Consider the following 55888-nt stretch of genomic DNA (forward strand, 5'->3'; position numbering starts at 1 on the left):
CCGACTGGCCGCGGCGCCCGGCGGACTCCGCCCCGGCGGCGCTGCGGTGGCTGCCGTGGCTGCGGGCCGCAACGTCCCTGCCGGCCTGGCCGCGGTTTTCGCCGCGGGCCGGCTGGCGCTGGCCGTTCTCCGGACCGCCGGCGCGTGCGGCGCCGGAGGCCTGGCGGGCTTCACCGGTACGGGTCCGTCCGCCACGGCTACCGCCGGACCGCATGGCCCGCTTGCGCTGGGCGTTGGCGCCGGTGGAGGTGCCGCCGCCGTGCTGCGGCAGGTTCGCTGCCTGCTGCTGGGCCCGCAACTGCGGATCGACCGGTGCGGCCACCTCGCCCACCAGTTTCGCCAGCAGTTCCGAGGACGCGGTGACGCTTTCGAAGGCGACGTCCACGCCGGCGGCCTTCATCAGCTTGCCGACTTCCAGCCGCTGTTCCGGCAGCGCCAGGGTCACGACGGTGCCGTCGGAACCGGCGCGGGCGGTGCGGCCGGAACGGTGCAGGTACGCCTTGTGTTCGGTGGGCGGATCCACGTGGATCACCAGTTCCACCTCGTCCACGTGCACGCCGCGGGCGGCCACGTCCGTGGCGACCAGCACGCGCACATGGCCGGAGGAGAACTCGGCGAGGTTGCGGTCGCGGGCGTTCTGCGACAGGTTCCCGTGCAGGTCCACCGCCGGGATGCCGGCGGCGGTGAGGGCCTTGGCCAGCTTGCGGGCGTGGTGCTTGGTGCGGGTGAACAGCACGCGGCGCCCGGCGCCGGCGGCCAGCCGGTTGAGCACCTGCTTCTTTTCGGAGGCATCGCGGGTCACCAGCACGTGGTGTTCCATGGTGGTGACCGCGGCCTGCGGGTCGTCCACGGAGTGGGTCAGGGGGCTGGACAGGTAACGCTGCACCAGCTTGTCCACGCCGTTGTCCAGGGTCGCGGAGAACAGCATGCGCTGCCCGCCCGCCGGGGTCGTGTCCAGCAGCTTCTTCACGACGGGCAGGAAGCCCAGGTCCGCCATGTGGTCGGCCTCGTCCAGGACGGTGATTTCCACCGATTCCAGCGTGATGATCTTCTGCTTCATCAGGTCTTCGAGCCGGCCCGGGCAGGCAATCACAATGTCGACGCCGGCGCGCAGCGCCTTTTCCTGGCGTTGCTGCGAGACGCCGCCGTAGATCACCGTGGTGTTCAGGCCCAGCTCGGCCGCCAGCGGCTCAATGGTGTTGTTGAGCTGGGTGGCCAGCTCACGGGTCGGCGCCAAGACCAGGCCCAGCGGGCGTCCGGGTTTGCGGAAATGGGCGGCCTCGCGCTCGGCGAGCCTGGCGACCAGCGGCAGCGCGAACGCGAGCGTCTTGCCGGAGCCGGTGCGGCCGCGGCCCAGCACGTCCCGGCCGGCCAGCGTATCGGGCAGCGTCTCGGTCTGAATGGGGAACGGGGCGTCAATGCCAGTGGCAGCGAGCTTCGAAGCAAGGGCCTTGGGCACGCCAAGGGCAACAAAAGTAGTCATAAGAAAGTGAGAATGTCTTCCGGTCAGTGTCCCCGCGGCAGGTTAGCCCAGGGTCGCCGAAGAAAAATCAGACAGTGCCAACCGCCCGGACCTGTCCGGTCACGTCGTTAGACGGAAAGCGGCGGCGCAATTGAAAGCGTTCATCGACGCAGGGAAACGCGTTAAACTGCGCCTCCGAGTAGCACCAGTCTAGCAGCACGTCCGGGCGGCCCGCGCACGGGCGATACTCTGGTGGGGATGACCAGCGACTCCCCCACCCCTGATTTTCCCGCGAACGACGACGGTGCGCGCCGCACGCAGCCCACCCACCTCGCCCGCCCAGTCAGCTTTGTGCGCCGCGGCTCACGGCTGCAGGGCCGCCGCCAGCAGGCCTGGGACGACTACGGCCCCACGTTCGCCGTGGACCTCCCGCGCCACGGCGGCGACACCACCGTGGACCCGGACTATGTCTTCGACCCGGCGGCGGCATTCGGACGCGAGGCGCCCCTCGTGGTGGAGATCGGATCCGGCCTCGGCGAGGCCGTCTGCCATGCCGCGGAGCAGCATCCGGAGTGGAACTTCCTGGCCCTGGAGGTCTACCGGCCGGGGCTGGCGCAGACCCTGCTGCGGATCGGCCAGCACGGCCTGTCCAACGTGCGGGTGGTGCAGGTCAACGCGCCTGACGCCCTCGCGACCATGCTGCCAGAGTCCTCGGTGGCCGAACTCTGGGTGTTCTTTCCCGACCCGTGGCACAAGACCCGCCACCACAAGCGGCGGCTGGTGCAGGAAAGCTTCGCGGACCTCGCCGCCCGCGTCCTGCAGCCGGGCGGGATCTGGCGGTTGGCCACCGACTGGTCCGACTACGCGATCCAGATGCGCCGCGTCGCGGATGCCTCGGCGGACTTCCGCAACCTGCATGCCGGCGAGCGCACCGGCAAGGACAGCCCGTTGACCCAGGTCTGGGAAAGCGGCGTGGAAGGCGTAGTGGGCGGCGCCCCGGTGCGCGAAGGCAAGATCCCGGTCAGTACCGGCAACGCCAGCACCGGTGAAGGCATGGACGAGCACGGCGGCTGGGCGCCCCGCTTCGACGGCCGGACCATGACCAGCTTCGAGCAGAAGGCCCACGACGCAGGCCGGCTGATCTTCGACCTCGCCTACCGCCGGAACTGATGTCCGGGGCCGGGCTGCCGGGCCTCCCGCTCAGTCCGTGGCCACGGCCGCCAGCGTTGCGTCCGCCCCGTTGCGCAGTTCCACCTGGACGATCTCGTCGGTGGCCATGGCGCAGGCTGCGGTGAGCGTGGCGCGGCCCGCCGGCGTCGCCTGCCAGGATGCCACCTGATAGGTGTACCCGGTGTCTCCGGTCACCCACAGGGTGAGCAGGCCGTCCCGGGGCAGCTGCTCCCCGGCTACCCGCATCTCGGTGCCCCAGGCCTTGTGCACCAGCGCCAGCTCCAGTTGCAGGCCGCCGCCGGCGGTCATCACATAACTCTCCGTCGCCGGCGGCTGCTGCTGGGTCAGCAGCGGCCCGATGGCCGCCCCTGCGACCAGGCACACGCCCGCCGCTGCCGCCACCAAGCCGGCCCACCGCCGTCGCTCTTTCCGCCGCCGGCGGGCCAGTTCACCCACCAGTTCCCGGGTGCGTTCCTCCACTTCGTGCTGCGGCGGCGCCGCCAGCTCCAACGCGGCCTCGCGCGGCAGCGCATCCAGCAGGTCGGGCAGCGTTTCCAGCTCCGCGGCCTCCCGGCGGCACTGGGGGCAGGAGGCCAGGTGTTCTTCGAATTCCGCCCGCTCCCGGCGGTCCAGCCCGCCCAGCACATAGAGGCCGAGCAGTTGGTGCAGTTCCTCGTTGGCGTTCACGGCTGCCCCACCCCCATCTCGTCCAGCACGGCGCGCAGGGCCTTGGCCGCGTAGAACGCCCGCGACTTCACCGTGCCCAGCGGAATGCCCAGCGACCGGGCGGCTTCGGACGACGTGAGCCGCTGGTAGTGCAGGGCGAGGATGATGTTGCGGTGCTCGGGGCTGATGCGTGCCAGCGCTTCCTCCATGACCACGCGGAGCAGGAGCCGCTCCAACTGGTCTTCTTCGCTGGCGGGCTCGTCCTCGCCCAGGCCGGTCTCGCCCGGCCGCCGGGCGCGGCGCCGGTAGCCGTCGATAATGACGTGACGGGCGGTTTGGTAGAGGTAGCCGCGCATGTTGTCGGTTTCCGGGCCGCGCTTCCACACCCGCAGGATCGTCTCCTGCACCACGTCCTCCACCTGGTCCGCGTCGGAGGTCGCGGCGCGCACGAACCGGCGCAGCGCCGTGGCATGGTCGCGGTAGAGGCGGGCCACGGCCTCGTCGTCCAATGCCACGGCCGCCTCCTTCCTCCCGGCAGCCCCGGCCGCCCCACCGGCGGCAGAACGTCCCCGCGCAGCGTTCCACGCGGCGTCCTACCGGGTACGACGACGGCGGCGGCGTTCCGGTTCATCCAGCCCGCGGGATCCACCCCGCCTGACGTTGAACCATTGTGGGCGCGGCCGGCGTCTTTGCCAATAGCGGGCCGCGCCCCGCGGCACGACGCTCCGGGCCCCGCCCGGGAGACGGCAAAGGAACCCTCATGAAGATCACACAGACAGCCGCGACGGCTATGCTGGCCGCCGCCATGCTGGGCCTCGCCGGCTGCGGCGGCGGCTCGGGTACGGAAACGCCTGCCGGCCCGGAGGCACCGCCGGCAGGCGAGGCGCCGACGACGGGCGCCCCCGGAATGACCACGCCGGCGGCGTCGGAGACAGACGGCGGGGAGACCGGCGGCGGGCAGGCATCCGGCGCCGCCTCTACCCTGACCACGGCCGAATCCGACCTGGGCGACATCGTGGTGGACGGCGAAGGCATGACCGTTTACTACTTCACCAAAGACGTCCCGGACTCAGGCGAGAGCGCCTGCACGGGCGACTGCCTGGCCGCGTGGCCGCCCGTCCTGGCCGAGGAAGAGCCGGAACTCGACGGGGTCACCGCGGATGTGGGCCTCATCGACACTCCGGACGGGCAACAGCAGGTGACACTGAACGGCATGCCCATCTACTACTGGGCGCAGGACAAGGCGCCGGGAGACACGACCGGACAGGGCGTGAACGACGTCTGGTATGTGGTCGCCCCCGACGGCGAAATGATCAAGTAGCTCCACGCCGCCATCCTGCCCGCAGCCGCCCGCCCCAGGCCGGCAGCCCGGGGCCGGCAGCTGCGGGCGTCCGATCACGGGCGCAGGCCGGGCGTTCAGCGCTGCGGACGCCAGACCATCAGCGCCTGGCTGCGCGGACGCGGCCGCTGGCCGCGGGCCAGCGTCACCACGTCGCCGGCGAGGCCGGCGGCGAACACCCGGCTGGAGTCGGTGCCCCGGCGCTGCCGGGCCATCAGTTCCTCGGAGAGGTCCCGGACCTGGGCCTTGAGGGCGGCGACCTCGTTTTCCAGCTGGAGGATGCGCTTGATCCCTTCCAGCGAGACGCCTTCCTGGGACAGCCGCTGGACCTCGCGCAGGGTGTTGACGTCCTTCTGCGAATAGCGGCGCTGCCTGCCCCGCTGGCGCGACGGAGAGACCAGGCCGAGACGGTCGTACTGGCGCAGGGTCTGCGGGTGCATGTCCGCCAGTTCGGCCGCCACCGAAATCACGAAGATCGGCGCGTTCATATCGATGCTCATGGTGCTCTCCCTCCTGCGCTTCGCGCGTTTCCCGTCCGGGCTGTCCCGACCTGTCGTAACGTCCCGCTACAGCCTGGCCTTGGCGGCAAGGTTTCCGCGCGGGTCGGACCCGGCGGTCGCCGCCGCAAAAGCGTTGACTGCGTCTTCGGCCTCTTTCCCAAGGTTCTGCGGGACCACCACGTCGATGGTCACGAGCAGGTCGCCGGTGTTCTTCGAGGTCTTCACCCCGCGTCCCTTCACGCGGAGCGTCCGGCCGGAGGGTGTCCCTGCCGGGATCTTGACCTTGACGAATTCGCCGGTCAGGGTCGGCACGTCGATCTGCGCGCCCAGCGCGGCCTCCGGGAACGTGACCGGGACGTGGATCCTGATGTTGTCGCCGTCGCGCTGGAAGAACGGGTGTGGCTTGACGTTGACGGTCACCATCAGGTCGCCCGCGCCGGCGGGGCCGGCCTGGCCCTTGCCGCGGACGCGGACCTTCTGGCCGTCTTTAATCCCGGCCGGGATCCGCACGTCAATCACCTCGCCGCTGGGCTCGCGCAACCCGATGGTGGTGCCGTTGATGGAACCGGCGAAGGAAATGCTGGTGGTCGCGGTGCGGTCGGCGCCCCTGCGCGGCGGCTGCTGCTGCGGGAAACCGCCGAACCCGCCGAACAGATCGGCGAACTCCGGCGGCACGGTGCCCCCGGAGCCGGCGCGGGTGCGGGTACTTTGGCCGAACAGGTTGCCGAAGATGTCCTCGAAACCGCCTGCGCCCGGCCCGCCGGCGCTGCCGGGTCCCCCGGCGCTGAAGCGCGCACCGCTGCCCATGGCGCGGATCGCGTCGTACTGCTCGCGCTCCCCCGGGTCAGAGAGGACCGAGTAGGCCTCGGAGATGTCCTTGAACTTCTTTTCCGAACCTTCATCCCCCCGGTTGGTATCCGGATGGTGGGTCCGCGCGAGCTTGCGGTACGCCTTCTTGATGTCCGCATCGGACGCGTCCTTGGAGACACCGAGGATCTTGTAGAAGTCCTTTTCGACCCAGTCCTGGCTAGCCATGCAGGCGCCTCCTTTCAGTTGTCACAAAGTCTATGGGCACGGGAGCCCCGGACGATGACGGGTTGGCCTCCGGCGGTCCGGAGGCCAACCCGTCATCTGCGGCTGGGCGCCGGGGCGCCCCCTGCCTGTGTCATTCCGCCGGTACGGCTACCACTACCTGGGCGGCGCGTAGCACGCGGTCGCCGGCCCTGTAGCCCAGGCGCAGGACCTGGCTGACGGTGTCTATTTCCACCTCGGCGTCGGGCTGCTGCATCAAGGCCTCGTGGATGTTCGGGTCGAATTCGACGCCGGTCTCCTCGATGCGGGCCAGGCCGTAGGTCTTGAGCACGCCGTCCAGCTTGGCGGCAATGGCCGCGAACGGTCCGTCCGCGAGATCGCCGTGCTGGCGCGCCGCGTCGATGTCGTCCAGGACGGGCAGCAGCGAGTTCAGCACGCCGATGACGGCCATCTCGCCGGCCACGGCGCGGTCGCGTTCCACCCGCTTGCGGTAGTTCACGTACTCCGCCTGCAGCCGGAGCAGATCGTTCTTCAGCTCCTCGGCTTCCTGCGACATGGTCCCCTGGGCAACAGATTCCCCCGCCGGGACCTCGGCCCCGTTCAGGATCTGCTCCGCCTGGGCCAGCGCGTCGGCGTCGGCGCCCTGGCCGGCCGCGGAGGTATCTCCAGCGGCCTGCCCGGCGTTCCCGGTGGCTCCCGCGGCGCCACGGACCTGTCCGGTTTCCGGATCGATCTTGCGGTTGTCGCGGAAGTTCACCGGCTCGCTCTGGTGTTCTTCTTCGTTACCCTTTTCGGCCATGGTTACTTCTTCTCGTCTTCGTCGACCACTTCGGCGTCCACAATGTCCTCGTCGGCCGCGCCGGAGCCGGCCTCGGCGGAACCGTCACCGGCGGCTGCACCGTCACCGGCCGCGCCGGAGGCCTGCGCCTGCGAGTAGATGGCCTCGCCCAGCTTGGTCTGGGATGCCTGCAGCTTCTCGAACGCGGCCTTGACCTCGTCGTCGTTGTCCTGCTTTTCCAGGGCGGACTTCAGGGCGTCGACGTCGGCCTTGACTTCGGTCTTGACCTCTTCGGGCAGCTTGTCGTCGTTGTCGGCGAGCAGCTTGTCCACGGAGTAGGCCAGCTGCTCGGCCGAGTTGCGGACGTCGGCGGCCTCGCGGCGCTTCTTGTCCTCGGCGGCGTGCTCTTCGGCCTCCCGCACCATGCGGTCGATGTCGTCCTTGGACAGCGCGGTGCCGCCGGTGATGGTCATCGACTGCTCGGCGCCGGTGCCCTTGTCCTTGGCGGACACGTGCACAATGCCGTTGGCGTCGATGTCGAAGGTGACCTCGACCTGCGGCACGCCGCGCGGCGCCGGCGCGATGCCGGTCAGCTCGAAGGTGCCCAGCGGCTTGTTGTCGCGGGTGAACTCGCGCTCGCCCTGGAAGACCTGGATGGCCACCGACGGCTGGTTGTCATCGGCGGTGGTGAAGGTCTCGGACCGCTTGGTCGGGATCGCGGTGTTGCGCTCGATCAGGTGCGTCATGATGCCGCCCTTGGTCTCGATGCCCAGCGACAGCGGGGTGACGTCGATCAGCAGCACGTCCTTGCGCTCGCCCTTCAGGACGCCGGCCTGCAGGGCTGCGCCCACGGCCACGACCTCGTCCGGGTTCACGCCCTTGTTCGGCTCCTTGCCGCCGGCCATTTCCTTGACCAGTTCGACGACGGCCGGCATGCGGGTGGAACCGCCGACCAGGACGATGTGGTCGATGTCGGAAACCTTGATGCCGGCTTCCGTGATGACGTCGTGGAACGGCTTCTTGGTCCGGTCCAGCAGGTCCTTGGTGAGGTCCTGGAACTTCGCACGGCTGAGGTGCTCGTCCAGGTGCACCGGGCCCTCCGGCGTGACCGAGAGGTACTGCAGCGAGATGTTGGTGGAGGAGGCGGAGGACAGTTCCTTCTTGGCCTGCTCGGCCGCTTCCTTCAGGCGCTGCAGGGCGATCTTGTCCTTGGACAGGTCGGCGCCCTTGGCCTTGGCCTGCTGCAGCAGGAAGTCCACCACGCGCTGGTCCCAGTCATCGCCGCCGAGGCGGTTGTCGCCCGAGGTGGCGCGGACCTGGATGGTGGAGAACTCGTCCTCGTCCTTGCCGACTTCCAGCAGGGACACGTCGAAGGTGCCGCCGCCGAGGTCAAAGACCAAAATGAGTTCGTCTTCCTTACCCTTGTCCAGGCCGTAGGCCAGCGCGGCGGCGGTCGGCTCGTTGACGATGCGCAGGACGTTCAGGCCGGCAATCTCGCCGGCTTCCTTGGTGGACTGGCGCTCGGCGTCGTTGAAGTACGCCGGCACGGTGATCACCGCGTCGGTGACCTTCTCGCCCAGGTAGGACTCGGCGTCGTGCTTAAGCTTCTGCAGCACACGGGCCGAGATTTCCTGTGCGGTGTAGTTCTTGCCGTCGATCTCGACCTTCCAGTCGGTACCCATGTGGCGCTTGACCGAGGCGATGGTGCGCTCGATGTTGTTCACGGCCTGGCGCTTGGCGATCTCGCCGACCAGCACCTCGCCCGACTTGGAGAACGCGACGACGGACGGCGTGGTGCGGCCACCCTCGGCGTTGGCGATGACGGTGGGTTCGCCACCCTCCAGAACAGAAACAACGGAGTTGGTGGTTCCGAGGTCGATACCTACTGCACGAGACATACGCGTGTCCTTCCTTTGCGGCAGCTTTCGCGGCCTTGATTACTGTTGCAGCCCGACATCCCGGGCGTACCCGGGCGGCACCGCATGAGCGGCAGCCGATGTGAGCCTTCTGCACTCAAGTTTACTCGGGCGACGGACTTTGTCAATCAAGTTGAGCGTGCTGGACTCAAGTTCTGCTCCGCCGTGTCCCGCGAGAGGCCCCGCCGGGACAGCCTGGCCGGCCACCAGATTTTCGGTCCGAGGTCGTAGGAAAGTGCCGGGATCAGCAGCGACCGCACCAGGACCGTGTCCAGCAGGACACCGAACGCCACGATGAACGCCAGCTGGACCAAGAACAGGATCGGGATCACCGCGAGCGCGGCGAAGGTCGCCGCCAGCACCACCCCGGCCGAGGTGATGACGCCGCCGGTGGTGCCCAGCCCCCGCAGGATGCCGGGCCGGGTGCCCAGCCGCAGGGACTCCTCGCGCACCCGGGTCATCAGGAAGATGTTGTAGTCGATGCCCAGCGCCACCAGGAACACGAAGCCGAACAGCGGCACCGACGCATCCGCCCCCGGGAAGCCGAAGACATGGTTGAAAACCCACGCCGAGACTCCCAGGGCCGTGAGGTAGGACAGCGCCACGGACAGGACCAGCAGCACCGGGGCCAGGATCGAGCGCAGCAGCAGGATCAGGATGAGCAGGATGACGCCCAGCACCATCGGGGTGATCTTCAGCAGGTCGGCCTGCGCCGTCAGGTTGGTATCCAGCGCCACCGCGGTGACGCCGCCGACCAGCGCGCTCGGATCGGCGCCGTCCAGCGCCCCGCGCAGGTCGGCAACGGTGCCCTCGGCGGCTTCGGAGTCCGGCACGTCCCAAAGCGTGGCATTGATCAGCACCCGGCCGTCCAGTTCCACCACCGCGTCGCCGCGGGTGTAAAACTCCGCGGACGCCACGCCCTCCTGGTCGCTGACCACGTCCAGCACCTCGTCCCGCACGGCGGCATCGGCGACGACGACGGCGGGGCTGCCGGTGCCGGCGTCGAAGTGCCGGCCCAAGGCCTCCTGCCCGTCGGCGGAATCGGTCTGCACCATGACCAGCTCCGACTGCGGCACGCCGTGGGCCTGCAGTTGCAGCACGCCCAGCGCCCCGGCCACCAGGACCAGCACCGAAGCCAGCCAAGTCACCCGCGGCCTGCGGGCAACCAGCCGGGCCACCTGCAGCCAGAGCCCGCGCAGGCCCTCGGTGCCGGCCACGGGGCGGTCGGGCCGCGCGCGGTGCAGGTGGTGGCCGGGGCGGGGCACGATCGGCCAGAAGGCGGCGCGGCCGGCCAGCAGCAGCACGGCGGGCAGGAAGGTCAGCGCGGCCAGTACGGCGAACACGATGCCGATCGCGGCGATCGGCCCGAGGCTGCGGTTGGAGTTGAGGTCCGAGAACAGCAGGCAGAGCAGGGCCAGGATCACCGTGGCCCCGGAGGCGGCGATCGGCTCGACCGAACCCCGGTAGGCGGTTCTCATCGCCGCCCATTTCGACTCCTGCCCGCCCAGCGCCTCGCGGTAGCGGGCCGTCAGCAGCAGGGCGTAGTCGGTGGCGGCGCCGATCACCAGGATGAACAGGATCCCCTGGCTCTGCCCGCTGAGCTGGATCCAGCCCTGCAGGGCGAACCAGTACACCACGAGGATGGCCGTGCAGAGGGCGAACACGGAGGTGAGCAGGACCAAAAACGGCAGCAGGACCGCGCGGTAGACCAGCAGCAGGATGACGAACACGGCGCCCAGCGCCACGGCCAGCAGGAGCCCGTCGATGCCGCCGAAGGCATCCACCAGATCGGCGATGAACCCGGCCGGTCCGGTCACATAGCCCGTGGCGGAAGCCGGGAGCTCGGCAGCCAGCACGGCGCGCAGGCCGGCGACCACCTCGCCGGTATCCAGGTCCTCGGGCACCGGGACGATGAACTGCAGCGCTTCGAGGTCTTCGGACGGAATCGGGCCGACCACCCCGGCGGCGCCGCCTCCCCCCGGCCCGACGGCATCCGACAGCCGTTCGGCCAGCGGGGCGTACTCCGCCAACTGCTGCGGCTGGAGCGGGCCGTCGAATTCGACGACGACAATGGCCGGGACCGCATCGGCGTCCAGGAACCGCTCCTGCCAGTCGCCCGCGGCGGTGGATTCGGCGCCGGCCGGAAGGAATCCCGCCTGGTCGTTGGTGGACACCTCTGAGAGCTTGCCGAAGGTCGGTCCGCCCAGGCCCGCGGCGGCGAGCCAGGCAACCGCCACCAGGGCGGGCAGGAGCATTCTGAGCCAGCGGGCCATGGGAAACCGAACCTCTGTCAGTCGACGGGCTAAAACAAGCTCCACTATAGAGTAGTTCCACGGTGGAGATAAGCCCCAGGTGAACTATCCTTGGAGAGGTTGCCGGAGGGAGGAACGTGGCGCACAAGGAAGAGCGGCTGCTGCTGTTGCTGCAGCAGTTCGTCGTGGAGAGCGAACGCTACATTGAAGCGGTCAGCCAGCGGGACGCCCTGCACCGCACCGACCTCAACGCCCTGGCCGCGATGGTCCGGGCCGCCGCCGACGGCCGCACGGTGACTCCGGGCAGCCTGCGGAACGAACTGCACCTCAGCTCGCCGGCGACCACCGCGCTGGTGGACCGGCTGGACCGCTCCGGCCACGTGAAGCGCACCCGCAGCGACACCGACCGCCGCAAGGTGCACCTGGAGCTGACGGACCTGGCCCGCGCCACCGGCGGCGCCATGTTCGCACCGCTGGCCCGCAACATCGGCCGGGTGCTCTCCGACTATCCGGCGGAAGACCGGCAGCGGCTCGCGGCGTTCCTGGCGGACATCATCGCCGCCACCGAAACCGCCTGTGCCGAAGTCACGTCGGCCGAAGTCGCGTCGGCCGACAAATAGCGCAACATTCCGGCACGGCAGCTACGTGGCCGCGGGGGCCCGGAGTAGTCTCCCACTATGAAGGACGAGGTCTACTCCCACGGACACCACAAAAGCGTGGTCAAAGCCCATGCCATCCGGACCGCCGAGGACTGCGCGGCCTACCTGCTGCCGGAGCTCAAGCCCGGGATGATGCTGCTGGACGTGGGCTGCGGCCCGGGCAGCATCACCGTTGACTTGGCCGAGCGGGTGGCCCCGGGACAGGTGACCGGATTGGACCGGTCCGACGATGTCCTGACCCAGGCGGCCGAACTCGCCGCCCTGCGCGGGATCGAGAACGCCACCTTCGTCGCGGGCAACATCTACGACCTCGAGTTCGATGACGACACCTTCGACGTGGTGCACGCGCACCAGGTCCTCCAGCACCTGACCGACCCGGTCGCCGCGCTCTACGAGATGCGGCGGGTGGTCAAGCCGGGCGGCATCGTGGCCGTCCGGGACGCCGACTTCCACGGCATGAGCTGGTACCCGGAACTGCCCGAACTCGACGACTGGATGGAGACCTACCAGCAGCTCGCCCGCGGCAACCGCGCCGAACCGGACGCCGGCCGGCACCTCATCGCGTGGGCGCAGGCGGCCGGCTTCCACGACATCACGCCGTCGTCGTCCAACTGGCTGTATGCCACCGAGGAGCAGCGCCGCTGGCAGGGCGAGGTCTGGTCGGAGCGGGTCCTGCACTCCGGCTACGCGGAACAGTCGCTGGAGCGGGGGCTGATCGACCGGGCCGGGCTGGAACGGATAGCCCGGGGGTGGCTGACGTGGGCCGCTGCCCCGGATGCGTGGTTCCTGATTCCCAACGGCGAGATCCTGGCCCGCAAACCCTGATCCCGCCAGCTGGACGGAAGGACTGACATGCCCGAACACTACGACGTGGTCATCGCCGGCGGCGGCCACAACGGCCTGGTCGCGGCCGCCTACCTCGCCCGCGCCGGGCGGAGCGTGCTCGTGCTCGAACGCGAAGACCAGGTCGGCGGCGCCGCGGTGTCGGCGGAAGTCTTTCCCGGCACCGGGGCCCGCATCTCGCGCTATTCCTACCTGGTCAGCCTGCTGCCGCAGCGCATCATCGACGACCTGCGGCTGGACCTGCGGCTGCTGCGCCGGCGCTTCTCGTCCTACACGCCCCTGCCCGGGACCGCGGCGGGCCTGCTGGTGGACAACCAGGACCCGGACGCCACCCGCTCCTCCTTCGCCGCCGTGGGCGCGGCCACCGACTTCGAGCCCTTCACCGGGTTCTATCAGCGCACCAACCGGCTGGCCCGGGCCCTCTGGCCCTCCGTCACCGAACCGCTGCCCCGCCGCTCCGAGCTGCGCGGCAGGGTCGGCGACGACGAGGCCTGGCACGACTTCATCGACCGGCCGATCGGCGAGGCGGTCGAGCGCAGTTTCGGCTCGGACCTGGTCCGCGGGGTGGTGCTCACCGACGCCCTGATCGGCACCTTTGCCGGCGCCCACGACGCCTCGCTGCAGCAGAACAAATGCTTCCTCTACCACGTGATCGGCGGCGGTACCGGCGACTGGGACGTGCCCGAAGGCGGCATGGGTGCGGTCAGCGCGGCGCTGGAAAAGGCGGCCCGCAGCGCCGGCGCGGAGCTGCAACCCCGGGCGCGCGTCACCTCCGTCTCCCCCGAGGGAGAGGTGACGTACGACGACGGCGGCGCGGGCGGCGTCGTCGTCTCGGCGGAACGCGTGCTCGCCAACGTCTCCCCCGCCGTGCTCAACGGGCTGCTCGCCGCCGCCGGCGCCGGGCCGGCCACCCGGCCGGAGGCGGCGCCGGAAGGCGCGCAGGCGAAGGTGAACCTGCTGCTGTCCCGGCTGCCGAAGCTGCGGGACGGCTCGGTGGCGCCCGAGGCGGCGTTCGGCGGCACCTTCCACATCAACGAGTTGTACTCGCAGCTGGAAGGGGCCGCCGCCGAAGCGGCCGCGGGCCGGGTGCCGGATCCGCTGCCCGCCGAGATCTACTGCCACTCCTTGACCGACCCGTCCATCCTCTCGCCGGAACTGCAGGCCGCCGGGGCCCACACGCTCACCGTGTTCACGCTGCAGACCCCGCACCGGCTGATCACCGAGGAGAACAACGACGCGATGCGGCAGCGGCTGCAGGACGCCGTGCTCGCCTCGCTAAATTCCGTGCTCGCCGAGCCGATCGAGGACTGCATCCTGCGCGATCAACGCGGACAGCCGTGCATCGAAACCAAGACCACCCTGGACCTCCAGCGGGAACTGAACCTGACCGGCGGCAGCATCTTCCACGGCCCCCTGGACTGGCCGTTCGCCGAAGACGACGAACCGCTCGACACCCCGGCGCAGCGCTGGGGCGTGGGCACGGCGCACGAGCGGATCCTGCTCTGCGGGGCCGGCGCGCGGCGCGGCGGCGGGGTCAGCGGCCTAGGCGGCCACAACGCCGCCATGGCCGTGCTCGAGTCCCGCTGACCGAAACCCGCCGGGCCGCACCGTAGGATCATCTGGTGCAAATCTCGTTATGGCTGGCGCTGCTCGGCGCCACGCTGGTCATCAGCTTCACCCCCGGCGCGGGCGCCATCAACACCATGAGCAACTCGCTCAACGCCGGCTTCCGCCGTTCCATCTGGGGAATTCTGGGCCAGCAGGCCGCCCTGGTCGTCCACGTGGTGATCGTGGCGCTGGGCCTGGGCCTGCTGGTGTCCACGTCGCCGATGCTGTTCGCCGCCATCAAGTACGCGGGTGCGGTGTACCTGATCTACCTGGGCCTGCGTCAGTTCTTCGCCAAGCCGGCGGGCGGCGCGGAAATCGAAGAGTCGCGGCGCAACGAGCCCGCCTTCTCCATGTTCCGGCGCGGCCTCTGGGTCAACCTGCTCAACCCGAAGGCGATCGTCTTCTTCCTGGCCTTCATGCCCGGCTTCATCCGGCTGGACCAGCCCCAGCTGCCGCAGTACCTGGTCCTGATCGCCACCGTGGTGGTGGTGGACATCCTCGTGATGTGGTTCTTCTTCGCCGCCGCGGCCCGGTCCTTCCAGCGCTTTACCCGGACCACGCGCGGGCTGATGATGATGAACCGGGTCTTCGGCACGCTGTTCATCGCCGTCGGCCTCATGCTGGCGTTCCTGTAGCCCGGTTCTCATAGACTCGAAGACATGTACCGCACCATCGCCGCCAGCACCGGCAGCCCCTGTCGCCGCGATCCGGTCCGGGAACATCCCCCGGCCCGGGCCGCCGCCGCGACCGCATGCGGGGCAATCCGTGCGCACTAAGCCCGTACTGATCGCCGTCGACGGGCGCTCGGGGGCCGGCAAGACCACGCTGGCCGTGGAACTGGCAGCGATGCTGCGGGTCCACCGCACGGTATCGCTGTTCCATCTGGAGGACATCTACCCCGGCTGGCACGGCCTGGCCGGCGGGCAGCAGCGGTATCTGGAAACCGTGCTGCGGCCCCTGGCCGCCGGGGACACCGCGCACTGGACCGCCTGGGACTGGGACGGCAACGGCGACGGCGCCTCCCGCACCACGGAGCCGGCCGACGTGGTGGTGTTCGAGGGCGTCGGTGCCGCCCATGCCGCTGCCCGCGGGCTCCTCGACGCCGTGATCTGGCTGCAGGCGCCTTCCGCCGACCGGCGCACCCGGGCCCTGTCCCGGGACGGCGATACGTATGAACCGTTCTGGGACGTCTGGGCGGAGCAGGAAGAGGCCTGGCTGGCCGGCGACGACGTCGCGGCGGCCGCCGACGTCGTCGTCGAATCCGGTCCCTCCGGCACCGATCCGGCGCAGGTGCTCCACGCGCTGGCCTCGGTGCCCGCCCTCGAACACGCCCTGGCCCCGGAGCGCGCGGCCCGCGAGGGCGTCCGCCTGGTGGCCGAACGCCTGGCCGCCTATCCGGACGCCGAAGAAATCTACCGGCGCCTGTACGCCGGCTCCCGCCGCAGCGTCTGGCTGGACAGTTCCAACACCCGTGAATCCGCCGACCGCAACCGGATCAGCGTCCTGGCCGACGACGGCGGAGCCTTCGGCGCCTGGGCCGAGCACCGCAGCGGCACTACCGTGGTCGGCCGGGGCAACGCCACAGCCCGGGTCCGTGGCGGTTTCTTCCGCTGGCTGGACACCGTGTGGGGACGCCGCACCGTCACCCTGCCGGCCGGGGTCCCCGGGAACTTCGCCCTGGGCTGGCTGGGCTACCTGGGCTACGAGCTCAAGCGCGAGACCGGGGGCTCGGACGTCGGTGCCGGGGTGCCGAACGGGGCGCCGGATGCCGCGCTGCTGTTCGCCGGCCGCGCCGTCGTGCTCGACCACGAGCGGCAGTGCACGTGGCTGCTCGCCCTGGCCGGCCCGTCCGCGGGGGACGACACGGACGCCTGGCTCGCCGCTGCCGGCGCGGTGGTCAGCGGCCTGTCCGCGGCCGCCGGCCCCGCCCCGGCTCCGGCCGCGCCGCCACAGGCACCGGAATTCCGGTCCCGCGACACGCGCGAGGCCTACCTGGCCAAAATCCGGGAAGCGCAGGCGGAAATCACCGAGGGCAACACCTACGAGGTCTGCCTGACCACGGAGCTGCACGCGACTGTGGCGGAACCGCTGGACCCGCTGGACACCTATCTGGCCCTGCGCCGCCGCAACCCCGCGCCCTTTGCCAGCCTCCTGCGGTTCGGGCCGCTCACGGTGGCCAGCACGTCGCCCGAGCGGTTCCTGGGCCTCGACGCCGGTGGCCGGCTGCGGGCCGAACCGATCAAGGGCACGCGGCGCCGCCTTCCGGATCCCGACGCCGATGCCGCCGTCGTCGAGGAACTCGCCGGCAGCGCGAAGGACCGCGCTGAGAACATCATGATCGTGGACCTGCTGCGCAACGACCTGAGCCACTTTGCCGTGCCGGGCTCGCTGCAGGTCAGCCGGCTGTGCGCCATCGAGTCCTACGCGACGGTGCACCAGATGGTGTCCACGATCGACGCGCAGCTGTTGCCCGGAGCGGTGCGGGCGGAGGCCGTGGCCGCGGCGTTCCCCGCCGGATCGATGACGGGCGCCCCGAAGATCAGCACCATGGGCATCCTGGACCGGTTGGAGACCGGACCGCGCGGCGTCTACTCGGGTGCCGTGGGCTACTTTTCGCTGGACGGGGCCGCAGACCTGTCCGTGGTGATCCGCACCCTCGTGATGGACGGCAACCGGTTGAGCCTGGGCGTCGGCGGCGCCATCACGGCCGATTCCGTGCCCGACGACGAATGGGACGAGGTCCGCGCCAAGGCCTACGGGGTGCTCTCGGCGCTCGGGGCAGCGTTCCCGGAGTAACGCATAGACTGTGCCGCTGGAAGTGGACGGCTCGGAGAACCCGTGAGCAGAATCGAGGAATTGTTGTGCCAGGAGCAGCCAGCACCATGACCGCCCGCGTGGGTATTTTGGTCTTCGACGGGGTGAAGCTGCTCGATGTCGCCGGCCCGGCGGAGGCATTCGCAGAGGCAAACCACCTCGGCTGCTCCTACGAACTCGTCTTCCTGTCGCCGGACGGGAACGACGTCGCCTCCTCGGTCGGGCTGCGGGTATCGGTGGATGCCGCGGCGGACGGCGCCGGCAGCTTCCACACCGTCCTGGTGGCCGGCGGGGACGCCCTGCCCGGCGGCCGGCTTCCCGCCGGGCTGGTCGACGCCGCCGGGCATCTCGCCGGCAACGCCGGGCGGATGTCGTCGATTTGCACCGGCGCCTTCGTTCTTGCGGCGGCGGGGTTGCTGGACGGGCGCCGGGCCACGACGCACTGGAAGCACACCCGCGAGCTGGCCCGGCGTTATCCGGGGACCCAGGTGGAGCCGGACGCCATCTTCGTCAGCGACGGCCGGATCCACACCTCGGCCGGCGTCACGGCCGGGATCGATCTGGCCCTGGCGCTGATCGAGGAGGACCACGGCCCGGACCTGGCCCGCGAGGTGGCCCGCTCCCTCGTGGTCTACATGCAGCGCTCCGGCGGGCAGTCGCAGTTCTCTGCGCCGCTGCAGGGGGATCCGCCCAGGTCTTCGCCCCTGCGGCCGGTGCTCGAGGCCGTGCGCGCCGACCCGGCGGCGGTGCTCTCTGTTCCCGCGCTCGCCCGGGACGCCAACCTGAGCGTGCGGCACCTGACCCGGCTCTTCCGCGAAGAGCTGCAGACCACGCCGGCGAAGTATGTGGAGCTCGTCCGCTTCGACACCGCCAAGGCCCTGCTGGACTCTGGATACAGCGTCACCGAGGCCGCCGAACGCTCCGGGTTCGGCAACTCCGAGGCGCTGCGGCGCACGTTCGTGGCACGGATCGGCGTGCCGCCGTCAAAATACCAGCAGCGTTTCCGGTCCACGGCGAAGAACGGCTGAGCGCCGGCCGTTGGCCGATTCCGAGGGATTGTCGTCCTTGGCGACGGTGCCCCGGCCCGCGCCGCCCGGCAGGATGGGAAGCACGGCAGATTCCCCTGCCGCTGGACAAAGGAGACATTCATGGCCGAAGTCATCGCAGGCATCACCATTCCCGACACCAAGCTCGTCCGGAACGCCACCGAACTGGTCCGCGACACCACCAACGACCTGTTGTTCGACCATTCCCGGCGCGTGTACCTCTTCGGCGCCCTCCAGGGCCAGCGCCTCGGCCTCGACGTCGACCACGAGCTGCTCTATGTCGGTGCGCTCTTCCACGACCTGGGCCTGACCGATACGTACGGCACGGACCACCTGCGCTTCGAGGTCGACGGCGCCAATGCCGCCAAATCCTTTTTGCTGGAGCAGGGACGTTCGGAAGAGGACGCAGCCAAGGTGTGGACCGCCGTCGCGCTCCACACCACCCCCGGTGTCCCCGAATTCATGGACCCGGAGATCGCGTTGGTGACCGCGGGGGTGGAAACGGACGTCCTGGGGATCGGCTACTCCGATCTCGACCGGACGGCCATCGACGCCGTCACCGCGGCGCACCCGCGGCCCGACTTCAAGCGGCAGATCCTCGCGGCGTTCACGGAGGGCAACAAGCACCGCCCGGAGACCACCTTCGGCAACGTCAATGCCGATGTGCTCGAGCACTTCAGCCCCGGCTTCCAGCGGACCGACTTCGTGGACATCATCCAGAACTCCGCCTGGCCCGAATAGGCGCCCGCCGGGTGCCGGCGGCAGTAACGGCAGGCGTATGGGACAGGGCGCACGGCCGGCACACCGGCCGTGCGCCCTGCCCTGGGCCCGGTTACTGCAGCGTGGCCGTCAGCCTGGCCACGTTGTCCACGTAGCGCTGCCAGCGGGGCCGCTGCCGCCACTCCTGGAGCGTGAGCTCCCGGGAAATGACCCGATAGCTGTCCTGGATCTCCGACACCTGCTCCACGATGTGGTCCCCGAGCATCATCACGGAGACCTCCATGTTCAGGGAGAAGGACCGCATGTCCATGTTGCTGGAGCCGATGACCGCGACCTCATCGTCCACGGTGAAGTGCTTGGCGTGCAGCACCAGCGGCTTCGGGTAGCGGTAGATCCGCACGCCGGCCTCCAGCAGCGCCTGATAGTAGGACTGCTGGGCGTGATGGACCAGCAACTGGTCGCCGCGTTCGGAGACGAACAGTTCGACCTCGACGCCGCGCTGGGCCGCCGTCGTGATGGCGTAGAGCAGCGAGTCATCCGGTACGAAGTACGGGCTGCAGATGGACAGCCGCTCCACCGCCGCATAGATGAGCGTGTTGAACAGGCGCAGGTTGTTCTCGGTCGCGAAGCCGGGGCCGCTGGGCAGGGCCTGGCAGGTCATCGGGCCGGGCTCCCGGAAGGGGGCCGGGGTGAACAGCTCGCCTTCGAGCGTGTCGTCGGTTTCGCTGGACCAGTCGGTGGCGAACACCACGTTCAGCGCCGTGACGATGGGCCCTTCGTAGCGCGCCATCAGTTCCACCCATTTGCGGCCGATCTTGTGGCTGGACGTGCGGCGGTAGCCGGGCTCGATCAGGTTCTGCGACCCGGTGAACGCCACCCGGCCGTCCACCACCAGGATTTTGCGGTGGTTGCGCAGGTCGATCCGGCGCCACTGGCCGCGGACCGGAAGGACGGGCAGCATCCGGCGCCAGTCGATGTCCGTGGTCTCCAGCCAGCGGCGGAACTTGCGGTAGCCGGCGACGCGGAGGGTGCCGATGTGGTCGAACAGCAGGCGCACGCGGACACCACGGGCGGCGGCTTCTTCCAGGGCGGTGAAGAGCTTGCCGGTGGTTTCATCGCGGCTCATGATGTAGAACTCGATGTTCACGAACTCACGCGCCTCGCGCACGGCCTCGGTCATCGCGTCAATGGACTCGTCGTAGTCCGAAAACAGCTCCACGTGGTTGCTGTCCACCATGGGGAAGGCGCCGAGCCGCCGGTTCAACTCCGCCGCCGAATGCACCCAGGCCGGGGCTTCCTGCTCGCTGGTGGGCTCCTTGAGGTTCCGGGTGGCGGCCCACACCCGGCCGTTGATCTCCGCCTGCTTGGCGATCCGGCGCTCCGAGAGGCGGAACCTGCCGAACATGAAGAAGAGCAGCAGTCCGATCAGCGGGATGAAGAAGATGGCCAGCAGCCAGGCCATGGCGGTATTGGGGCGGCGGTTCCCGGGAATCACGCCCAGGGCGATGATGCGGATGGCCATATCGACCACGCCCAGAATCACGACAGCCCACTCGGGGAATGTGCCCAGCCCCGCAAACGACCACAGCACGCGGCTGTTCCTCCCCTCCCGCCGTGTGCCGGCGCAATCCTCCCAGCCTACCCGGCGTTTGGGGGCAGACTCACTAAGCTGGAGCCATGACAGTTCTGGTGTTTTTGGACCCTGCCCACGAGGCTGGACGCGTCGCAGATGCCTCCCGGCCGCAGCTGATGGCCACCGATCTCGGGGCCACCCGCGGGGACGGCATCTTCGAGTCCCTGCTGGCAGTCGACGGGGTCCCGCGCAAGCTGCAGGCGCATCTGGACCGGCTGGCCAGCTCCGCCCGGGCCATGGACCTGCAACTTCCCTCCCCGGAGGCCTGGGAGCGTGCCATCGCGACGGCGATCGCCGAGCACCCGCCGGTCGAGGAACTGGTGATCAAGCTGCTGGTGACCCGCGGGGTGGAAGGCTCCTCCGCGCCCACGGCCTGGGTCCAGGCTTCGCTGGTGCCGGCGGCAGGGCGGCGCCAGCGGACCGACGGCATTTCTGTGCTGCTGCTCGACCGCGGGTACGACAGCTCGCTGGCCGAGCGCGCCCCGTGGCTGCTCATGGGGGCCAAGACGCTCTCCTACGCGGTCAACATGGCGGCGCTGCGTTATGCGCACAAGAACGGCGCCGACGACGCCATCTTCACGTCCAGCGACGGCCGCGTGCTGGAAGGCCCCACCTCCACGGTGCTGATGGCGCGGGTGCGCGACGGCGTGAAGACGCTGGTGACGCCGCTGCTGGAGAGCGGCATCCTGCCGGGCACGTCCCAGTCGGTGCTGTTCAAGGCGGCAGAAGCCGCCGGGTGGCGGCTCGGCTACGGTCCGCTGGAGCCGCACGACCTCTACGAAGCCGACGCCGTCTGGCTGGTTTCGAGCATCCGCCTGCTCGCCCCGGTCAAGAGCATCGACGGCAAGGAGATCCCCGTCTCGCCCGACCTGACCCAGGAACTAACGGCCCTGCTGGCCCAGGGCAGCCGGGAGTAGCCGGTGAGGAACATCGCGCTTGACGCTGACCCGACCGGGTCTTCCGAGGCGCCGCCGCCCATGTTCTTGAAGCTTGAATGCGTCTGCGTTCCAACGGTCGACGTCGAGGCCTCCGTCGGATTTTATGCCGGGCTTGGGATGCGGGAGTCCTGGCGGATCAGCCGCAAGACTCCGGCAGGACAGGATTGGACCCTGGTCGGCATGCGCTTTCCGGACGGGAACAGTTCCGAACTCGTCCTCAGCAACAACCCCGACAACCGGCGCCTCGAGGTCGAAGTGTTCGTTGGCGATGTCCGACGCGCCTACGAGGAGCTGTCTTCCGACGGCGGAGTGGAATGGATAGAGGCGCCCTTCGCCACCGAGTCGGGGCATGTGGCCGTGATGCGTGCGCCCGACGGCAACGTCTTCGTCCTGGTGGGTGCGTAGGACGCCCTCCTGCCCATCTGCCTGCTGAAAAACGTCCCCCGGCACAGGAGCCTTCCGGGATCGGGACCCGCTTCGACCACCGCGTTACTGCAGTGTTAGGGTCGATTGGACCGAAATGATCAGCATGCTGTCGTTCCGTCCGGGGCGGCAGGTCCGAGAAGGAGGGCAATGAAGGCTCTGACGTGGCAAGGGAAGCGTTCGGTCAGCGTGGAGGAGGTCCCGGATCCGCGGATCCAGGAGCCCACGGACGCGATCGTGCGGATCACCTCGACCGGAATCTGCGGCTCGGACCTGCACCTCTACGAGGTGCTCACTCCCTTCATGGACAAGGGCGACATCATCGGACACGAGCCCATGGGGATCGTTGAGGAGGTCGGCTCGGCCGTCACCCAAATCAAGGCCGGGGACCGGGTGGTCATCCCGTTCAATGTCTCCTGCGGCCACTGCTTCATGTGCCGACAGGGCCTGCAGTCCCAGTGCGAGACCACCCAGGTCCGCGAGTACAACAACAATGCCCAGTTCCTGGGCTACTCGAGGCTCTACGGCTCGGTGCCCGGCGGGCAGGCCGAGTACCTGCGTGTCCCGCACGCGGACTACGGACCCATCAAGGTGCCCCACGCCGGTGAGGACGAGCGCTACCTGTACCTCTCCGATGTGGTGCCCACCGCGTGGCAGGCCGTGCAGTACGCGGCCCCGCCGGAAGGCGGCTCCCTGGCCGTGCTCGGCCTGGGCCCCATCGGCCAGATGTCCGCCCGGATCGGCCGGCACCTCGGCTACCGGGTGCTGGCGGTGGACCCCGTCGCGGAGCGGCGGGCCATGGCGGAGCGCCACGGCATCGAGACGCTGGACCTGCACGGCGACGTCGCGGACGACCTGCGGGAGCGCACGGGCGGCCGCGGGCCCGACTCGGTGGTGGACGCGGTGGGCATGGAGGCGCACGGCTCGCCCGTGGCCGGCGCGGTCCACCAGGCGGTGGGGCTGCTGCCGTCCGCCGTGGGCCGCAAGGCGATGGAGGCAGCGGGGGTGGACAGGCTCGACGCGCTCTACACCGCGATCGACGCCGTCCGGCGCGGCGGCACGATCTCGATCAGCGGCGTGTACGGCGGGATGAAGGACCCCCTGCCGATGCTGACCATGTTCGACAAGCAGCTCCAGCTGAGGATGGGCCAGTGCAACGTGAAGCGGTGGATCGACGATCTGCTGCCGCTGGTCGACCACCCGTCGGACCCGCTGGGCGTGCTCGACCTGGCGACCCACCAGGTTCCGCTGGAGCAGGCGCCGGAGATGTACGAGAAGTTCCAGAAGAAGGAGGACGGCTGCATCAAGGTGGTGCTCAAGCCGTAGTCCTGAACGGATCGGCGGACCCCGGCCGGCGTGGATCGCCGGGGTCCGCCCGTACCGGTTCACACGAAGATGAAGTTCCAGGTCCCGGCGGCCACCGCGGCAGCGGCGGCTGCGCCGGCGATGACCGCCCCGCCCAGCACCACCCACACATCCACCATGCTGTAGGTGGATTCGCGCGCCCAGGTCCGGGGCCCGGCGCCGAAGCCGCGGGCCTCCATCGCGACGGCCAGCCGGGTGGCCCGGCGGATGGCCTGCACGATCAGGCCGAACGCCTGGCCGGCGAACGCGCCCGCCTTGGCCAGCGGCCGGTTCTCCGCCCCGACACCGCGGGCGCGGCGCGCCAAACCGAGGGTGCGCCATTCCTCCACCAGCAGCCCCACCAACCGCATGGCGGCCAGCGCTCCCAGCACGAACCGGTGGGGCAGCTTCAGCTTCTGCGCCAAGGCGTCCGCCAGGTCCGTCGGGTCGGTCGTCAGGAGCAGGAAAATGCCCGGCAGCGCAACGGCGAGCGACCGCAGGCCGATGGCAACGCCGCCGGCCACCGAGTCCTCCGTGAAGATCAGCGGACCGAACCGGAACAGCACTGCCCCGGACTTCTCGGCCAGCAAGGCCGTTGCCCAGGCCCCGACGGCAGCCGCCGCCAGCAGCGGCCAGCCGCGCTTCAGCAGCAGCCACGGGCTGACACCCAGCACGGGCATCAGCAACAGTTCCGCGGCCAGCACCACGGAGGCGCTGACCCAGTCCACACTGAGCAGGACCACCACGGTGACCAGGGCGGCGGCGGCCAGCTTCGATACCGGGTTGGCGCGGCTGAACGGGGAGGCGGCCAGCCGGGGGTTCATCAGGTCCATACTCATGCTGCCCTCCCCAGCGGCTGGGCCGGGCGGACGCCGCCGTCAGCCACCCGGACGCCGGCGCCGCCGAGCGCGGCGGTGAAGTCGTCGTCGTGCGTCACCGAGACCACGCTCCGGCCCTCGGCCACCAGCTCGGCCAGCAGCGTGACCAGTTCGGCCCAGGTATTGGCGTCCTGTCCGAAGGTCGGCTCGTCCAGCATCAGGATGTCCGGGCCGGTGGCCAGCATGGTGGCTACCGACAGCCTGCGTTTCTCCCCGCCGGAGAGCGTGAACGGGTTGGCCTGCAGCAGGCGGGTCAGCCGGAGCCGCTCGGCGATCGTGTCCACCCGCTGCCGGACGCCTGCCTCGGGCAGTTTGGCCACGCGGCGCGGGCCGAATTCCAGTTCGTCGAGAACCGTGCCGGTGAGGAACTGGTGTTCCGGTTCCTGGAAAACGCTGCCGATCCGGGTCACCAACTGCGCGGACTTCCACTTGGCAGGGGACAAGCCGGCCCCGCGCTGCAACGCCGGCGTCGCCGAGAGATCCCCTCCCGCGGGTGCCTGCAGGCCGGCCAGGGTGAGGGCCAGGGTGGATTTGCCGGCACCGTTCGCGCCGGTGACGCTGAGCGCCTGCCCGGCCAACAGGTCCAGGTCCACCCCGCGCAGCACCGGCGCGGCTTTCCGGTTCCGCGACACGTCCAATGCCGCCGCCCGCAGCAACGGGCCGCCCGGGGCCGGTGCCGCGGGCAGCTCCAGCCGCGGGGTATGACCGGGAACCCAGACGCCGGCCTCGATCAGCCGGGCACGGGTGGCGCCTTCGGCGAGCACCTGGTCCGGCGGCCCGTCGGCCAGCACGCCGCCGCCGGCCGCGAGCACGATCACGCGGTCCACGACGTCCGCCCAGACCGCCACCCGGTGCTCGACCACCACCAAGGTGGCGCCGGTGCGGTCCAGCACCCGGGCCACGGCGTCCCGTACTTCCCGCACCCCGGCGGGGTCCAGGTTTGCGGTCGGCTCATCCAGCAGCAGCAGCCCCGGCCGCATGGCCAGGACCGAGGCCAGCGCCAGCCGCTGCTTTTGGCCGCCGGACAGCGCCGACGTGGGATGGTCCAGCGGGACGGCCAGGCCGACATCGGCCAGGGATTCACGGACCCGGTCCCAGATCTGCCCGCGCGGCAGCGAGAGGTTCTCCGCCCCGAAGGCCACCTCGTCGCCGACCCGGGCCAGCACCAGCTGGCTTTCCGGATCCTGCAGCACGAGGCCGGCCCGGCCGCGGGCCTCGGAGGGACGCACCCCCGCCACGCTCAGCCGGCCGGTCTCCTCGCCTTCGCCCTCGTCGCCGAGGACGCCGGCCATGGCGTGCAGCAGCGTGGACTTGCCGGCCCCGGAGGCGCCCAGCAGCAGGACCCGTTCGCCCGGGGCGATGCTGAAACTGGCCGCGTGCACCGCCCGATCCTTGCGGCCGGCATGCCGCCAGCCCCACCCCTCGGCGAGGACGGGCACCGGGCGGGGCGCCGCCGTCGTACTCTGCGCTCCCATCAAACGGCTCAGGCGTCTGCCGTGCGTCCCGCGGCGAAGGAGGACAGCGCACCCGTCTTCGCCAGGCCCCTGACCGCCAGCCACGGCAGCAGCCCGGCAATCACCACGCCGGACACGGCCGCGAAGCCCACGTAGGCGATCTGCCATTCGGCGGCCCACAGCATGTTGTAGAGGATGTTCTCGCTGATCGACAGCGCCAGGCCTGCGCCCAGGCCGGCCAGCAGCGCCACGCCGAGATTAAACCTGCGGTACAGAAAGAGCAGGAAGACGACCTCGGCGCCCAGGCCCTGGATCAGGCCGGAGACCAGGACGGTCATGCCGAAGCTCGTGCCCAGCAGCGCGGAGACAACCGCCGCCAGCATCTCGCAGTAGATGGCGGCGCCGGGCTTGCGGATGATCAGCCCGCCCAGCACGCCCGCCATCAGCCAGCCGCCGGTGTACAGCCCGGCGGAAGGCGGGAAAGCTATGGTCAGGCCCTCGATCAGCGGCCAGCCCGCCGACCAGGCCCAGAAGATGACGCCGACGGCCACGGCGACCACCGAGGCAACGACGATGTCCACCACCCGCCAGCCGTAACGCTGCTTCCGGGCAGGGGTGGGCGTGACGGGTACATTCGAAACGGTACTCATGGAATCCTCCTGGTTGCAGGAGGGGAGGGCGGCCACGCGGCGCGCCCCGAGAACTCGACTCCCTTCGCCGGTACTAACCGGAGCAGGTTCGAGGGTCTGCGGTCTATCCGCACTCTCAGCGTCCCTCCCGGTCTCCGGTGTGCACCGGCCGGTCGGACGCTCCCCTGTCGTCACTAGATGCTGTCTGGCAGCACGTACCAGTCTACACTCGCCCGCAGCGGCGGGCATTCGGGCGCAGACCCCGGGAAAATGCACGAGGGCTTACGGCCCCGGCGGGTGCCGGGCAGTAGGCTGGGAACCGGAACAGCAGTTGAGACGGGGCTGCGGCCCCGGAAGGGAGCGGGCATGAGCGTTGTGTTGAGGCTCTTGGGCACACTGGTGAGTATCGGCGCGGGCCTGGCAGCCAGCCAGCTGCTGGGGCTTGTCTGGAAGATGGTCACCGGAAAAGATGCGCCCAAGAGCGACGATGACCTGGAGAACAGCCTGCGGGCGGCGGTGGCCTTCGCCGTGGTGTCCGGCACCGTGGCGCGGGTGATCCAGGTGCTGACCAAGCGCGCCACCGCCAAGGCGGTCATCCGCTACGACAAGACCCGGGAAATGGTCTAAGCGGTCCCTTGAGGATTCCGATGGGGGACGGGCCGCGGGCCCGTCCCCCATCGCGTTTTGGTCCCGGCCGCCGGCGCCCGCCCGCGGCCCGGTCCCCTTGGCCGGCAGGTTACGGAGCGTCCGCGGGCCCGGCGTCGTCCTGGTCGGTCCGCCCCGGAGCGGCCGCCGCCCCCGCGGTTCGCCGTTCCCCCGGCTTCCCGGCGTCCTGGCCGCCGGTGACAGCACGGCTGCCGGCGGCAGCACGGCCGCCTGTGTCGGCACCGGCCGGCGTGGCGTCATCGGATGACGCCGCGGAATCTTCCTCCGCCGCCGCCTCCACCACCGCGTCGAGGTCGTCCACGCTGAGGATTTCCTTGCGCAGGTGTTTGGTGCGGTAGCCGGCCCGGCCCACCATGTGGGCCGAAACCGGCACGGTCAGCAACTGGAACAGCCAGGCTATGAGGAGTATGGGCACCGCCGCCCAGCTGCGCAGCTGCAATCCCAGTCCCGTCAGCAGCAGCAGCAGGCCGAAGACCTGCGGCTTCGTGGCGGCGTGCATCCGCGAGAGCAGGTCGGGAAACCGCAGCAGGCCGATGGCCGCGGCCAGGGACATCCCCGCGCCGGCGATCAGGCAGACGGCGGTCGCGATGTCGAGGATCAAGTCAGTGTTCACGAGGCCGCCCGTCCGTCACGAAACGAGCCACGGCGACCGAGCCGATGAAGCCGACAACGCTGATGACGACAACCAGCGTCAGGTTGTTCATGTGGCCGCCGGCGGCCATGTCCACGATGAGTCCGGCGCAGACGATCGCCAGCAGCACGTCTATGGCCAGCAGCCGGTCCAGCAGCGACGGCCCGCGGGCCAGCCGGATCAGCGACAGTACAGCGGCCACGGCCAGCACTGCGCTCACGACGATTTGCGCAACCGGAATGACGTCCCCGTTCACACTGCACCTCCTCTGCCGGTACCTTCGGCCTTGACCATCGCCAGTTCTTCCTTCGTGCCCATCGTCCGGATCAGGCCGGCCTCGATCCGCCGCACTTGGGCGCGAAAACCCTCGGCGGCCTCCTCGGTGTCAACGTCGAGCACGTGCAGGTAAAGCGTGGACGTCGAGCGGTCCACGTCCACCACAAAGCTGCCGGGGATCAGCGAAATGGCATGCCCGGTGGCAGTCACCAGCAGGTCCGAGTGGCTTCGCAGCCGGACCGCCACCACCGCGTTGCGCAGGGTCGGGCCGCGGGTCAGTGCCAGCCACAGGACTTCGACGCTTGCGACCGCGACCTGCCACACAAACGTGGCGGCGAAGATTGCCGCGGCCAGCGGATTGAAGCGCCCGCTGAGTTCGACCGGCGGCAGGTAGAACAGGTTCACGATGAGCAGCGCGATCAGCAGGCCGAAGATCAGGTTACCCGGGCTGAAGTCCTGCCACAGGGAGCCCCAGAGGATGACCAGCCAGGCCAGCAGCGGCAGCTCGACCCAGATGGAGATGCGCGGTTTCCTCATCGGCTCCCCTCCTGCAGGGCGCCCTCGCCCAGGACGGCCTCGACGTACGGGGTGCGCTGCAGCATCTCGCGCGCCGCCTGGTCGCTGAGTTCGAACAGGGGCCCGGCGAACACCGTGAGGGCAACGCCCATCGCCACCAGCCCGACCGTCGGCCAGACCATGGGCAGCGGCAGCAGTTGAACGATGCCCCGCCCGGTGAACCGACCGTGCGGAGCGTTCTCCACGTGGCGGGTGGTCCGCAGCGCGGACCCGTCGGGCTTGGTAGCCACCAGGACCGGGTCCGGGTGCTCGGCGTCTTCGGGGCGGCGCCAGAACACGCGGTTCCAGACCCGTGCCATGGCCAGCAGGGTCAGCAGCGACGTGACCATGCTGCCCGCCACGAGCACCCAGGCGACCGGCGTGCCCAGTTCCACGCCGCCCTGCACCAGGCCGATCTTGCCCAGGAAGCCGGAGAAGGGCGGGATGCCGGCCAGGTTCATGGCCGGGACGAAGAACAGGATGGCCAGCAGCGGCGACAGCTTGGCCATGCCGCCCAGCCGGTCCATGTTCGTGGTTCCGCCGCGGCGTTCGATCAGGCCGGCCACCAGGAACAGGCTGGTCTGCACCGTAATGTGGTGCGCCACGTAGTAGACCGCCGCGCCGAGCCCCACCACCGAGGACATGGCCAGGCCAAACACCATGTAGCCGATGTGGCTGACCAGCGTAAACGAGAGCATTCGCTTGATGTCGATCTGGGCCACGGCCCCGAGGATGCCCACCACCATGGTCAGCACCGCCACGATCATCAGGAACGTGTTCAGCCGGTCGCCGGGGAACAGCAGGGTCTCGGTGCGGATCATGGCATAGACGCCCACCTTGGTGAGCAGGCCGGCGAACACCGCGGTGACCGGCGCCGGCGCCGTCGGATAGGAGTCGGGGAGCCAGAAGGACAGCGGGAATACTGCCGCCTTGATGCCGAAGGCCACCAACAGCATCAAGTGCAGCGTCATCTGGGTCGCCGGATCCAACTGGCCGAGCTTGATCGCCAGGTCCGCCATGTTGATGGTCCCGGTGGCCGCGTAGATCATCGCGATGGAGACCAGGAACAGCACCGAGGAAATGACGCTGACGACGACGTACGTCACCCCGGCGCGGATCCGCGGGCTGGTGCCGCCCAGCGTCATCAGCACGTAGCTGGCCGTGAGGAGCATTTCGAAGCCGACATACAGGTTGAACAGGTCGCCGGTCAGGAACGCGTTGGAAACCCCTGCCACCAGGATCAGGTAGGTCGGGTGGAAGATCGAGACCGGGCCTTCTTCGTCGCCGTCCGTCATGCCCTGGCCGGAGGCATAGAGCAGCACCGCCAGGCTGACGGCCGAGGAGACCACCAGCATCAGGGCGGACAGTTCATCCACCACCAGGGTGATGCCAAAGGGGGGAAGCCAGCCGCCCAGGTTCACCGCCTGCGCGCCGTTGGCCCACGCCGAGGCCAGCATCACGGCTTCCAGTGCCAGCGTCAGCGTGAGCGTGATGGCACCGGTCCGGCGCTGCGCGTTGGGGTGGCGGATCAGCACGAACGCCAGGGCAGCACCCAGCAGCGGCATGACTACTGCCAGCGGCGCGAGGGTGGCGGCGTTCACTGCTTTCTCTCCATCCGTGACCTGGTGGTGGCTGGCGTTTCCTCGGCCTCGTCGGGCGGGACGAACTCGGTGGTCTCGGCCGGGATTTCCGCGTCGTCCTCGGCGTCGAAGGTGGGCTGGTTGGCCACCCGGCGGTCCTCGATGTCGTCCTGGACCTCGTCCTGCCGTCCCAGGACCCAGGAGCGGTAAATGATGGCCAGCATGAACGCGGTGACGGCGAAGGAAATCACGATGGAGGTGAGGATCAGCGCCTGCGGCAACGGGTCACTGTAGGCGTCGGCGGGGATGTCGCTGCCGAAGATGGGGGCGAGGCCGGCAGGTCCGCCGGTGCTGAGCAGCAGCAGGTTGGCGCCGTTGGTGATGAGCATGAGGCCGAGCATGACCCGGGTCAGGCTGCGTTCGAGGATCAGGTAGACGCCCACGGCGAACAGTACGCCCATCACCAGCAGCAGCGTCAGGTTCACGGTCACCGGGACACCTCCTCCTCGATCGTTGCGGGTACTTGCAGTTCGGCGGACTTGCGGCGGCCGTGGGTCCGTTCCTCGGTGCGTTCGTCGATTTCGGCGCCGAAGCTGCGCAGCACGTCCAGCACCAGGCCCACCACCACCAGATAAACCCCGATGTCGAAGATCGTCGACGTGACGAACTTGTGGTCGCCGAAGACCGGGAGGCTGAATTCAAGGATCGCGCTCTGGAAGACCTGGCCGCCCAGGAAGAGCGGGACGACGGCGGTCAGCGCCGCGGCGCCAAGCCCCAGGCCGAGCAGCAGGCCGGCGCTGATGGGCGTGGCTTCGGCCAGTTCGATCCGTCCGCCGGCCAGATAGCGGACGGTCAGCGCGATGCCGGCCAGCAGGCCGCCGGCGAATCCGCCGCCGGGGAGGTTGTGGCCGGTCAACAGCAGGTAGACGGAGAAGATCATCACCGAGTGGAAGAGCAGTCGGGTGATCACCTCGAAGATGATGGAGCGGCGTTCCGGCGCCAGGGTGCGGCCAGCCACCAGCCAGGCGTCGCGCGGGACGACGGCGAACTTGCGGGCCGTCGCCAGGGCCGCCGCCTCGCGGTCCGAGTGCGCCACCGTCTCGTAGCCGCGGCCCACCGATCCGCTGGCGACGGCGTCCACGGGCTCCGGACGCTTCTCCCCGCGGCTGCGGATGAAGATCAGGCTGGCCACGCCGGTAGCTGCCAGGGCCAGCACGGAGATCTCGCCGAACGTGTCCCAGGCCCGGATGTCCACCAGGATGACGTTGACGATGTTCTCGCCGCCGCCGCCCTCATAGGCCAACTGCGGCAGGGCCAGGGAGACCGGATCTGCCGTGCGTGAGGCCATCGCCGTCATCGCGATCACGATCATAGTGAGGCCGAAAGCTGCTCCGATGATGGCGCGCAGCAGTTTGAAACGCCCGGGTGTGCGCAGCCACAGCCGCGCCGGCAGGGAACGAAGGGCCAGCACGATGGCCACCAGGGAGACTGTTTCCACCAGCAGCTGGGTCAGCGCCAGATCCGGCGCCCCCTGCATGGCGAAGATGAAGGCCAGCCCATAACCGGCCACCGAAACCATCAGCACCGCCATGAAGCGCTTGTTCGCGCGGATGGCGCCCAGCGCGCCTGCCGCCACGATGAGCCCCGCGATGGCCTGGGCCGGGGTATCGAACCACACCACGCTCTCGGGCAGCGGGGCGTCCATCAGGACGATGGCGCTCAGCGGAGTCACGATCGCCACGATCAGGATCACGCACAGGTAGAAGACCAGCGAGCCCCGCTGGGTCCGGCCGGTGACCCAGATGGCCACCTCGTCCAGCACGCCGATGATGCCGCGGTAGATTCGGTCCGCGTCCGGGATGAAGCTGATCCTGGCCTGGAAGGCCGCTATCGGAGTACGCAGCAGGAACAGGGCGACACCGGCCGCGATGGTGACGACGGTCAGGCCGAGAGCCGGCGTCAAGCCGTGCCACAGCGCCAGGTGCGTGGCCGCGGTGTCCAGCGTGAAGAGTCCCGCGTAGGGGGCGACGGCGGCCTCGACCGGGGCGGGCCAGAGCCCGAACACCACCGTGGCCACGGCGAGCACGGCGGGAGCCGCCAAAAAGGCCCACGGAATGGGCTTGAACTCGATGGCTGCGCGGTTGGGTTTGGCCGCGAACCCGCCCCAGACGAAGCGGGCACTGTAGGCGAAGGTCAGGATGGATCCGGCCACCACGCCGGCCAGGAGCAGGCCTCCCGCCCAGCCGGAGACTTCAGCCCGGTGGATGAAGGCTTCGTAGACCGACTCTTTGGCGACGAAGCCCAGCAGCGGCGGCAGGCCCGCCATCGACGCGGCACCGATGACGGCGACCGCGAACAGTTTCGGGGCGCTGCGGTACAGGTGCGACAGTTCGCGGATGTCACGCGTTCCGGCCTGGTGGTCGATGATGCCCACCACCAGGAACAACGTCGCCTTGAAGAAACCGTGGGCCAGCAGCAGGCCCATTCCGGCCAGCGCGGCTTCCTGCGAACCGAGCCCGACCACCAGGGTCAAGAAGCCCAGTTGGCTGACCGTCCCGTAGGCGAGGATCAGCTTCAGGTCGTTCTGCCGCATGGCCTGCCAGCCGCCCACCAGCATGGTCAGCAGCCCGAGCCCCAGCACGACGCCGTGCCAGTAGTCGGTGCTGGAGAATCCGGGCGACAGCCGCGCCACCAGGTAGATGCCCGCCTTCACCATGGCGGCGGCATGGAGGTAGGCGCTGACCGGGGTCGGCGCCGCCATGGCCGCCGGGAGCCAGAAGTGGAGGGGCACCAGCGCGGACTTGCTGATCGCGCCGATGAGTACCAGCAGGATGGCGATGTCGATGATCTGGCCGTGCGCCATCAGCGTTCCGGCTGCCGCGAGGATCTCGGAGATCCGGTAGGTGCCGGCGGTTTGGCCGATGATCAGCAGGCCAACCAGCATGGTCAGCCCGCCGAGGGTGGTAACCATCAGGGCCTGCAAGGCGGACCGGCGCGCCGAGAGGCGGTGCCTGGCGTACCCGATCAGCAGGTAGGACAGGACGGTGGTGAGTTCCCAGAAAATGTAGAGCAGGATCAGGTCGTCGGCGGTGACCAGGCCGAACATGGCGCCGCTGAAGGCCAGCAGCTGCGCGCCGAAAGGACCGATGTCCGGGTCGTCCGCCTTGAAGTAGCGGGCGCAGTAGAACAGCACCAGGGCGCCGACGCCCAGGATCAGGATGCACAGCACCGCCGCGAGGGTGTCCATCCGAAAGGCCAGTTCCAGCTGCAGGCCCGGGACCCACGCGAAGACCTCCGACGGCGGGGCGTTGGGAGCGCCGTCCAGCGCTGCCTGGCTCGACCCGGTGTAGTTGTCGAACGTGGCGATCAGCCAGACGAATCCGGCGGCGGGAACCGCGGCGAGGATGTAGAACGTTGAACGGCCGAGTTTCCGGAAAATTAAGGGCGCTATAAAGGCCACCGCAAAAAGCAGGGTGAGCACAATCAGCACGAGGATACTCCGGAACTTCCTTCGGGTTTGCCAAGGATTAGACGGACAGGGCCAAGGTCCATTCTACCCATGGCATAGACGGCGCGGCGCCCGCGGAGGGCCGCGGACAGCCGCCGGGAGGGCCGCGGCGGGCGGGCGATCCCGCTGTTCGCCAAAGATTCACGCGGCTCCCGGCGCTGCTCAAAGTTCGCAGCAGGCGAAACGGATAGCATCGCGGTATGACTGAGTCGGCCGGCATTCCGGCAACCCACACGGCGGGCGGCGCGGCCGCGGAGCGGTTGAATAAAAAACACGTCCTGGCCTGGGCCTCCTGGGACTGGGGCTCCGCCGCCTTCAACGCGGTCATGACGACCTTCGTGTTCACCGTCTATCTGACCAGCGACGCCTTCGGCGGCGAGGCCTTCGCGTCCGAAATCCTCGGCTACGGGCTGGCCATCGCCGGGCTGGCCATCGCACTGCTGGCCCCGGTCACCGGGCAACGCTCCGACACCGGGGGCCGCCGCAGGCTGTGGCTCGGGCTCAACAGCGTCGCCGTCGCGGTACTGACCGGCCTGTGCTTCTTCGTCTTCCCCTCCCCCGGCTTCCTTTTCCTGGGCGTGGGACTCATTGCGCTGGCCAACATCTTCTTCGAGTTCGCGAACGTGAATTACTACGCGATGCTCACCCAGATCTCCACGCCGTCGACCATCGGCAAGGTCAGCGGCTTCGGCTGGGCCATGGGTTACGTCGGCGGGGTCGTGGCGCTGGCCCTGGTGCTGGTCGGGTTTGTCCTGCCCGAAACCGGCTGGTTCGGTGCGACGGCGGAGAACGGGCTGAACATCCGCCTGGTGGCGGTGTTCTGCGCCGTGTGGTTCATGGCCTTCGCGCTGCCGGTACTGTTCGCCGTCCCGGAGATCCCGCGCCAGCCTGCCGCCGCGTCGCTGGGCTTTTTTGCGTCCTACGGGCTGCTCTTCCGCCGCATCAAGGCAATCTTCACCTCCAGCCCGCACACGATTTTCTTCCTGATCGCCAGCGCCATCTTCCGCGACGGGCTCGCGGCGGTGTTTACCTTCGGCGGGGTGATCGCGGCCGGCACCTTCGGCTTCTCGCTCAGCCAGGTGATCGTCTTCGCCATCGCGGGAAACGTTGTCGCCGCCATCGGCGCCGTCGCGGGCGGGATCCTGGACGACCGCATCGGCCCGAAGAACGTCATCGTGGGGGCGCTGGTCGGGCTGATCGTCGCCGCAGTCGCCATTTTCGCGCTGGGCCCGGGCAACCACGTGTTCCTGGGCAACGCCTGGACCGGCGACACCACGTTCTGGGTCTTCGGCCTGCTGCTGTGCCTGTTCGTGGGGCCGGCCCAGTCGTCGTCGCGGGCCTACCTGGCCCGGCTAGCGCCGCGCGGCGAGGAGGGCGAATTCTTCGGCCTCTACGCCACCACCGGGCGCGCCGTCAGCTTCCTGGCCCCGTCCCTGTTTGCGCTGTCCATCACCGTCTTCGGCGAACAGCGCCACGGCATCCTGGGGATCCTCGTCGTGCTGGTCGCCGGCCTGCTGGCGCTGCTGCCGGTCAAGACACCGGCACGGATCCAGCGCGCCAGCACGCCCCGCGCCTGAGCCGTCCGGCCGGCGTCAGCGTTCGATAACGGTGCGGTGGAAGTTCTGGTAGCTGCGCGAGGCCGTGGGGCCGCGCTGGCCCTGGTAGCGGTTGCCGTATACGCCGGAACCATAGGGATGCTCGGCCGGCGAGGACAACCGGAAGAAGCACAGCTGGCCGATCTTGGAGCCCGGCCAGAGCATGATCGGCAGCGTGGCCATGTTGGAGAGTTCCAGCGTCACGTGTCCGGAGAAACCGGGATCGATGAATCCTGCGGTCGAGTGGGTCAGCAGGCCCAGCCGGCCCAGCGAGGATTTGCCCTCCAGCCGGGCCGCTATGTCATGGGGCAGCGTCACGGTCTCGTAGGTGGAGCCGAGCACGAATTCGCCGGGATGCAGGACGAACGGTTCCTCGGGGTCCACTTCCACCAGCCGGGTCAGCTCCGGCTGCTCCAGCTCCGGGTCGATGTGGGCGTACTTGTGGTTGTCGAACAGCCGGAAGAACCGGTCAAGCCGCACGTCGACGCTTGAGGGCTGGATCATGTCCGGCTGGAACGGATCCAGGACGATGCGTTGGGAGTCCAGTTCGGCACGTATATCGCGGTCGGAGATCAGCACCCTTCAAAAATACACGGGACCGGCGCTCTCCCCTGACGCATGACGCGGCCGCCGCCCGGGCTTTTGCACCGGGCCCCTGTTCGGAACGGTGTCAGCGGTGCGACGATTGAACCAGGCGGGCCGCAGCACCCTCGGTGGCGGCCACCGGGCCGCTGTCGGCGGGGGAACGAACGGCCTCCGCCGGCAGCTTCGAAGCCGGTGGTCAGGCTTTGCCGATTTCCGTGCGCACCGCGTACAGCTCCGGGAAGAAGGTGAGCTCCAGCGCCCGGCGAAGGAAGCCGGCGCCGGAGGATCCGCCGGTGCCATGCTTCATCCCGATGGTCCGCTCCACCGTCTTCAGGTGCCGGAAGCGCCAGAGCTGGAAGTTGTCTTCCAGGTCCACCAGTTCTTCGCAGGCCTCATAGACGTCCCAGTTCGCGCGGGCATTCTCGTAGACGGCCTTGAACGTCCCTACCAGTTCCTGGTTGAACTCGTGGGCCTCGGTCACATCACGGTCCAGCAGCTCCGCCGGAACCGGGTAGCCGTGCCGGTGCAGGTAGGCCAGGAATTCGTCGTACACGCTGCTCTGTTCCAACAGCTCGCCCAGCATGGCCTGGGCGGCCGGATCGTCGGCGAAGACGGCCAGCATGCCCTTGTTCTTGTTGCCCAGCAGGAACTCCACGGCACGGTACTGGTAGGACTGGAAGCCCGACGCCGCACCCAAATCGCCGCGGAATTCGGCGTATTCGGAAGGCGTCAGCGTGGCCAGCACCGACCATTGCTCGGTCAGCGAGCGCTGGATGTGCTTAATCCGGGCGATGCCTTTCATGGCGAACCGCAAGTCGTCGTCGCGCAGCTTCTGCCGGACGGTGCGCAGCTCGTGCAGCACCAGCTTCAACCACAGCTCGGACGTCTGGTGCTGAATGATGAACAGCATCTCGTCGTGGTGCTCCGGGCTGCTGACCGGGTGCTGGGCAGAGAGCAACTGGCCCAGGGACAGGTAGGAGCCATAGCTCATCTTGTCCGAGAAATCGGTCTCGATCTCGTCCTCGAGACGTCGGGTGTTCTTGTCTACGGTCATGGCGGCTTCCGTCGGTCCTCCTGCCTCGTTGCAGGCCTGCTACCAGCCTACGACCCCGGCGCCGCGAATGCCCCGCCGCCGCGCTGGGGCCCCTCAGCCGCGGACCGAGGAGTCCCACCGCCACGTCCGGCCGCGGGTTTCGGGCGTCCTGCCGCTGGCGTGGAGCAAATCCTGCCAGGGATCGTCGGTGCGCCGCGCCGCCGGGAAGATGCGGTTCAGCACCCGCCTGATGACGGCGTCGTCGGGCCGGTAGCCGACCCCGTGGACGGCCAGTATGTCGAATCCGTGCAACACGGCTTCGGCGATGCCCATCGCCGCGAAACCGGAGGCGTCCGAGGTCCCGGCCGGATGGTAACCGCGGTGGGTGTGGGGGGCCGCGGCCGTCACCGCGTAGAGCAGTCCCGCGGCGGCATCGAAACAACTGGCGATGCCGGCCGTTCCCGTGGCAGGGTCGGGCCAGAACAGGATCTGCGGCCCGCCCGGGCGCCAGGGCGGCGGGTCCAGCAGCGCCACGTAGCCGTCCTGCGGCGGGTTCCGCCCCGACAGCTGCAGGGCGTAGAACGCGAAGTCGTCCATGATGTGGGCCACCGTCTCGCGGCAGCTCCACTCCAGCTCCAGCGCGGGCTTGTCCCAGGCATCGTCAGGGAGCTCCGCCAAGCGGCCGGCCAGGTCGTCGGTGATGGTGCGGAAATCCTCCGCCGTTGGTTCCATCCGCCGATCCTGCCGCAGAGAAGCCGCAAGCGCCACCTTTCCGGGAGATGCTCAGCCCATGCGGCGCTCCCCGGCCTCCACCGGCGCCGCAATGATGTTGCCTTCCACCGGCATCGGGCAGGTGCCGAACTCGGTGAAGGCGCTGGGAAAGTTGGTGGCCCGGTTGAAATCGATCAGCACCGTGCCGTCGGGGCCGGGACGGCGGGTCACTACGGAACGCCAGCCGGCGGTGCTGTCTCCGTTGGTTTCGTCGTGGAAGTTCAGCGACAAGGCGCCCAGTTTCTCTTGCTCCGCCACCAGGGTATGGACGGTTCCGCCCAATTCGAAGCTGACCGTGCCGACGGCGGTGGCGATGCCTCCCACGTCCGGGTTCGACGTGGCTATCTGCAGCGTGAGGAGCTCCGGATACGCCTCGAACCGGCCGGCCACCACCAGGTCCGGGTTGTAATCGAAAACCGGGACCCCGTCGAAGTCCTGCCGGTTGGGCGAGTCGTTGTCCCGGGTCCGGATGGCGTACCGGTCGCCGCGGACGGCCAATTCGACGGCGATGCTGCCGCGGCGCACCCAGAGCAGCGACTCCTCGTTCCCCAGGGACGCCGTCAAGGTACCGACGGCCGGCTCCCCGCTGTCTGCCAGGTACAGGCCGTCCTCGGCGCCCGCCGTCAACGAGGCGTGGCCGCCGCCGGATGCCGGCCCGGTGGCGCTCCACAGGCCGGTGATCTTTTCCAGCCGCGCGGGCTCGGCCGGCAGCCACTGCAGCGAGGTGAGCGTTAGCCAGCCGTGCTCCGCTGCCAGCGCCTGGTTCCGGTTGTCCCTGAACCGGAGCCAGCTTTCCCGCCGGCGGGTCTCGTCGCGTGGAGTGGTCATGCTCGCCTTCCCTCAATCAATTGCCGGGCACTTGCCCGGCAGTACGGGGCACAACGTGCCGCCCGGCGTGCGGTATTCCCCGGCCCGCAGTCCCCCGACCTCCCCCGAACCATGGCGCATTCGCCTGCAGGAGAATACGCTCTATTTCACAAGGCTGCGTGGCACAAAGCGCAACGGAAGCCGGGCGGCCAGTGCGTCTACCAGAATGGGAGGCTCATGCCGATGCCCAAGGACGAAAACCGGCGGCGCCGCCGGCGCGCGACAGCCCGCTTGGGGGCGGCGGTGACGCTGGCGCTGGGAGCCACGCTGCTGGCGGGCTGCAGCCCCGAGGATGGAACCCCCACCCTAACCTGGTACATCAACCCCGACGACGGCGGGCAGGCGACGATCGCCGAGCTGTGCACCGATCAGGCGGACGGCGAGTACCGGATCGAGACGTCGCTGCTGCCCAATGACGCGGCCTCCCAGCGGGAGCAGCTTGCCCGGCGCCTTGCCGCCGGCGATTCGTCGTTGGACATCATGAGCCTGGACCCGCCGTTCATCCCCGAACTGGCCGAGCCCGGGTTCCTGGCGCCGGTCCCGGACGATGTTGCGGAGCGCACCACGCAGAACGTGGTGGAAGGCGCGCTCGCGGGGGCCACGTGGAAAGACGAACTGGTCACCGTCCCGTTCTGGGCCAACACCCAACTGCTGTGGTACCGGAAGTCGGTGGCCGAAGCCGCTGGCCTGGACATGACGCAGCCGGTCACCTGGCAGCAGCTGATGGATGCCGCGGCAGAGCAGGAGAAGTTCCTGGGCGTCCAGGGCCAGCGCGGCGAGTCCATGACCGTGTGGCTGAACGCGTTGGTCGAATCGGCAGGCGGGCAGATCCTGGAGAACCCCGAGGCGGACGCCGACCAGATAGAGCTGGGGTTGGCCGGGGAGCCCGGGACGGCTGCGGCGGAGGTCATCTCCACCATCGGCCGGCAGGGGCTGGGCGGCCCCGGGCTGCCGACCCAGGACGAGAACAACTCAATGATCCTGTTCCAGGGCGACGAGGGCTCGTTCATGGTCAACTGGCCGTTCGTCTGGCCGGCCACGAACACCGCCGCGGAAGACGGCACGGTGGACCCCTCGCTGATCGAAGACATCGGCTGGACGCTCTACCCGCAGATGAACGACACCGACCCCGCCGCTCCGCCGCTGGGCGGCATCAATCTGGGCGTCGGCGCCGCGAGCGAGCATCCCGACCTGGCCTACGCGGCCATCGAGTGCATCGTCACCCCCGAGAACCAGGCCGAGTACTTCATCACCAACGGCAACCCGCCTTCGAATACGGAGGCCTACGAGGATCCGCGGATCGAGGAGTCCTTCCCGATGGCGGACACCATCCGCGAATCACTGGAACTGTCCGCGCCGCGGCCGCAGACCGTCTTCTACAACGAAGTTTCCACCAGCCTGCAGCAGAATTTCGCCCCGCCGTCGCAAGTGGATCCGGCCACGACGCCGCAGGAAACCTCAGACTTCATCGTCTCCGTTCTACGGGGGGAGAACCTGCTGTGAGCACCTCGACCGAAATCCCCACCCAGCCCGCCAGCGGGACCGGACGGGCCGGGCGGCGGCGCGCGGTCCAGCAGTACAGCGACCGTGCCAAGGCCGAGCGGCGGCTGGGCTGGCTGCTGGCCGGTCCCGCCTTCGTCATCATGCTGGCCGTCACCGCCTACCCGATCCTGCAGGCCGTGTTCGACTCGCTCTTCAGCTACCGCCTCACCGCGCCCGACGAGCGCGAGTTCATCGGGCTGGGCAACTACGGCGTGATCCTCACGGACATGGTCTGGTGGCGGGACCTGGGCGTCACGCTGCTGATCACCGTGGTGACCGTCGTCGTCGAACTCGTCCTGGGCTTCGCGCTGGCCTTGGTCATGCACAAGGCGCTGAAGGCGGTGCGAGGCTGGCTGCGCACCGCGATCCTGGTTCCGTACGGCATCATCACCGTGGTGTCTGCGTTCGCCTGGTTCTACATGTTCGATATCAACTCCGGCTTCGTGAACTCATGGTTCGACTGGGTGCCCGGGATTGATCCCGACCTGAACTGGTTCGCCAACACCGGAACATCGCTGAGCGTGATCATGGCCAGCGAGATCTGGAAGACCACGCCGTTCATCTCGTTGCTGCTGCTAGCCGGCCTGGCCCAGGTCCCCGACGAACTCACCGAGGCGGCGGAGGTCGACGGCGCCACCTGGTGGCAGCGGATGCGGCGGGTGATCCTGCCGAACATGAAGGCGGCGATCATGGTGGCCGTCCTGTTCCGAGCGCTGGATGCGTTCCGCATCTTCGACAACGTGTTCATCATGACCAACGGCGCGTTCGGCACCGAGGTGCTGTCGCTGCTGGCCTACCGGACCTCGATCGGGCGGCTGGAAATCGGGCTGGGTTCGGCGGTGTCCGTGCTGCTCTTCGTCTGCGTACTGCTGATCTGTTTCATCGCCGTCAAGCTGTTCAAAGTGGACCTCGCCGGCCAGAGAGGAGGCAAGTGATGAGAGCGTCGCGGACCAAGGAGCGGGTCATCTGGACCATCATCTCCGTGCTGGTGCTTATTTATGCGCTGTTCCCGGTAGCGTCCATCCTGGCCACCTCGTTTAAGCTGCCCAGCGAACTTACCTCCGGACAGTTCCTGCCCAACACCTGGACGGGTTCGAACTACGAGCAGATCCTGGTCGGCTCGGCGCAGGAGCTGTTCCTGAGCTCGCTGCGGAACTCGATCGGCATCGCGCTGATCGCGACCTTCATCGCCGTCGTGCTGGCCACCCTGTGCGCGTACGCCATCGCGCGGCTGGATTTTCCCGGCAAGAAGGTCATCCTGACCACCGCGCTGGCGGTGTCCATCTTCCCGGTGATCTCGATCGTCACGCCGCTGTTCAACATCTGGCGGAACGTCGGCCTCTATGACACCTGGCCCGGGCTGATCATCCCCTACCTCTCGCTGACCCTGCCGATCTCCATCTGGACCCTGGCCGCGTTCTTCCGCCAGATCCCGTGGGAACTGGAACAGGCCGCGCAGGTTGACGGGGCCACCACCTGGCAGGCGTTCCGCAAGGCCATCGTGCCGCTGGCTGCACCCGGTGTCTTTACGACGGCGATCATCGCCTTCTTCATCGCGTGGAACGACTTCGTCTACGGCATTTCGCTGACGTCCACCGAAGCGGCGCGGCCGGTTCCCGCGGCGCTGGCGTTTTTCACCGGCGCCTCCCAGTTCGAATCCCCCGTCGGTGCTATCTCCGCGGCGGCCATCATCGTCACCATTCCCATCGTGCTGCTGGTCCTGCTGTTCCAGCGCCAAATCGTCTCCGGCCTGACCCAAGGCGCCGTCAAGGGCTGAGCCCGCGGCAGGAAAGGAAATCCCATGGCATCGATCACGCTGCAGAACCTCGTCAAGGAGTACGGCGACGGTTTCGCCGCCGTCAACGACGTCAGCATCGACATCGCCGACGGCGAGTTCATTATCCTGGTGGGACCGTCCGGCTGCGGCAAGTCGACCCTCCTGCGCATGATCGTGGGGCTGGAGGACATCACCTCCGGCGACCTGTTGATCGACGGCGAGCGCGTCAACGAGAAGGCCCCCAGGGACCGGAACCTGGCCATGGTGTTCCAGAATTATGCCCTCTACCCGCACCTGACCGTGTTCGAGAACATCGCGTTCCCGCTGCGCCTGGCCAAGGGTAAGTTCACCGAGGACGATATCCGGAGGCGCGTCACCGACGCCGCGAAGACCCTGGAACTGACCGACCACCTGGAGCGCAAGCCGGGAAACCTGTCCGGCGGCCAGCGGCAGCGCGTGGCCATGGGCCGGGCGATCGTGCGCCAGGCCGATGCCTTCCTGTTCGACGAGCCGCTGTCCAACCTGGACGCGAAGCTGCGCGGCCAGATGCGCTCCGAGATCTCGCAGATGCAACGGAGGCTGGGAGTCACCAGCGTCTACGTCACGCACGACCAGACCGAGGCAATGACCCTGGGCGACCGGGTGGCGGTGCTGAAAAAGGGCTTGCTGCAGCAGATCGCTTCCCCGCGGGAACTCTACGAGCAGCCCGTCAACCTGTTCGTGGCGGGCTTCATCGGATCGCCGTCCATGAATTTCCTCCCGGCCACCTTGGAGGGCAACGTCCTGAAGACGCCGATCGGCGACATCCCCGTGTCCGGTGACAGGGCCAGGGCGGCCGAAGGCAGGAAGGTGGTGCTCGCGGGTTTGCGGCCCGAGTTCTTTGAGGACGCCTCCCTGGTGGAAGAACACAAGAAGGACCGGGGATCCACGTTCATGGCCGAACTGACCCACACCGAGTGGCTGGGCAACGAGCAGTACGGCTACATCAACTTCGACCCGGACCCCGCCGTGCGGGAACTGCTGAATTCGCTGGCCAGCGAGATGGACGCCGAGGAACTGCGGCCGCAGATCGTGGTCACGCTGGATGCCGCCAGCCGGATTCGCGGCGGGCGCTCCGCCGAACTGTGGCTGGACACCCGGAAGATGCACCTGTTCGACCCCGAGACCGGTGAAAACCTGACCCGTGATGCCTCGGCCGGCGCGGCGCTGACGGAGGAAGCCAACCGTGCCCGGGCAGAGGAAATCGCCGAAGCCCGCGAACGGGAAGCCTCCAAGGCCGGCCAGCCGGCCTGAATTCCGGCCAGCCGCAGAACTGGGGTAAACTCGGTTTCGTTGTTGACCGGATCCGCCTGCACGGCGGATCCTGTGCGGGCGTAGCTCAATGGTAGAGCGCTAGCTTCCCAAGCTCGATACGCGGGTTCGATTCCCGTCGCCCGCTCCACCCGCACTGCGCACCCCGGCCCCTCGGACCGGGGTGCCTTTGTTTGTCCCGTCCCTGCGGGAAGCGGCCGCCCTACTCGTCGTCGTCCGGCACGAAGCCGGCACGGTCGATGGCCCGGTGGTAGTGCATGCCCGCGGCACCGCCCAGAAGCGCCCCGGCGAGACTCGCCAGCAGCACCACGGCCAGCGCCACCAGGGCCGGCACCGCCAACTGCCCGATGGGGCGGTCGATAACCGGCGCCGGTCCCGTCAGCAGGCCGAGCCCGCCGGCGGACAGCCCGACCACGCCCGCGATGACCGCCATGACCAGGCCCCAAAGCCAGACCGCGAAGCCCTGCCGGACGCCGTCGAACCGCGCCATCCGTCCGGCCACGTAGCCGCCCGCAAAATAGGCGATCAGGATGCCGGCCGCCAGTGCCGCCCCCGCGATCATGGCGTCCGGCCCGTTGCCGGCGGAGATGTTGTCCAGCCGCCCGCGCACGTCCGCCTCGTTGGCGAGGCCGAAAACCGCGGCGGCACCCGCGGCGGCCGCGCTGAGCAACACGAGCATCGCCGTGGCGGCCAGCCAACCGAAAAACGCCGACCCCAGCCTCAGCCCGCCGTAGGCATTGTGCTGCCGCTGGTACAGCAAGTCCTCGTCGAGGGCCGGTTCGGGGCGGTAGGCGCTGGTGTCCCGGTAGCTCCGCTCGGCGTACATCCCGTCATCCGGGCTCCCGCCGGCGGCGTCGGGGTCCATGCCGTCCGCCGTGGGCCGGCGGCCGAACTCGGCCGTTTCCGGAGGGTCGTTGCGTGTGAGGTCCCGGCCCGCCATCGGCATCGCCTCGGTCGGCGGAGGGTCGGCCTGCGCGGGCTCGGTCCCGCCGTCCCGCGGTGCGCGGGCGGCTGCCGGAACATCGTCGCCCGGCCGCACCCCGCCGTCCTGCCGGCTGCTGCCGATTTCCGAACTCATCACATGCCTCCTGCGTCGATCGCCCTCGCTGAAGCAGGTTGTTGCCCCCTGTGGGTACACCCTAGACCCGCCGCCTGCGGCGGGCCAGATCGGGAACCCTTTCGGGGGCGGCCGGGGCGGGGACTAAACTGGGAGGCGATGATGCGCAAAATGTTCAAGTCCAAGATCCACCGTGCCACGGTCACGCACGCGGATCTTCACTACGTCGGGTCCGTGACCGTGGACCTCGACCTGCTGGACGCCGCCGACATCCTTCCCGGCGAGCTGGTTTCCATCGTGGACATCACGAACGGCGCCCGGCTGGAGACGTACACCATCGCCGGCGAACGCGGCTCGGGCGTGCTGGGCATCAACGGTGCCGCCGCCCACCTGGTGCACGAAGGCGATCTCGTCATCCTGATTACCTATGCCGACATGACCGACGACGAGGCCAGGTCCTTCGTTCCGTCGGTGGTGCACGTGGACGCCGGCAACAGGATCGTCGACCTGGGCTCCGATCCGGCGGAGTCCGTGGACGACGGGCTGATGCGCCCGCCGTTCGCGGTCAAGTAACCATCCCCGACGGCGCTCAGCCCCGGTGGTACTGCCGGTGCAGCCCGCGGACCTCGTCCGCCAGTTCGCCGGACGGCCCGTCGACCACGGTGGCAGGCGCCACCTGCTGAATCGGCAGCGCGGCCACCGGCGCCGGCCCGACGCCCCACTCCGCCAACCACCGGCCCAGCTGTTCGGATGACACTGCGTAGACAATCCGTCCCAGGCCCACCCAGGCGTGCGCCGCCGAACACATCGGACAGTGCTCGCCCGAGGTGTAGACGGTCGCGGCCCTGCGTTCCCCGGGCGGCAGGTTCCTGGCGGCCCACCGGGCGATCTCGAACTCCGGGTGCCGGGTATGGTCCCCGTCCTTGACGCGGTTGCGGTCCTCGAACACGACGGTGCCGCCGGCATCGACCAGCACCGAACCGAACGGCTCGTCGCCGTCGTCCAACGCTTCACGCGCCAGTTCAACGCAGCGCCGCAGATGCATGAGGTCCTTCGTTGCCAGTTCCATGGGCCGATTATGGCAGAGCGGCCGGCCGCCGGCATGTAACGCAGCTGACACCGATCCGTGGAACCGCGCCAACAGGTAACGGGCGCCCCCAGCAGGTAACGTAGGGCGGGTGGGAAATTCGACAGTGCTCAGGACCGTGGCCACGTGGCTGCTGTGCCTGATGCTTGCCGTGGCCGCTGCCGCCGTGACGATCATGCTGGTCAATGCGTTCGTGTTCAGCCCGCAGCACCAGGTGAAGGCGTACTTCAAAGCGTTGGAAGACGGCGACGGCGGGGCGGCGCTCGGTCTGCTGCACGCCACCGTGCCGGATGCCAACGCCGCCATGCTCGACGGCGCCGCGCTCAAGGCCTCGGTGGAGGACATCGAAGACCTGGAAGTCGGCGATCCGGTGCCGGCGGGCGAGGACAAGGTGGACCTGCCCGTCCAGTACACGGTTGGCGGGGCGCCGCACACCTCGACGTTCACGTTGGAAAAGACCGGCACCACGTGGATCTTTTTCAACCAGTGGTCCTTCGTGCCCAGCACTCTTCCCACCATCAGCGTGGACGTGATCAACGAGAACGAGGCCTCGCTGAACGGAACCCGGGTGGCGCTGCCGGACGGCAAGAATTCCTTTGCGGTGTTCTATCCCGGCACCTTCGAGGCGCACTACGCGAGCGACTACTTCGCCGCCCCGGTCGTGGAATCCGTGCTGACCGGCCCGGAAAACGCGCAGGACGCCCGGCTCTCGCTGGCGACGGCTGCGACCCCCAAGCTGGTTCAGGACCTGGGCGCCCAGGTCAACGCCTTCCTCGACTCGTGCGCGGAGCAGCGCGTGCTGCAGCCCTCCGGCTGCCCGTTCAGCGCCGCGATGGACCGCGTCCAGGACAACACCATCAACTGGTCGATCGTGAAGTACCCGGACGTCAAGATAGAACCCTTCAAGGGCAGCTGGGTGCTGAGCCCGCTGACCGGCGTCGCGAAGCTGAACGTCGTGGAGATCGATTTGTTCACCGGCGCCTCCGTCGAGCGGGAGATCGAGCAGGAGTTCGGCTTCACCGGCCGGCTGTCCGTCATCGACGGCAACGTGACCCTGACCCCCGTCGTGGAGTACTGAGTCCGCTCCTGACCAGACGCCGGAGGCGGACAGGCTGTCCTGTCCGCCTCCGGCGTTGTCAGACCCTGCCGCGCGCCCGCCTAGTTCAGCCCGCGCAGGTCCAGGGTCATCTCGCCCGTTCCGGAGCCAATGACCACGGGGATGCCCCAGTCCTGCTGGTACAGGTGGCAGGCGGCATGGTCCGGGATCTCGCCGCCGGGTTCGCCGTCGCAGGCCGCCGCCCGTGCGGTGATGTGCAGGACGCCCTCGGCGACCTCGTCGGACAGCACCAGTTCGCGCACAAGCCCCACCGAGGTGCCGGCGCCGGAAACCAGCAGGTTCTCCGGCGAAGAAGAGATCTTCAGCTGGGTCGGGTCGCCCCAGCGGTCATCAAGCTTCTGGCCGGTGGGGGCCGCGAAGCGGACGGTCAGCGCCAGCGGCCCGGCCGAGACCTCGGTCTTGGGCCGCTGCGTCTGCGAGGCCCCCTCGTCCACCTTCAGGGCCTCCTGGGGGACGGGAAGCCGGACGAGCTGGTGCTTGTTCGCTTCCACCACCAGCAGCAGCGGCTCGCCTCCCCCGGCCACTGCAGAGGTGTCCAGCATGACGTCGGACGGCTCGGCCAGACCGCGCGCCAGGGTGGAGACGGTCCCGCTCACCGGGTCATACCGGCGTACCGCCCCGTTGTAGGTATCCGCCACGGCCACCGAGCCGTCCGGCAGGACGGCCACGCCCAACGGATGCTGCAGCCGCGCCTCGGCTGCCTCCCCGTCGCGGAATCCGAAGTCGAAGAGACCGGTGCCGACGGCGGTGGAGACGTGTGCCCGCTGCTCGCCCTTGACCTCCACGAAGGAGATCTTGCGAAGGGCCGACGTCTCCGAGTCCGCGACCCAAATGCCTCCCGCCGCGTCCTCGGCCAGGCCCGACGACTGGGCGAACCAGGCCGCGGTGGCCTCGCCGTCCTGCAGGCCTTCCAGCCCGGTACCGGCAAGGATGGCGACGGCGCCGGAGGCGGGGTCGAAGGTGAAGATCTGGTGCACGCCGGCCATGGCGATCACCACTGCCTCCAACCGGGTCGACCACAGGACGTCCCACGGCGAGCTGAGCGAGACGGCGAGCGGGTCGGCGGGAAGCTGCTCCCGGCCCGATGCGATGGCTTCCGCCAGTTCCTCCCCCAGCGCTTCCCCGGAAGCTGCTTCGTCCGCCACGGATCCGGGACCGGCTTCGGCGAGCCCCGGCGCGGTGCGCTGGGAGCCGGCATCGAGCAGCCGCTGCACCCCGCTGCCGGCGATCGTGGTCACCTCGCCGGTGGCCAGGGACAGGCCGCGGAGGCGGTGGTTCACGGAGTCGGCAACGACGACGTCGTAGCCCGCCTTCCCGCGGATTCCTTCCGGAAGCAGGGCCACGCCCTGGGGCTCGTTGAACTGAGCGGCCTCGGCCGGCCCGTCCTGCCAGCCCTTCACGCCCGAACCGTAGGTCTTGAGCACGGTCGACAGGTCCGCGGCCAGTTCCACCAGCCGGTGGTGGCCGGTGTCGCTGACCAGGAAGGACCCGCCGGCGGAACCGACGCCGTCCGGCAGCGGGATGGCCTTGCCCGGGAAGCGCAGGTCGCCGGCGGTGGTTTCCGCGGGCACATACGGCCCGTCGCCGCGGTGCAGCGTGCCGTTGGCTTCGTGTTCGGCCACCAGCTCTTCCACCAGCGACGCCAGGCCGCCAGAGTGGCCCTCTCCGGACAGGTGCGCCACGATGTAGCCCTCGGGGTCCACGACCACCAGCGTCGGCCACGCCCGGGCGGCGTAGGCCTGCCAGGTCTCCAGCTCCGGATCGTCGAGTACCGGGTGGTGGATTTCGTACCGCTCCACGGCCGCCGCCAGCGCCACGGGGTCGGCCTCGTGCTCGAACTTCGGGGAGTGCACGCCGACGGTGACCAGCACGTCCTTGTACTTTTCCTCCAACGGCCTCAGCTCGTCCAGCACGTGCAGGCAGTTGATGCAGCAGAAGGTCCAGAAGTCCAGCAGCACAATCTTGCCCCGCAGGTCTTCCAGCCCCAGCTGCTTGCCGCCGGTGTTCAGCCAGTTGCGCCCCACCAGGTCCGAGGCACGGACCCGGTAGTTGCTGCGGATGGTGTCGGCTGCCTCAGTCATCTGGTTTCTCCTTGTGTCCGGCCGGCGTCATCCGGTTCCGGAACGGGCGGCTGCCCGGTGGTGGTTGTCGGAAGTTCATGGTCGCCGGAGTCCGTGCCGGACCCGGCGGCAGGCCGTGCTGCCCCCGGCGGGACCAAGCGTGCATCCTGCCGGGCCATCTTGGCAAACATATCGTTATAAGCCGCCAGTTCGGCGTCGTTATTCCTATCGGCCGAACGATCTTTACGCTTTGTTTCCCGCGCGTCCGACCGCGACCAGGCAATGGCCACTCCGACGGCGATGCAGAGGGTGGGTATTTCCCCGATGCCCCACATGATGGCCCCGCCGAGCTGCTGGTCGTCCATGGCCGGCAGTCCCCACTCGCGTCCCATGCTGCCGAACCAGGAGGCCTGGATCAGGGCCGTGGAGCTGGTCAGGGCGACGCCGAAGAATGCGTGGAAGGCCATCGTCGCGAACAGCAGCAACAGCCGCAACGGATAGGGCGCCCGCCGCGGCAGCGGATCCTGGCCGATCATCGAGAGGATGAACAGGTAGCCGGTGAGCAGGAAGTGCAGGTTCATCAGCTCGTGCCCCACGTGCTCGCGCAAGGCGAAGCCGAACAGCGGCGAGTAGTAGAAGATGATGATCGAGCCGGCGAAGTTTGCTGCCGTGAAGAGCGGATGGGTGATGACCGCGGAATACTTCGAATGCACCAGCCAGAGGATCCATTCGCGCAGGCCCTTGCTGCCGTCGCGGCGCGGCGGCAGCGCCTTCAGCGCCAGCGTGACCGGCGAGCCCAGCACGAGGAACAGCGGCACCACCATGGTCAGGGCCATGTGGTCCAGCATGTGCGCGCTGAACAGCACCATCCCGTAGACTGCCGGCGCCCCGGACGTGACATAGGTAAGCGCCAGCAAGCCGACGATCCAGCTGATGGTCCGGGCCACCGGCCAGCCGTCTCCGCGCCGGCGCAGCCTGACGGCCGCGACCAGGTAGGCGATGCCGGTGACCAGGGCGAACGTCACCCACAGCCAGTCCCACCGCCAGACGGTCAGCCAGCTGCTCCCGACCAATTCCGGCGGCAACTCGTAACCGGTCAGGATGCGTGCCGGGGACGCGTCCGGCGGCAGTTCCTCGGGCGTGGGCGGCGCGGTGCGGGCCAACGCCGTGGCCACGCCGAACACCGCGGCCATGATGAGGAGTTCCACTGTGATCAGCTGCCACAGGACGCGCTTGCCGGACTTTGTTCCGAGTTCGGGGATGATCCACTGCCGGTGCATGAGGCCGATGGCCCCCAGCAGCAGCGTGGCGAGGGCTTTGATCACCACGAGTACCCCGTAGGGGCTGGAGAGCTGGTCCAGTGAGGTGATCCGAATGGACGCGTTGATGATGCCGGAGAAGAACACCAGGCCGAAGCTGATCAGCGCCAGCGATGAGTAGCGGCGCAGCACCTGCCCGGTGATGTCCTTGGTGCCCAGCGTCCCGGAGATGACCGCGAGCACGATGATTCCGCCCACCCAGAGGCAGGCACCCAGCAGGTGCAGTCCGATCGAGTTGACGGCCCCGTAGTGGTCGTCGCCGCCGGCCGAGTGCCCAATCAGGGCCATCGGCAGCAGCCCGCCGATGGTGGCCAGCGCCAGGGTGGCCCCCAGCCCCGGGAGGGAGCGGAGCCCGAAGATCAGCGTGGCCACGACGGCGGCCACCATGGTGATGGCGAGCCAGGCCTGGCCGGTCCCGATGTCCGTCATGAAGCCGATGAAGCCGGCGGTGTAGTTGGCGTCCCCGCTGACGGGCAGCCCGGCGACGTCGGAGAAACTGAAGACCAGCACGGCCATGGCAGCCAGCGTCCAGACGACGGCGGCGACCGCGGCCAGCCGCAGCGCGGCCGTGAAGGCGGGATGCTCGGGGCCCTGGTCGCCGTTGCCCGGCCTGCGGCCGGGACGCAGCTGCCGGGGAAGGATGCCGACGGCGAAGAGCAGCGCCGCGATGACGGCAGCCAAAGCGGTGTTGTTGGCGGCCTTGGCCACCGGCAGCGCCCATCGGGTCAAGGCGCCGGGGTCGGAGAGCTGGCGGGTAGCGGCCGCCCCGGAGTACAGTAGGGCTGCCGCCAGCGCCAGGACGAGGACGACAGCACCGGCCAGGAGCCATCCCCTGCCGATCCCGTCGGCGGTGATCGCAGCAGGACGCCGGTCAGCCGCAGGGGTCAGCCGTTCAGCCACGGCCGCCAGCGCCTCCGCCCCGCTTGCTCATCACGAAGGCTGCCAGTCCGGCCAGGATAGCCAGCGTGCCGGCGCCCAACGCGAGGAACAGTCCGGCGCCGCCGGCGCCGTCCTCTTCCCCGGCCGCCTCGGCGGTGTCGCCGGCTGCGGCTGCGGATGCCGGAGCCGAGGCCGAGGCGGTGCCGCCGGCCGCGAGGGAGAATTTTGTGGTTCCTTCGATCGGGTGGCCGTCGCTGGAGACAACCCGCCAGCCCAGCTGGTAGTCGCCGTCGGGCATCCCGTCCTGCAGGGGAATGGTGACCTCACGGCCGCCGAGCACCGGCGCTCCGGCGGCCCAGTCGGTGCCGGCGGTGTCCAGGACCTGGGTGGTGGTGCCGATATCCATCACATTCGCGCTGAATTCCAGCACGATGTTCTCGGGCTGGACGTCGAGGACGGCGCCGTTTTCCGGGGTGGATCCGATCAGCTCGTCGTGGGCCGCGGCCGGGCGTGCCAGCGTCAGCGCCGCCGACAGCCACAGCAGCATGGCGACCAAGGCGGCCGCGAGCAGCCGGCGCAGGCCCGCCTGCCGGGCAAGGCGTCGGGCGTCCTCGCGGCGCTGCCTGGCTGCCGAAGGCCCGGAGGCGGCAACGCGGACGGGTGCAGGGGTGTTCATCAGGGGGTTCATCACGTTCTTTCGTCGGGGGATGCGCGGGTGCGCCGGTCAGAAAGCGTGATGCAGGGGCGGCCCCCGGTGCCGCAGGGAAAGCAGCGGCGCCCCAAGCGCGGCGAGGGTTCGGACAGTCCGTGCCCCGGGGCTGGCCAGCCTGGCCCGCGGTACCGGATGCCAGCCGTACAGCCGGCGCGGGATTGCCAACAGCATGGTTCCGGCAAGGGCCGCGGCAGCTTGCTCGCCGCGGCGCAGCAGCAGGACCGTTGCAACGGCAGCGGCAAGGTGGGCTGCGAGCATCGCCGGATCCTCGGCCGCGGCCGGCGGGGCTGGTGCGGCCGCCACCCAGTCGCCGGGAGGCAGCGCCGGGCCGTGCCCGGCATGGGCTCCCGCGCCGGGGGTCATTCCCGCCGGGGCGCCGTGGCCCGCCCGGAAGAGCAGGTGGTAGATGGCCTGGCTGCCTCCCACCGCGGCCAGCAGGCGCGGCCAGGACAATGACTTGCCGGCCAGGCCCACGCAGACGAGCCCGGAGAGGGCAAGGGACAGGGACCAGACGGCCAGCGCGGGCGCGTGCCCTCCGCCGGCCAGATGCGACAGCGCAGCCGCGGAGGTGGCCACGGCAGCGCCGAGCCAGCCGCGCAGCAGCCGCGCTTCCCGCTGGACCATGCCGAGTCCTCCGTCCCGATGCTTCCGGGTGTGCCTATGGCGCACGCCCCGCCCGGCTATTTTACCGCCGGTAGAAGTTAAGGCGTTAAAGAGCAGGACCGTCACCGGTTGCCGGTGACGGTCCTGCGGAAGCCTGATGGGAAAACTACTTCTTGGCGACAGCAGCCTTCAGCTTGGAACCAGCGGTCAGCTTCACGCTGTGGCCGGCCGGAATCTGGATGGATTCGCCGGTCTGCGGGTTGCGGCCGGTGCGGGCCGCGCGGTCGGTGCGCTCGACGGCGAGCCAGCCCGGGATGGTGATCTTCTCGCCCTTGGCGACGGAGGTCGCGAAGATGTCGAACACGGCGTCCAGGACACCGTTCACTGCGGTCTGGCTGGTGCCGGCCTTCTCTGCAACAGCTGCAACAAGTTCACTGCGATTGATAGCCAATTTTTGTCCTCCTGGACTGCTTCGGTTTGGTCAGAGCCTCCGCAGGCTGCGGAAAAGCTACTGAGCGAAAACTTACCAGCTTGGCCGCCCGGATCCGGCAAAATCCGCGGAATCTGGCGGAATTTTTAGCGAAATACCCCGATTCTGGGCCGATTTCGCCCCGTGGGGTCCGCTTTTTGCGCCGAGAGCATATGATGGGCCGTTTCCGCGCGCCCCGGCTGCCCCCGGTTTCGTGTGGCACGGCCGTCGTTCTCCCCGCTGCCTGCCGGAGCCTCCCGGGCATGGCAAAGGCGGCGGCCCTGTTGGACCGCCGCCTTAATGCAGCTTCACCGGGAAGCCGGCCGGATTCCTACCAGCTGGACTTCTTGATGCCCGGCAGTTCGCCGTTGTGCGCCATGGTACGGAAACGCACGCGCGAGATTCCGAACTTCTGGAGCGTGCCGCGGGGGCGGCCGTCGATCTGGTCGCGGTTGCGGACGCGGACCGGGGACGCGTTGCGGGGCAGCTTCTGCAGGCCCAGGCGGGCCTCTTCGCGGGCCTCATCGGTCGCGTTGGCGTCGACCAGGGTCTTCTTCAGCTCGGCACGCTTCGCGGCGTAACGCTCGACTACGACCTTGCGCTGCTCGTTGCGAGCAATCTTGGACTTCTTGGCCATGTTTAGCGCTCCTCTCGGAATTCGACGTGCTTGCGGATGACCGGGTCGTACTTCTTCAGGACAATGCGGTCCGGGTCGTTACGACGGTTCTTCCGGGTCACGTAGGTGAAGCCGGTGCCGGCGGTGGACTTCAGCTTGATGATGGGACGTACGTCCTTGTCCTTAGCCACTAAAGCTTCACACCCTTCGCGAGGAGCTCGGCGACGACAGCGTCGATGCCGCGAACGTCAATGGTCTTGATGCCGCGGGCCGAAACCTGCAGCGTGACGTTGCGGCGCAGGGACGGAACCCAGTAGCGCTTCTTCTGAATGTTCGGATCGAACCGGCGCTTGTTGCGGCGGTGCGAGTGCGAAATGCTGTGGCCAAAGCCGGGCTCGGCTCCGGTCACCTGGCAGTGTGCTGCCATGATCTCTCCTCCAGTTGTAGTAAATATTGACGGACCTGACGCAGAAACGTAAGTAAAGCGCCTGCGAATCTGCGTGTAAGAGCGCCCGCCACCAGTTGTGACACCGTTATTACTGCGACTTTCCGGAGGTGAACCTGGCGGGGTGAGATCCAGCCGAAGTGCCTCGCCGCGGGGAAGACGGTGAAGTCAGGTGCAATAAGCCGCTTGCCTCCCGGGGGAGGCACGGCCTATCCGCGACCCTCAATTCTAGGTAAACACGGACGCCACGCAACGTCGCCATCCCCCCGCCTGGGCAAGGGGGTGCCAAGTTGCGTGACTTAACGCCTTTCCATCTTAGGGGCAGCGGCGGTTTGGATCAAACCAGCGGCCGGCCCTCGACGGCGGCCGTGAACCGCGGCGCCGGGCGCGCGGCTCAGCTGTTCAGCCGCGGTTCGCGCAGCACCCAGCTGTTGGGCTCCAACTGCTGCACGATCTTCTTGCCGATCCGCTCCAGGTCCTGCACATCCCTGCGGTCCAGTCCGTCGAAAACCGCCTGGCGCACGGTCTCGACGTGTCCCGGCGCCAAGGCCACGATCGCGTCCATCCCCGCATCCGTGAGCAACGCCATGGTCACCCGGGCGTCGTCGGCGCACTGCGTCCGGGTAACCCAGCCGCGGCCCTGGAGCTTTTTGACCACGTGCGAGAGCCGGGACAGCGAGGAATAGGTGCGGGAGGCCAGCTCGCTCATGGGCAGCGACCGGTCCGGAGCCTCGGACAACATGGCCAGCACGTTGTAATCGAAGAGCGTCAGCTTGCCCTCCCGGTACAGCGGGGCGTCGAGGTTGCCCGGCAACAGGGTGGACACCGCCAGCAAGGCCAGCCAGGCCTGGCGTTCTTCGGGGTCGAGCCAGCGTGCAGAAGTCATGCCTCTATTCTGCCATAAAACTTGAGGCTTCAACTGTTAGGTCGGGCGGGTCGGCACCAACCGCTTCTGCCCCGCACGGCACTAGACCCGTCCGGTGGTGTGGAGCCCCGTGAGCTGCGGGTACTTCGCGGTGAGCGAGTCCCCGGAGGACGTGCCGCGCAGCCGGCGTCCCATCCACGGGCCCAGGTGCTCGCGGGCCCACCGGACATTGGCGGCCATCGCGCGCCGGCGGGTCAGCGCCGCCAGGTCCGGCAGCGCCGGCAGGTCGATGATGTCCTCAGCCTGCAGCACTTCCAGCACCTTCTTGGCCATCAGCGTGTGCCCGGCCGTGGACATGTGCAGGCGGTCGTCGTCCCAGTAACGCCAGTCGCGGAACTCGCGCATCCGCCAGTAGTCAACGATCTTCGCCCCGTGCAGGTCGGCGATCTCACGCACCCACTCGTTGTAGATGGCGGTGCGGCCGCGGGTCTTGCTGAAGACCGCCGAGGCCACCGTGTCAAAGCCGGTGAACAGCACGACGTCGGCCCCGGTGGCGGCCAGCTTGTCCACGCCGGCTTCGTACCCTGCCATCAGCGCGTCGATGTCCACGCGCGGGCGCAGGAGATCGTTGCCGCCGGCGTAGAGAGTGACCAAGGTTGGCCGGAGCGCTACGGCGGCGTCGATCTGGTCGTTCAGCACCTGGGCGATCTTTTTGCCGCGGACGGCGAGGTTGGCATAGCCCCAGCCGGTATCGGCGAGCATCAGCTGCTCGGCCACCCGGTCGGCCCAGCCGCGTACACCATTGGGCAGGCTGGGGTCCTTGTCTCCCACTCCCTCGGTGAACGAATCCCCTAAGGCCACAAAACGCTGCGCGAAAGTCACCGGACCAGATTAACAAAGAAACCGTTCCGGCAGCTGCGCGGCGCGGCCTAGGCGACGCTGCGCGGTGCGTACATGATGACGGCGACCCCGGCGAGCGCGAGGCCGGCGCCAAGGTAATCCCAGCGGTCCGGCTGGAAACCGTCCAGCAGCATTCCCCAGGCCAGCGATCCGGCGATGAACACTCCGCCGTACGCGGCCAGCACCCGGCCGAAGTTCGCATCCGGCTGCTGGGCGGCGATGAAACCGTAGAGGCCCAGGGCCATCACGCCCAGGCCGGCGAACCACCAGTCCCGGCCTTCGCGCACCGCCTGCCAGACCAGCCAGGCGCCGCCGATCTCCGCAATGGCGGCGAGGACAAACAGGATGGCGGATTTGGCGATCGTCATCCATCCAGTATCCCAAGCCAACGGCCCGCGCCCGCCGCCTCAGCCGCCCGTCAGTTCCCGGACGGCTTCTTCGAAGACCTCGTGGTGCCGTTCGACGTCGGCGCTGGTGGTTTGCGGGCACATCAGCGCCATGTTGTGGAACGGGGTGAGCAGGATGCCGCGGTTGGCCAGGTACAGGTGCAGGAAGTCTTCCAACCCGCCGTCGTGGCTGGCCGCCGACTCCGTGCCGTTGCGGGGCGCCGGGTTGGCGAAGCGGTATTCGGCCCGCGCACCCAACTGGGACACCGACCACGGCAGCGAATACCTATCGATCACCCGCTGCACGCCGGTGGCGAACTCCGTGGCACGCGCGGTCATCGCGGCGAAGGCCTGGTCCGTCAGCACGTGTTCGAGGGTGGCCCGCATGGCCGCGACGGACAGCGGGTTTCCGGCCAGGGTGCCGCCCACGCCGCCCATGTCCACCAGGTCCAGGTCGGCCCGGCCCAGTGCCCGCTCGGCCAGTTCGGCGCTGAGCCCGTAGGCGCCGCAGGGGATGCCGCCGCCGATGGACTTGCCGATCACCACCACGTCCGGCTCGAGCCCCCACGCCG

The 55888-nt window shown here is 69.0% G+C and carries 56 protein-coding genes, 1 tRNA gene and 1 riboswitch (1 of these 58 cut by a window edge); of the genes, 21 read left to right on the top strand and 36 right to left on the bottom strand.

Features of this window, described 5'->3' with window-relative positions; all coding sequences use genetic code 11:
• The coding region (locus AC5RUP_RS00005) for a DEAD/DEAH box helicase (RefSeq protein WP_494158171.1) at positions 1-1483 on the bottom strand (1483 nt) is incomplete at its 3' end.
• Positions 1484-1720: 237 nt separating this feature from the next.
• Here AC5RUP_RS00005 and trmB point away from each other — a divergent pair.
• On the top strand, positions 1721-2632 hold the full coding sequence (gene trmB, locus AC5RUP_RS00010) for a tRNA (guanosine(46)-N7)-methyltransferase TrmB (protein WP_494154773.1): 912 nt from the start codon (positions 1721-1723) through the stop codon (positions 2630-2632).
• A 30-nt stretch (positions 2633-2662) separates the two neighbouring features.
• Here the strand turns inward: trmB and AC5RUP_RS00015 are convergent, their stop codons facing one another.
• Positions 2663-3319: an anti-sigma factor family protein gene (locus AC5RUP_RS00015; RefSeq protein ID WP_494154772.1), complete on the bottom strand. Its 657-nt coding sequence runs from the start codon at positions 3317-3319 to the stop codon at positions 2663-2665.
• Positions 3316-3813, bottom strand: a complete 498-nt coding sequence (locus tag AC5RUP_RS00020; protein ID WP_494132246.1) for a sigma-70 family RNA polymerase sigma factor — start codon at positions 3811-3813, stop codon at positions 3316-3318. The genes AC5RUP_RS00015 and AC5RUP_RS00020 overlap by 4 nt, the downstream gene beginning before the upstream one ends.
• 245 nt (positions 3814-4058) lie before the next feature.
• Here AC5RUP_RS00020 and AC5RUP_RS00025 point away from each other — a divergent pair, with 245 nt between their 5' ends.
• Positions 4059-4619 carry a COG4315 family predicted lipoprotein gene (locus tag AC5RUP_RS00025; RefSeq protein WP_494158172.1) on the top strand — a complete coding sequence of 187 codons (561 nt, stop codon included), beginning with the start codon at positions 4059-4061 and terminating at the stop codon, positions 4617-4619.
• A gap of 95 nt (positions 4620-4714) precedes the next feature.
• Here AC5RUP_RS00025 and AC5RUP_RS00030 read toward each other — a convergent pair whose 3' ends face one another.
• The 5 genes from AC5RUP_RS00030 to AC5RUP_RS00050 form a co-directional block, all read right to left on the bottom strand.
• Positions 4715-5137 carry a heat shock protein transcriptional repressor HspR gene (locus AC5RUP_RS00030; RefSeq protein ID WP_493978112.1) on the bottom strand — a complete coding sequence of 141 codons (423 nt, stop codon included), beginning with the start codon at positions 5135-5137 and terminating at the stop codon, positions 4715-4717.
• 66 nt (positions 5138-5203) lie between these two features.
• Positions 5204-6172, bottom strand: coding sequence for a DnaJ C-terminal domain-containing protein (locus tag AC5RUP_RS00035; RefSeq protein ID WP_494132248.1), 969 nt, complete (start codon positions 6170-6172; stop codon positions 5204-5206).
• A 130-nt stretch (positions 6173-6302) separates the two neighbouring features.
• Positions 6303-6968, bottom strand: a complete 666-nt coding sequence (locus AC5RUP_RS00040; protein WP_494154583.1) for a nucleotide exchange factor GrpE — start codon at positions 6966-6968, stop codon at positions 6303-6305.
• A gap of 2 nt (positions 6969-6970) precedes the next feature.
• Positions 6971-8845 carry a molecular chaperone DnaK gene (gene dnaK / locus AC5RUP_RS00045; protein ID WP_494064925.1) on the bottom strand — a complete coding sequence of 625 codons (1875 nt, stop codon included), beginning with the start codon at positions 8843-8845 and terminating at the stop codon, positions 6971-6973.
• Positions 8846-8991: 146 nt separating this feature from the next.
• Positions 8992-11136, bottom strand: coding sequence for an MMPL family transporter (locus AC5RUP_RS00050; protein ID WP_494158173.1), 2145 nt, complete (start codon positions 11134-11136; stop codon positions 8992-8994).
• A 116-nt stretch (positions 11137-11252) separates the two neighbouring features.
• On the opposite strand from AC5RUP_RS00050, the gene AC5RUP_RS00055 reads away from it, so the two are divergent.
• From AC5RUP_RS00055 to AC5RUP_RS00085, 7 genes are all read left to right on the top strand, one after another.
• A complete protein-coding gene (locus tag AC5RUP_RS00055) occupies positions 11253-11735 on the top strand; it encodes a MarR family winged helix-turn-helix transcriptional regulator (protein ID WP_494154853.1) in 483 nt (160 codons plus the stop codon).
• A gap of 57 nt (positions 11736-11792) precedes the next feature.
• A complete protein-coding gene (locus AC5RUP_RS00060) occupies positions 11793-12599 on the top strand; it encodes a class I SAM-dependent methyltransferase (protein ID WP_494000697.1) in 807 nt (268 codons plus the stop codon).
• A 27-nt stretch (positions 12600-12626) separates the two neighbouring features.
• Positions 12627-14204 carry a phytoene desaturase family protein gene (locus AC5RUP_RS00065; RefSeq protein WP_494158174.1) on the top strand — a complete coding sequence of 526 codons (1578 nt, stop codon included), beginning with the start codon at positions 12627-12629 and terminating at the stop codon, positions 14202-14204.
• Between the two features lie 35 nt (positions 14205-14239).
• Entirely contained in the window at positions 14240-14860 is a 621-nt protein-coding gene (locus tag AC5RUP_RS00070) for a LysE family transporter (RefSeq protein ID WP_494155256.1), read from the top strand.
• 130 nt (positions 14861-14990) lie between these two features.
• Positions 14991-17021, top strand: a complete 2031-nt coding sequence (gene pabB, locus AC5RUP_RS00075; protein ID WP_494158175.1) for an aminodeoxychorismate synthase component I — start codon at positions 14991-14993, stop codon at positions 17019-17021.
• Positions 17022-17086: 65 nt separating this feature from the next.
• The gene (locus AC5RUP_RS00080) at positions 17087-18067 is read left to right on the top strand and encodes a GlxA family transcriptional regulator (RefSeq protein ID WP_494158176.1); all 981 of its coding nucleotides are present in this window, start codon (positions 17087-17089) and stop codon (positions 18065-18067) included.
• A gap of 120 nt (positions 18068-18187) precedes the next feature.
• A complete protein-coding gene (locus AC5RUP_RS00085) occupies positions 18188-18826 on the top strand; it encodes an HD domain-containing protein (protein ID WP_494092942.1) in 639 nt (212 codons plus the stop codon).
• Positions 18827-18917: 91 nt separating this feature from the next.
• Here AC5RUP_RS00085 and cls read toward each other — a convergent pair whose 3' ends face one another.
• The gene (gene cls / locus AC5RUP_RS00090) at positions 18918-20396 is read right to left on the bottom strand and encodes a cardiolipin synthase (protein WP_494154594.1); all 1479 of its coding nucleotides are present in this window, start codon (positions 20394-20396) and stop codon (positions 18918-18920) included.
• 86 nt (positions 20397-20482) lie between these two features.
• On the opposite strand from cls, the gene AC5RUP_RS00095 reads away from it, so the two are divergent.
• The 3 genes from AC5RUP_RS00095 to AC5RUP_RS00105 all read left to right on the top strand — a co-directional run bounded on the left by AC5RUP_RS00095 (position 20483) and on the right by AC5RUP_RS00105 (position 23125).
• Positions 20483-21355, top strand: a complete 873-nt coding sequence (locus AC5RUP_RS00095; RefSeq protein WP_494064934.1) for an aminodeoxychorismate lyase — start codon at positions 20483-20485, stop codon at positions 21353-21355.
• A 60-nt stretch (positions 21356-21415) separates the two neighbouring features.
• Entirely contained in the window at positions 21416-21781 is a 366-nt protein-coding gene (locus AC5RUP_RS00100) for a VOC family protein (RefSeq protein WP_494064935.1), read from the top strand.
• 168 nt (positions 21782-21949) lie between these two features.
• Positions 21950-23125: a zinc-dependent alcohol dehydrogenase gene (locus tag AC5RUP_RS00105; RefSeq protein WP_494158177.1), complete on the top strand. Its 1176-nt coding sequence runs from the start codon at positions 21950-21952 to the stop codon at positions 23123-23125.
• A 59-nt stretch (positions 23126-23184) separates the two neighbouring features.
• Here the strand turns inward: AC5RUP_RS00105 and AC5RUP_RS00110 are convergent, their stop codons facing one another.
• Genes AC5RUP_RS00110 through AC5RUP_RS00120 form a run of 3 tightly spaced genes read right to left on the bottom strand, consistent with a single transcriptional unit; the run spans position 23185 to position 26125 of the window.
• Positions 23185-23976, bottom strand: a complete 792-nt coding sequence (locus AC5RUP_RS00110) for an energy-coupling factor transporter transmembrane component T family protein (RefSeq protein ID WP_494158277.1) — start codon at positions 23974-23976, stop codon at positions 23185-23187.
• A gap of 2 nt (positions 23977-23978) precedes the next feature.
• Positions 23979-25496, bottom strand: a complete 1518-nt coding sequence (locus AC5RUP_RS00115) for an ABC transporter ATP-binding protein (RefSeq protein WP_494158178.1) — start codon at positions 25494-25496, stop codon at positions 23979-23981.
• An 8-nt stretch (positions 25497-25504) separates the two neighbouring features.
• Entirely contained in the window at positions 25505-26125 is a 621-nt protein-coding gene (locus AC5RUP_RS00120; protein ID WP_494155189.1) for an ECF transporter S component, read from the bottom strand.
• A gap of 42 nt (positions 26126-26167) precedes the next feature.
• Positions 26168-26301: riboswitch (TPP riboswitch) on the bottom strand.
• 169 nt (positions 26302-26470) lie between these two features.
• On the opposite strand from AC5RUP_RS00120, the gene AC5RUP_RS00125 reads away from it, so the two are divergent.
• Positions 26471-26731 carry a DUF4235 domain-containing protein gene (locus AC5RUP_RS00125; RefSeq protein WP_494000708.1) on the top strand — a complete coding sequence of 87 codons (261 nt, stop codon included), beginning with the start codon at positions 26471-26473 and terminating at the stop codon, positions 26729-26731.
• A 109-nt stretch (positions 26732-26840) separates the two neighbouring features.
• Here AC5RUP_RS00125 and mnhG read toward each other — a convergent pair whose 3' ends face one another.
• The 6 genes from mnhG to AC5RUP_RS00155 are packed head-to-tail and all read right to left on the bottom strand — an operon-like array spanning position 26841 to position 33302.
• The gene (gene mnhG, locus AC5RUP_RS00130) at positions 26841-27383 is read right to left on the bottom strand and encodes a monovalent cation/H(+) antiporter subunit G (protein ID WP_494158179.1); all 543 of its coding nucleotides are present in this window, start codon (positions 27381-27383) and stop codon (positions 26841-26843) included.
• Positions 27373-27657: an MrpF/PhaF family protein gene (locus tag AC5RUP_RS00135; protein WP_494012895.1), complete on the bottom strand. Its 285-nt coding sequence runs from the start codon at positions 27655-27657 to the stop codon at positions 27373-27375. The genes mnhG and AC5RUP_RS00135 overlap by 11 nt, the downstream gene beginning before the upstream one ends.
• Positions 27654-28214 (bottom strand): Na+/H+ antiporter subunit E, encoded by a 561-nt coding sequence (locus AC5RUP_RS00140; protein ID WP_494154764.1) that lies wholly within the window; start codon positions 28212-28214, stop codon positions 27654-27656. Before AC5RUP_RS00140 ends, AC5RUP_RS00135 begins: the two co-directional genes overlap by 4 nt.
• On the bottom strand, positions 28211-29833 hold the full coding sequence (locus AC5RUP_RS00145; protein ID WP_494154763.1) for a Na+/H+ antiporter subunit D: 1623 nt from the start codon (positions 29831-29833) through the stop codon (positions 28211-28213). The genes AC5RUP_RS00140 and AC5RUP_RS00145 overlap by 4 nt, the downstream gene beginning before the upstream one ends.
• On the bottom strand, positions 29830-30303 hold the full coding sequence (locus AC5RUP_RS00150; RefSeq protein ID WP_493989594.1) for a Na(+)/H(+) antiporter subunit C: 474 nt from the start codon (positions 30301-30303) through the stop codon (positions 29830-29832). The genes AC5RUP_RS00145 and AC5RUP_RS00150 overlap by 4 nt, the downstream gene beginning before the upstream one ends.
• Positions 30300-33302, bottom strand: a complete 3003-nt coding sequence (locus AC5RUP_RS00155; RefSeq protein ID WP_494158180.1) for a Na+/H+ antiporter subunit A — start codon at positions 33300-33302, stop codon at positions 30300-30302. Before AC5RUP_RS00155 ends, AC5RUP_RS00150 begins: the two co-directional genes overlap by 4 nt.
• Positions 33303-33520: 218 nt before the next feature.
• Between AC5RUP_RS00155 and AC5RUP_RS00160 the strand changes: the two genes are divergently transcribed.
• The gene (locus AC5RUP_RS00160; protein ID WP_494153885.1) at positions 33521-34897 is read left to right on the top strand and encodes an MFS transporter; all 1377 of its coding nucleotides are present in this window, start codon (positions 33521-33523) and stop codon (positions 34895-34897) included.
• A gap of 15 nt (positions 34898-34912) precedes the next feature.
• Here the strand turns inward: AC5RUP_RS00160 and dcd are convergent, their stop codons facing one another.
• From dcd to AC5RUP_RS00180, 4 genes are all read right to left on the bottom strand, one after another.
• Positions 34913-35494 carry a dCTP deaminase gene (gene dcd / locus AC5RUP_RS00165; RefSeq protein ID WP_494000714.1) on the bottom strand — a complete coding sequence of 194 codons (582 nt, stop codon included), beginning with the start codon at positions 35492-35494 and terminating at the stop codon, positions 34913-34915.
• Positions 35495-35696: 202 nt separating this feature from the next.
• Complete coding sequence (locus AC5RUP_RS00170) at positions 35697-36554, bottom strand: tryptophan 2,3-dioxygenase (RefSeq protein ID WP_494064946.1); 858 nt, start codon at positions 36552-36554, stop codon at positions 35697-35699.
• A 93-nt stretch (positions 36555-36647) separates the two neighbouring features.
• The gene (locus tag AC5RUP_RS00175; RefSeq protein ID WP_494064947.1) at positions 36648-37265 is read right to left on the bottom strand and encodes a DinB family protein; all 618 of its coding nucleotides are present in this window, start codon (positions 37263-37265) and stop codon (positions 36648-36650) included.
• Between the two features lie 51 nt (positions 37266-37316).
• Positions 37317-38132, bottom strand: a complete 816-nt coding sequence (locus AC5RUP_RS00180; RefSeq protein ID WP_494153886.1) for a DUF1684 domain-containing protein — start codon at positions 38130-38132, stop codon at positions 37317-37319.
• 222 nt (positions 38133-38354) lie between these two features.
• Here AC5RUP_RS00180 and AC5RUP_RS00185 point away from each other — a divergent pair, with 222 nt between their 5' ends.
• From AC5RUP_RS00185 to AC5RUP_RS00205, 5 genes are all read left to right on the top strand, one after another.
• On the top strand, positions 38355-39674 hold the full coding sequence (locus tag AC5RUP_RS00185) for an extracellular solute-binding protein (protein ID WP_494153887.1): 1320 nt from the start codon (positions 38355-38357) through the stop codon (positions 39672-39674).
• 14 nt (positions 39675-39688) lie between these two features.
• Positions 39689-40648 (top strand): carbohydrate ABC transporter permease, encoded by a 960-nt coding sequence (locus AC5RUP_RS00190; RefSeq protein ID WP_494065503.1) that lies wholly within the window; start codon positions 39689-39691, stop codon positions 40646-40648.
• Entirely contained in the window at positions 40648-41490 is an 843-nt protein-coding gene (locus AC5RUP_RS00195) for a carbohydrate ABC transporter permease (protein ID WP_494012903.1), read from the top strand. Before AC5RUP_RS00190 ends, AC5RUP_RS00195 begins: the two co-directional genes overlap by 1 nt.
• 24 nt (positions 41491-41514) lie before the next feature.
• Complete coding sequence (locus tag AC5RUP_RS00200; protein ID WP_494153888.1) at positions 41515-42783, top strand: ABC transporter ATP-binding protein; 1269 nt, start codon at positions 41515-41517, stop codon at positions 42781-42783.
• 74 nt (positions 42784-42857) lie between these two features.
• Positions 42858-42931, top strand: a tRNA-Gly gene (locus AC5RUP_RS00205).
• A 72-nt stretch (positions 42932-43003) separates the two neighbouring features.
• Here the strand turns inward: AC5RUP_RS00205 and AC5RUP_RS00210 are convergent.
• The gene (locus tag AC5RUP_RS00210) at positions 43004-43879 is read right to left on the bottom strand and encodes a hypothetical protein (RefSeq protein WP_494158181.1); all 876 of its coding nucleotides are present in this window, start codon (positions 43877-43879) and stop codon (positions 43004-43006) included.
• A 138-nt stretch (positions 43880-44017) separates the two neighbouring features.
• On the opposite strand from AC5RUP_RS00210, the gene panD reads away from it, so the two are divergent.
• Positions 44018-44431: an aspartate 1-decarboxylase gene (panD, locus tag AC5RUP_RS00215; protein ID WP_494064952.1), complete on the top strand. Its 414-nt coding sequence runs from the start codon at positions 44018-44020 to the stop codon at positions 44429-44431.
• 16 nt (positions 44432-44447) lie between these two features.
• Here the strand turns inward: panD and AC5RUP_RS00220 are convergent, their stop codons facing one another.
• Positions 44448-44927, bottom strand: a complete 480-nt coding sequence (locus tag AC5RUP_RS00220) for a nucleoside deaminase (RefSeq protein ID WP_494154465.1) — start codon at positions 44925-44927, stop codon at positions 44448-44450.
• Positions 44928-45036: 109 nt separating this feature from the next.
• On the opposite strand from AC5RUP_RS00220, the gene AC5RUP_RS00225 reads away from it, so the two are divergent.
• A complete protein-coding gene (locus AC5RUP_RS00225; RefSeq protein ID WP_494064954.1) occupies positions 45037-46023 on the top strand; it encodes a hypothetical protein in 987 nt (328 codons plus the stop codon).
• Positions 46024-46103: 80 nt separating this feature from the next.
• Here AC5RUP_RS00225 and AC5RUP_RS00230 read toward each other — a convergent pair whose 3' ends face one another.
• The 12 genes from AC5RUP_RS00230 to AC5RUP_RS00285 form a co-directional block, all read right to left on the bottom strand.
• Positions 46104-48143, bottom strand: coding sequence for an NHL domain-containing thioredoxin family protein (locus tag AC5RUP_RS00230; RefSeq protein WP_494154464.1), 2040 nt, complete (start codon positions 48141-48143; stop codon positions 46104-46106).
• On the bottom strand, positions 48140-50341 hold the full coding sequence (locus AC5RUP_RS00235; RefSeq protein ID WP_494149925.1) for a bifunctional copper resistance protein CopD/cytochrome c oxidase assembly protein: 2202 nt from the start codon (positions 50339-50341) through the stop codon (positions 48140-48142). Before AC5RUP_RS00235 ends, AC5RUP_RS00230 begins: the two co-directional genes overlap by 4 nt.
• Positions 50334-50996: a copper resistance CopC family protein gene (locus AC5RUP_RS00240; RefSeq protein ID WP_494158182.1), complete on the bottom strand. Its 663-nt coding sequence runs from the start codon at positions 50994-50996 to the stop codon at positions 50334-50336. Before AC5RUP_RS00240 ends, AC5RUP_RS00235 begins: the two co-directional genes overlap by 8 nt.
• 48 nt (positions 50997-51044) lie before the next feature.
• Positions 51045-51656 carry a hypothetical protein gene (locus AC5RUP_RS00245; protein WP_494158183.1) on the bottom strand — a complete coding sequence of 204 codons (612 nt, stop codon included), beginning with the start codon at positions 51654-51656 and terminating at the stop codon, positions 51045-51047.
• 145 nt (positions 51657-51801) lie between these two features.
• Positions 51802-52086, bottom strand: a complete 285-nt coding sequence (locus tag AC5RUP_RS00250; protein WP_136785733.1) for an HU family DNA-binding protein — start codon at positions 52084-52086, stop codon at positions 51802-51804.
• A 349-nt stretch (positions 52087-52435) separates the two neighbouring features.
• Positions 52436-52741: a 30S ribosomal protein S14 gene (gene rpsN / locus AC5RUP_RS00255; protein ID WP_127512988.1), complete on the bottom strand. Its 306-nt coding sequence runs from the start codon at positions 52739-52741 to the stop codon at positions 52436-52438.
• A 2-nt stretch (positions 52742-52743) separates the two neighbouring features.
• Positions 52744-52911, bottom strand: coding sequence for a 50S ribosomal protein L33 (gene rpmG / locus AC5RUP_RS00260; RefSeq protein ID WP_127512989.1), 168 nt, complete (start codon positions 52909-52911; stop codon positions 52744-52746).
• A complete protein-coding gene (gene rpmB / locus AC5RUP_RS00265) occupies positions 52911-53147 on the bottom strand; it encodes a 50S ribosomal protein L28 (RefSeq protein ID WP_136785732.1) in 237 nt (78 codons plus the stop codon). The genes rpmG and rpmB overlap by 1 nt, the downstream gene beginning before the upstream one ends.
• 412 nt (positions 53148-53559) lie before the next feature.
• Complete coding sequence (locus AC5RUP_RS00270) at positions 53560-54051, bottom strand: MarR family winged helix-turn-helix transcriptional regulator (protein WP_494064959.1); 492 nt, start codon at positions 54049-54051, stop codon at positions 53560-53562.
• Between the two features lie 81 nt (positions 54052-54132).
• Positions 54133-54912 (bottom strand): SGNH/GDSL hydrolase family protein, encoded by a 780-nt coding sequence (locus AC5RUP_RS00275; RefSeq protein ID WP_494154719.1) that lies wholly within the window; start codon positions 54910-54912, stop codon positions 54133-54135.
• Positions 54913-54959: 47 nt separating this feature from the next.
• Positions 54960-55298: a YnfA family protein gene (locus AC5RUP_RS00280; RefSeq protein ID WP_494064961.1), complete on the bottom strand. Its 339-nt coding sequence runs from the start codon at positions 55296-55298 to the stop codon at positions 54960-54962.
• Positions 55299-55337: 39 nt separating this feature from the next.
• A protein-coding gene (locus tag AC5RUP_RS00285; RefSeq protein WP_494158184.1) for a transaminase crosses the window boundary here: on the bottom strand, positions 55338-55888 show its end. 805 nt of this gene lie beyond the right edge of the window; only the last 551 of its 1356 coding nucleotides appear in the window; its start codon lies off the right edge, out of view; the stop codon is at positions 55338-55340.

This window comes from Arthrobacter sp. Y3223151 (assembly GCF_059091125.1).

What these genes read in the sequence shown, in the direction of transcription:
- trmB (WP_494154773.1), top strand. Translation starts at nt 1,721, where the DNA reads ATGACCAGCGACTCCCCCACCCCTGATTTTCCCGCGAACGACGACGGT.
- AC5RUP_RS00025 (WP_494158172.1), top strand. Translation starts at nt 4,059, where the DNA reads ATGAAGATCACACAGACAGCCGCGACGGCTATGCTGGCCGCCGCCATG.
- AC5RUP_RS00030 (WP_493978112.1), bottom strand. Translation starts at nt 5,137, where the DNA reads ATGAGCATCGATATGAACGCGCCGATCTTCGTGATTTCGGTGGCGGCC.
- AC5RUP_RS00035 (WP_494132248.1), bottom strand. Translation starts at nt 6,172, where the DNA reads ATGGCTAGCCAGGACTGGGTCGAAAAGGACTTCTACAAGATCCTCGGT.
- AC5RUP_RS00040 (WP_494154583.1), bottom strand. Translation starts at nt 6,968, where the DNA reads ATGGCCGAAAAGGGTAACGAAGAAGAACACCAGAGCGAGCCGGTGAAC.
- dnaK (WP_494064925.1), bottom strand. Translation starts at nt 8,845, where the DNA reads ATGTCTCGTGCAGTAGGTATCGACCTCGGAACCACCAACTCCGTTGTT.
- AC5RUP_RS00050 (WP_494158173.1), bottom strand. Translation starts at nt 11,136, where the DNA reads ATGGCCCGCTGGCTCAGAATGCTCCTGCCCGCCCTGGTGGCGGTTGCC.
- AC5RUP_RS00060 (WP_494000697.1), top strand. Translation starts at nt 11,793, where the DNA reads ATGAAGGACGAGGTCTACTCCCACGGACACCACAAAAGCGTGGTCAAA.
- AC5RUP_RS00065 (WP_494158174.1), top strand. Translation starts at nt 12,627, where the DNA reads ATGCCCGAACACTACGACGTGGTCATCGCCGGCGGCGGCCACAACGGC.
- AC5RUP_RS00085 (WP_494092942.1), top strand. Translation starts at nt 18,188, where the DNA reads ATGGCCGAAGTCATCGCAGGCATCACCATTCCCGACACCAAGCTCGTC.
- AC5RUP_RS00095 (WP_494064934.1), top strand. Translation starts at nt 20,483, where the DNA reads ATGACAGTTCTGGTGTTTTTGGACCCTGCCCACGAGGCTGGACGCGTC.
- AC5RUP_RS00100 (WP_494064935.1), top strand. Translation starts at nt 21,416, where the DNA reads ATGTTCTTGAAGCTTGAATGCGTCTGCGTTCCAACGGTCGACGTCGAG.
- AC5RUP_RS00105 (WP_494158177.1), top strand. Translation starts at nt 21,950, where the DNA reads ATGAAGGCTCTGACGTGGCAAGGGAAGCGTTCGGTCAGCGTGGAGGAG.
- AC5RUP_RS00110 (WP_494158277.1), bottom strand. Translation starts at nt 23,976, where the DNA reads ATGGACCTGATGAACCCCCGGCTGGCCGCCTCCCCGTTCAGCCGCGCC.
- AC5RUP_RS00115 (WP_494158178.1), bottom strand. Translation starts at nt 25,496, where the DNA reads ATGGGAGCGCAGAGTACGACGGCGGCGCCCCGCCCGGTGCCCGTCCTC.
- AC5RUP_RS00120 (WP_494155189.1), bottom strand. Translation starts at nt 26,125, where the DNA reads ATGAGTACCGTTTCGAATGTACCCGTCACGCCCACCCCTGCCCGGAAG.
- AC5RUP_RS00125 (WP_494000708.1), top strand. Translation starts at nt 26,471, where the DNA reads ATGAGCGTTGTGTTGAGGCTCTTGGGCACACTGGTGAGTATCGGCGCG.
- AC5RUP_RS00140 (WP_494154764.1), bottom strand. Translation starts at nt 28,214, where the DNA reads ATGAGGAAACCGCGCATCTCCATCTGGGTCGAGCTGCCGCTGCTGGCC.
- AC5RUP_RS00160 (WP_494153885.1), top strand. Translation starts at nt 33,521, where the DNA reads ATGACTGAGTCGGCCGGCATTCCGGCAACCCACACGGCGGGCGGCGCG.
- AC5RUP_RS00170 (WP_494064946.1), bottom strand. Translation starts at nt 36,554, where the DNA reads ATGACCGTAGACAAGAACACCCGACGTCTCGAGGACGAGATCGAGACC.
- AC5RUP_RS00175 (WP_494064947.1), bottom strand. Translation starts at nt 37,265, where the DNA reads ATGGAACCAACGGCGGAGGATTTCCGCACCATCACCGACGACCTGGCC.
- AC5RUP_RS00180 (WP_494153886.1), bottom strand. Translation starts at nt 38,132, where the DNA reads ATGACCACTCCACGCGACGAGACCCGCCGGCGGGAAAGCTGGCTCCGG.
- AC5RUP_RS00185 (WP_494153887.1), top strand. Translation starts at nt 38,355, where the DNA reads ATGCCCAAGGACGAAAACCGGCGGCGCCGCCGGCGCGCGACAGCCCGC.
- AC5RUP_RS00195 (WP_494012903.1), top strand. Translation starts at nt 40,648, where the DNA reads ATGAGAGCGTCGCGGACCAAGGAGCGGGTCATCTGGACCATCATCTCC.
- AC5RUP_RS00200 (WP_494153888.1), top strand. Translation starts at nt 41,515, where the DNA reads ATGGCATCGATCACGCTGCAGAACCTCGTCAAGGAGTACGGCGACGGT.
- AC5RUP_RS00210 (WP_494158181.1), bottom strand. Translation starts at nt 43,879, where the DNA reads ATGAGTTCGGAAATCGGCAGCAGCCGGCAGGACGGCGGGGTGCGGCCG.
- panD (WP_494064952.1), top strand. Translation starts at nt 44,018, where the DNA reads ATGATGCGCAAAATGTTCAAGTCCAAGATCCACCGTGCCACGGTCACG.
- AC5RUP_RS00220 (WP_494154465.1), bottom strand. Translation starts at nt 44,927, where the DNA reads ATGGAACTGGCAACGAAGGACCTCATGCATCTGCGGCGCTGCGTTGAA.
- AC5RUP_RS00230 (WP_494154464.1), bottom strand. Translation starts at nt 48,143, where the DNA reads ATGACTGAGGCAGCCGACACCATCCGCAGCAACTACCGGGTCCGTGCC.
- AC5RUP_RS00240 (WP_494158182.1), bottom strand. Translation starts at nt 50,996, where the DNA reads ATGAACACCCCTGCACCCGTCCGCGTTGCCGCCTCCGGGCCTTCGGCA.
- AC5RUP_RS00245 (WP_494158183.1), bottom strand. Translation starts at nt 51,656, where the DNA reads ATGGTCCAGCGGGAAGCGCGGCTGCTGCGCGGCTGGCTCGGCGCTGCC.
- rpsN (WP_127512988.1), bottom strand. Translation starts at nt 52,741, where the DNA reads ATGGCCAAGAAGTCCAAGATTGCTCGCAACGAGCAGCGCAAGGTCGTA.
- rpmB (WP_136785732.1), bottom strand. Translation starts at nt 53,147, where the DNA reads ATGGCAGCACACTGCCAGGTGACCGGAGCCGAGCCCGGCTTTGGCCAC.
- AC5RUP_RS00270 (WP_494064959.1), bottom strand. Translation starts at nt 54,051, where the DNA reads ATGACTTCTGCACGCTGGCTCGACCCCGAAGAACGCCAGGCCTGGCTG.
- AC5RUP_RS00280 (WP_494064961.1), bottom strand. Translation starts at nt 55,298, where the DNA reads ATGACGATCGCCAAATCCGCCATCCTGTTTGTCCTCGCCGCCATTGCG.